This is a genomic window from Streptomyces antarcticus (assembly GCF_026627255.1).
Taxonomy (GTDB): domain Bacteria; phylum Actinomycetota; class Actinomycetes; order Streptomycetales; family Streptomycetaceae; genus Streptomyces; species Streptomyces antarcticus.
On the sequence record NZ_JAPNLM010000020.1, the window covers coordinates 77306 to 124728 of the forward strand.

Sequence of the window (47423 nt, forward strand, 5' to 3'; positions counted from 1 at the left end):
CCTCCGTACGGCCGTTGCGGCGGCAACCGCGTGAGACAGAGCACTTCTGAAGGTGCGGCGCCCTGCGCGGCGGCGCCAGCATGTCCCCCGGTCCATCAGGTACATCTCACGAGGGAGCGCGAAACGTGGCATCACGCAGTTCGAGGACAGGCGGCGCGGAGGTCGCCGCACAGCGGAGGGTGCCCGTACTCGACGGCCTCCGTGGGCTCTGCGCCGTGGCAGTCCTCATCTATCACGTGGCCTACACGGCCGGCGTGAGCAATCACTTCGCGGACCCCCGCGCCGACTTCTGGGGATACCTCACCGAGGGCATGGGCGTGTTCCTCCCGCCCTTCTTCGTCCTCTCCGGCCTGATGCTCTACCGGCCGTTCGCCCGCCGCACGGTCACCGGCAGCGGCCCCCGGACGAAGGTCGTGCCCTTCATCGGGCGTCGTGCCGTGCGCATCGTCCCGGCCTTCTGGGTGCTGGTCCTCGCGTCGATCCTGCTCCTCGACTACGACAAGATCGACGGCGTCTGGTTCTTCCTGCGCCCGCTGCTGATGATCCACTTCTTCGTCCGTACCGAATGGATCACCGGCATCGAGCCGACGTGGACCGTCCCGACGGAGATGCTCTTCTACGTGGCGCTGCCGGCCCTGGCCTGGCTCATGCACAAGTTCGCGCACCGGGCGGCCACCGCGGCCCAGCGGGCCCGCCGCCTGTTCGTGCCGCTCGTCGTGCTGGTGCTGATCGGCATGGCGTGGACGGCGTACTGCTTCCTGCCCTCGACGGCCGCCGATGTCTGGTACCTGTCCTTCTTCCCGTTCGGCTACATCGGCTACTTCGCCGGCGGAATGGCGCTGGCGGTCCTGCTGTCCTACGCCGAGGTCTCCCCGAAGAAGCCCGCCCTGCTGCGCTGGGCCGCCAAGTGGCCGATGGGCTTCTGGCTCGTCGCGCTCCTGGCCTACCTGGCGAACGTGCCGCACCCCTTCGGTGAGCCGGGTATGGGCAACTGGGGCGCTCTCACCCAGCAGATGGTCCTGCACGCGCTGTTCTTCGTCTTCTCCATGTGTGTGGTCATCCCGCTGGTCACCCCGGGCGCCAACTCGAAGAGCATGAACCTCCTGCTGGCCAACAAGCCGATGGTGTTCCTGGGGAAGATCTCCTACGGCATCTACCTGTGGCACGTGTTCTTCATCCACGTCGTCCTGAACAACGGCAGCATGTTCGGCAAGCCGGCCGTCAACTCGGGTCTGCTGCGCGGCACGGTCGGGTTCGGCACCATGCTGACCCTCGTCCTGCTGGGGACCCTCGTGACGGCGCTCGCCAGCCACTACGTCCTGGAGGAGCCCCTCAACAAGAAGCTCCGCGGCTATTTCGACCGCAAGTCCCGCGAAAACGGCGACGGCGGCACGCCCGCGGACCCGAAGACCGGCGGTGCGGCCCCCGCTTCCGCCGCCGACCAGCCCGTTCTGACCTCGGCCTGACGCGGTCTGCCCCACGTCCCCCCTCATGAGGGTGTGTCTCCTGCTCCGGCAGGAGGCACACCCTTTTGCGCTTGCCCCGTACGGGACGGGGCACGGCCGGTGGCGGGTGGCCGGTCCCGGTGGCGGCTGTCCGGTCCCGGCCGTGGCCGTGGCCGGGACCGGACAGCCGAAAGGGGGTGGCCGGCTCCGGAAGGAGCCGGCCACCCCCTGGCCGTGCGGGGGACGTGCTACCGAAGCGGGCGGGCGAAGGTCCGGACGTCCTCGACGAGCAGCGCGGGCTGCTCCAGTGCGGCGAAGTGGCCGCCCTTGGCGAACTCGCTCCAGTGGGTGAGCGAGGGGAGCAGCGGGTCCGCCCAGCGGCGGATCGGCAGCGCCGCGTCCTCCGGGAAGACCGCGACGCCGACGGGCATCTCCAGCGGCCACGGGCCGCCCCAGGTCTTGATGAAGGCCTCGTCACCGTGCGCGGACTCGTAGTACAGCTGGGCGCTGGAGCCGGCGGTGGCGGTGAACCAGTAGATCGAGACGTTCGTCAGGAGCTGCTCACGGCTGACGGCGTCCTCGGGGACCTTGTCGGCGGCCGTCCACTCCTTGAACTTCTCGGTGATCCAGGCCAGCTGGCCCACCGGCGAGTCGGTGAGACCGTACGAGAGGGTCTGCGGGCGGGTGGACTGGATCCGCTGCCAGCCCATGCCGTCCTGCTGGAAGCGGCCGGCGAACTCCAGGCGGGAGAGGTCCGTCTCGTCCAGGTCCGCGAACGCCGCAGGATCCTGCGGCGGGAAGGTCACGAACATGTTCACGTGGACACCGGCCACGTGCTCCGGGTCGACCAGGCCCAGTTCGAGGGAGATGGCCATGCCCCAGTCGCCGCCCTGGACGAAGTACCGGTCGTAGCCGAGGCGGCTCATCAGCTCGGCCCAGGCACGGGCCACCCGCCGGGTGTCCCAGCCGGCCTGCCCGGTCGGTCCGGAGAAGCCGTAGCCCGGGATGGAGGGGATGACGACGTGGAAGGCGTCCGCGGGGTCGCCACCGTGGGCCGCGGGGTCGGTCAGCGGGCCGATCACGTCGAGGAACTCCGCCACGGATCCCGGCCAGCCGTGCGTGATGATCAGCGGCCTGGCCGTCGGCTCCGGCGACTTGACGTGCAGGAAGTGGACGTCGGCCCCGTCGATCTCCGTGATGAACTGGGGGTGCTGGTTGAGCCGGGCCTCTGCGGCCCGCCAGTCGAACTCCGAGCGCCAGTACTCGGCCAGCTCCTTCAGGTACTCGGTGGGAACACCGCGGGTCCAGCCCGAGTTGGGGATCTCGCCGTCGGGCCAGCGGGTGCGTGCGAGACGGTCTTGCAGGTCGTCGATGTCGGCCTGCGGAATCTCGATACGGAACGGACGCATGGAAGGGAAGCCTCTCGTTGTGCCCGGTCGGCCCGTCGGCCGCGCCGGGCTCGGTGTCAGTGGTGGGCGGCGGTGGCGCGGTCAGGCGTCCTGGTCCTGACCGGCGGCAGGGGCACGACGGCCTTGCCCGACCGCATGGCCCGGGAGACGCGCAGTACCCGGAGCACCGTCCGGGGGCGCAGCAGCGCCGGCGGCGGGTCGATCAGCCCGGCCACTCGGATGAAGGCCTCACTGAGCGCGGGGTCGTACACGGCGGCGGCCTGGAGCCTGGCCACGTAGGCGTTGATCATCCTGAGCATGGGCGAGCGCTTGCCCGCGACCCCGGCGTAGCCGAGGTCCGAGCCCGCCGCGAGCTCCCAGGGAGCCTTGATCTTCGCTGCGATGTCCTTGAAGAACACGGCCGCGCTCGGCGCGGAACCGCGTTCCAGGTGCCGCCGGAGCTCCAGCGACTCCAGTGCGGCGACCGTCATGCCCTGGGCGTAGATCGGGTTGAAGCTGCACACGGCGTCGCCCATGACGAGGAAGCCCCCGGGGAAGCTCTGGAGCCGCTCGTAGTGGCGCCAGACGCTGGCCGGGTAACGGTGCATCACCGGGTCGTCCAGCGGCTCGGCGTCCACGATCGCGTCGTGGATGTCGGGGATCGGCAGCGACCGCACGAAGGCGAGGAAGCCCTCGGGGTCCGTCGGCGGGTGGTCCCCGAGGATTCCGGTCAAGGAGAGCTCGAAGCGGTTCCCCTCCCCCGGCAGCCGGTAGAAGAAGCCACCCCGCGGGTGCTCCGGCGTCGCGGCGGGGATGATCGCCTGGTCGTCGCCGAGCGGGTCAGTGTCCAGCCGGTAGTGCCGCGTCGTGTAGGCGAGGTCGATCTCGACGCGCTCCTCTTCGGGCCTCGCGTAGCCCAGCTCCTCGAGCCAGACCGGTGTGCGCGACCCCCGCCCCGTGGTGTCGACGACGAGGTCGGCCTCGAGCGTGCGCGGGGCGCTGCCGGTCTCGCGCGCCTGGACGAGCACGCCGGTCACCCGGGTGCGGTCCGCCGTCGTGTCCAGCCCGAGGATGTCGTGCTCCTCCAGGAACGCGACGTTGGGAAGGGCCTTCACGCGGCGGCGTACGTGCTGCTCCAGCACCGGACGGGTGGCGGGCAGCGCGATCAGTCCGGTGGGACCGGGCGCCATCCGCCGGCCGTTGAAGTACCAGCGGATGTCACCGCCGAAGTCGCCGGGTTCGACACCGGCGGTCTTCAGTTCCTCGGTGAGACCGGGGAACTGCTGCTCGAGGATCTGCTGGCCCCGGGCCACGAGACCGTGGGCGTGACGGCCCTGCGGCACCCCGCGGCGCGGCCCGGAGCTGTCCGCCAGGCGGTCCCGGTCGACCAGCAGGACCTCTGCGTAGCTTTCGGAGAGTACTCGGGCGGCGAGGAGTCCCGCCATGCTGCCTCCGAGCACCACTGCCCGGATTCCGGCCGTCTTGCCCACTGTGTTCACCTCTTCGGGATGGCGTCGGTCAGGAGGCGTTGCGAGGAGTGTTCTGGTAGGCAGCGAGGAGCCACTGCCCGTGCTTCTTGGTCAGGACCCAGATGGCCCGGACCGCCCGCTCGGCGGCGACCTCGGTCTCGCCCGGGGCGAGGACGCCGCCCGCCGTGATGACGACGACGTTCTCCGGCGACAGGAACTTGACGGCGAGCGGGGCGCCCGTGACACGGGTTCCCTTGTACGGACCGGCGAAGGCCTGTGCCATGAAGGCGGCGATCTGCTCCCGTCCGGTCTCGTGGACGCCGGGCAGCACCATGGTGCCGTCCTCGGTGAAGACGTCGGCGAAGGCGGCGGCGTCGTGCGCGGCCCAGGCCTCGATGATGCGTTGCGGCACCGCGGCGACGGCGGCGGTGTCGTCGGCGAGGGTGGCGGGGGCGGTGGTCGTGGCAGTCATATTCGAATCCCTCTTTGGTCGGGTCGGTCTCGTTCGGACGTTCGGAAGCACCGCACGGTGAGGCACGGTGCGGTGCGGGTCAGGAGGGCAGCTCGATCGAGAGACCATGACGGAAGACGTTCCGCGGGTCGTAGGTCTTCTTGACCTGCTGCAGCCGGGGGTAGTTGGCCTTGTAGTACAAGGTCTGCCAGCCGGCGTCCGAGGTATTCCAGGCCGGGTCGGCGAGGTCCACGTCCGGGTAGCTGATGTAGGAGCCGTCGTTGACGTCGTCCGGCCTGGGGACGCCGCCGGTCTCGGCGTACACGTCGCGGTAGAAGGCGCGTACCCAAGCGGTGTGCTTCCCGTCGTCCGCCGGGTCGGTCCAGGCGCCGGCCGAGTAGGACGCCTTGAGGATCGAGTCGCGCTGGGGAACGGCGGTGGCGTCGGGGGCCACGGCGTTGACCTGCCCCCCGAATCCGGTCAGCACGAGGCAGGCCATGGGGTTGTCGTACCCGGGGTCGGACAGGTGCCGGTACACGGCTGCGAGCTGGTGCTCCGTGAAGCCGCGGCGCAGGTAGCCGGCCTTGTTCTTGTAGCGGCCGCGAGGATCGCTGGGCCAGCTGTAGGAAGGCATCCAGGTGTCCATCCAGGACACCACCTGCTCCTCGACGGACAGCGGCTGGACGCCGGTGGCACTGGTGATCGCGGCCAGGTGGCCGGCCATCAGCTCCGCGGCGCCGGGCACGTCCTCGTCGATGACCGTGTTCAGGAAGAACACGCCGGCGGACCGGTGCAGGACGATGAGGTTGCCCCAGATGTGCCGGCCTTCGGAGTCCGGCGCGCTGTTCTGCTCGTGCCACGCGGTGTAGCCGGCCAGGATCCGGGTGAACGACTTCTCGTCCAGCCCGTCCCAGGACCAGGTGACGTCGGCGCGGCGGATCCGACGGGGCGCGCGCGGCAGGGCCTGCTCCGGAGCGGCCGGGACGCCTCCGGGGCTCCGCAGCCAGTACCGGGTGACCACGCCGAAGTTCCCGCCGCCTCCGCCGGTGTGGGCCCACCACAGGTCGTGGTGCGGATCGTCGCTCTGGCGCGTCGCCACGACGGTCCGCACATGGCCGGACGCGTCCACGGCCACGACCTCGACGGCGTACAGGTGGTCGACGACCAGGCCGTCGCGGCGCGAGAGATGGCCGTAGCCGCCTCCCGCGATGTGTCCGCCGACGCCGACCTCGAAGCAGGTGCCGCCGGGGATGGTGACGCCCCAGCCGTCGAAGAGCTCCCGGTAGACGTGGTCCAGGGTCGCTCCGCCCTCGATGGCGAAGGCCCCCATGTCCTCGTCGTAGGAGACGGCCGACATCGGCGAAAGGTCGATCAGTACCCGGATGCCGGGGGAAGAGGTGAAGTCCTCGAAGCAGTGGCCGCCGCTGCGGACGGCCGGCCGCAGACCGGCGTCGGCGGCTTCCTGGAGGGCGGCCGCCACCTCGGCGGTGGTCCGGACGAGCCTCACGTAGTCGGGGCGGCCGGTGAAGCGGTGGTTGTAGCCCTCCACCAGGCCCGGGTAGCGCTCGTCGCCCGGGGTGATGGTCACCCCACGGCTGTCGTCGGACATGGCTGGCTCCTCCTGCGGCGGTCGTGCCTGGTGCTGTGCCGGGAGGTCCGCCGGGGCGCGGCGTCCGGTGCGGTACATCTCAAGGGGCGCAGGACCGCGGCTCGTACGGGACGTACTTGCGCGGTCCGACAACGCAGCGAGGTGCCGTGCCGGGCGTCGCGACGCGGTGAACCTTTCCGGTCGCAGCACTAGAAGGTCACATCCGCCGGGGGCGGCCACATCTCCCAATATGCGGAGTTGCCCGGTGCGGGTCCGGGCGGCAGGGCCGATCAACAGCCAGCCGTAGGCGGCCAGGGCCCGCCAGACGGGGCGCAGGAGGGTACTCGGGGTGGGGGACACGGGGTCCGCTTCTCTCGCCGGGGGACGGTACCGTCCGACCGTCAGGTCCGGCCGGAGGGCGGCGCATCCTCTCCCGTGCGGTGCTGCGGGGCACCGGCGAGGGCGCGCCGGCCCCGTACTCCGGGCTCGAGGAGCAGGGCCAGTTCGACCGGGGCGGTGTCCGCGCCCTCGCGCAGGATCCGGGCGGCCCCGGCGATCCGTTCGGCGATCCGGTCGAGGATGTCGGCGACCGGGCCGGCGTTCTGCGTCAGGACGTCGCCCCCGACGACCGGGTCCGTTCCGGCGGCCCGGACCGCCGTGATCAGCTCCGGACCGCCGAGGCGGGCCAGCCCGGCCTCCGCGCCGGCGAACTCCGCCGCGAGGGCCGCCTGCACCAGGTAGGGGGCGTGGGACACGGCGGCCAGGGCCTCGTCGTGGGCCTCGGGGGCCATGTCCTGCCGGACCGCGCCGCACCGGCGGACCAGCTCATCCACCACGTCCAGGGCCCAGCCCGGGGTGGTGTCGTACGGGCAGAGGATCCAGGGGCGCCCGGCGAACCGGCCCGCCCGGGCGACCGCTTCTCCTGCGGGCCCGGGATCCGCGTCCGGGCCGGCCAGAGGGTGGCCGGGTACGTAGCCCTTGAGGTCGCATCCCCGCAGCTCCGCCTCCGCGGTGACGATGTCCTTCGTCCCGGCCGTGTCGGTGTAGACGTTGCCCAGCCCCCGCAGCTGTGCGGCCTGCAGGACGTCGACGACGGCTGACGGCGGGGTGGCGACGACGACGAGGTCGGCCGGCGGGGTGGCCTGGGTCCACGGGGACCCGGCGCCCAGGGCCGCCGCCCCGGCCGCCACCAGCGGGTCCTGGTCGAGCAGGGTGACCTCGACGCCCGACCCTGTCAGGGCGAGGGCGATGGAGGTACCTGTGGTGCCGCAGCCGATGACGACGGCGGTGCGCAGGGCGGTGGTGGCGGTCATGGGGGCTCCTGGTGCGGGCTGCGGGGCTGCGTGGGGTGCGGGCGGGTGCCTGGTGGGCTTCGGGCGGAGAGCGGCACGGTGGTCACGGGTGGCTCAGTGGTCGCAGTTCTGGTGGGCGAACTGGCCGGGGGTGCGCCCCTCGCCGGCCGGACCGCGGTAGGCCTGGGCGATGTCCAGCCAGCGGTCGGCCTGCGCGCCGGTGGCGGTCAGGGCCAGGTCGTCACGGTGGCGACGGCGGGTGACCAGCAGGCAGAAGTCCTCGGCGGGGCCGGTGATCTTGTTCTCGGCGTCCTCGGGGCCGAAGGCCCACACCTCGCCGGCCGGGGAGGTCACCTCGATGCGGAAGGGTTCGGCGGGCGGGGTCAGGCCGCGCGAGAGGTAGCCGAAGTCGCGGGTGAGGAAGGCGAAGAGGGCCAGGTGGCGCAGCCGGTCGGTGGCCTCGCGGCGCACGCCGAGGGCGTCGGCGATGTCCTGTCCGTGCCCGAAGAGCTCCATGATTCCGGCGGAGGCCAGCACGGTGGGCGGCAGCGGGTTGACCAGCCACGGGACGACCTGGTCCGCGGGAACGGCGGCGAGGGCGTCGACGGAGGACTGGCCGAGGGCCCGGAAGCGGCCCAGGAGCTGGGCCGGCGGGAACTTGTTGAACTGCTGGAGCGCGGCGTTGACGGAGCCGTCGAAGTCGTGGGCGGCGCCGGCGGCGATCTTCGCGAAGGCCTCGCCATCCGAGGCGGCGGTGCCCGCCAGGTGGAAGATGAAGGTCAGGTGGGCGATCTGGTCGGCGATGCTCCACCCGGTCGCGGGGGTCGGGGTGGCCCAGCCGGCCTCGTCCAGGCCCTCGACGAGGCGGGCGGTCTCCTCGATCTCGGTGGCCAGGTCCTTCAGTACGTCGTTGAGCGTGCTCATGATGTGTCTCCTTGGACTGGTGTCCGTGTCGTTGTTCGGGGGGTGGGGAAGCCGCCGGTCAGCGCGCGGCGGAAGCGGTGGGGCCGGGGACCGGGAAGCGGGCGCCGATCCTGACGGCGGCGGTCAGCGCCGCCCAGGAGGCGAGCTCGACCAGTTCCCGGTCGCTGTCGTGTACGGCGCGGAAGTCCTCGATGTCCGCGTCGGTGAGCTGGTACGGGGCGAGGGCGATCAGCAGCGCCAGGCGGGCGGCGGGCAGCTGCCCGGTGGGCAGGCCCTCCAGCGCCACCTGGAGCCACACCCGGCTCGGGCCGGGTGCGACGCCGTCGTGGACGGCGAGCTCGGCGCGGACCAGTTCCCGTACGGGCTCGGGGATCCAGCGCTCCGCGCAGGTGTCGACGGCGGCGACCGCCCGGGCCAGGGCACCGGCCACGTGGGGGCTGCTCTCGGCCCAGGCCAGGTCCTGCGGCAGGGGGGCCTGCGGCAGCAGGTCCAGCGAGTCGCCGGCCCGTACGGTCGTGCCCGTGTCGGGCCGCATCGCCCGGGCGACCATCCGCATGACCGGGGCGCGCCCGGCCCGGGGGGCCGCGTCGGGGACGGGCGAGTCGGGGAGGAACAGCCGGACCATGCGGTTGAGGTAGTGGAAGGTGACGGCGACCCCGTAGATCTCGGGGGCCCCGGCGGCGTCGGCGGGCAGGGCCCGTCGGCCGCCGGTGGCGTCCGCGCTGGTGCGGGCCCAGTCGGAGAGCGCCTGGTGGGCGGCGGCGTCCGCGTCGGGCAGGGTGTCGAGCTTGGCCTGGTGGACCTCGACGCAGTACGGGCACTCGTTGGCCTGCGAGACGGCGGTGGCGACGGCCTCCTTGGCCGCCCGCCCCACGTGTCCCTCGACGAGGAGGGTCTCGCGCAGCAGCATCCAGGAGGCGGCGAGCACCTCGGGGGCCGGCGAGTGCAGGGCCAGCGGAGGGGCGATGACCCCGAACTCGCGGTGGGCCCGGCCGTAGACGTCGGCCACCAGCCCCTGGGCTCCGGCCGGCCGGACTGCGGCTATGTGCCGGATCTGCTGGAGCGAACCCTTCAGGATCCCTCGCACGAGCGGTCGCACCGCCGCCTCCTCGTTGATCGGTTGCATGAGCAACAAACTGGTCGTCTGGTCGCCAGATGGGTTGTTTGAAGCAACTCACTGGTCGGCAAAAAGGCCGTCCGGAGCATCACACCAGGGCGGGCTGTCGCTTCAGCAGCGGAAGGACGGCCTTGCGCCCGCTCTTGTAGCCCGTCGGGGACGGTGCGCCGTAGGTCACCGCGACGCCCCTGCGCTGGGCGGCCGCCACGATGTTCGGCACCGCGCGTTCGGCGATCGCCGCGATGGTCATGGCCGGGTTGACGGTGAGGGCGCCCGGGACGGCGGAGCCGTCGGTGACGAAGATGCCGGCGTGGCCGCGCAGTTCGTTGGTGTCGTCGAGGGCGGAGGTGTGGGGGTCGTCGCCCATCCGGACGGAGGCCAGGGGGTGCACGGTGTAGGCACCGACGAGGTCGTTGGTCCACGGCATCACCTTGGCGAGACCGTCCTTCTCCATGATCTCCTTCACCTCGGCGTCGGACTGGTTCCAGCCCTGCCAGGTGTTCTTCGTCGGCTTGTACGAGAGGTTTCCGCGCCCGAGCATCTGCTGGGAGATGCGCATGGCGTTGCCCGTGGCGGGAGGCGGGCCGAAGACTCCCTCGTTGTCGTCCTCGGTCATCGAGAAGATGGTGAGCCAGGACTTCCAGTTCTTGAGGATCTCCTTCTTCTCCTTGCCGAACCAGGTCGGTCCCGAGGCGTCCGGCACCTGGGCGAGGATCGTGCCCAGGCCCGGCGGGAAGTAGAGCTGCTCCAGGGAGTAGCGGGAGTACTCGGGCAGGGAGCCGTCCAGCTTGTCCCAGCTGGCCACGGTCGGGCCCTTGCCGATCGCGTTGGCGCCGTAGGGCAGTTCGCCGTCCCCCCGGGACAGTCCCAGGATCTCGGCGACCTTGTCCTCGTTGAGAATGGCGGTGTTGAGGCGCTCGCCGTTGCCGGAGAAGTAGCGGCCGACCGCGTGCGGCATCTTGCCGAGGTGGGCCTCGCTGCGCTGGAGGATGACAGGGGTGGCGGCGGCGCCGGCCGCCATCACGACGATCTTGGCCTCGATGACTCCGGAACCGTTCTGCAGGCGGTAGTCCGTGTCGTCGACGATGTTGTAGTGGACCCGGTAGTCGCCCTCGGGGGTCCTCTCCAGGTACTGCACCTCGTGCAGGGGGCGGATCTCCGCGCCGTGGGCGAGCGCTGCCGGGAGGTAGTTGACCGTGAGCGACTGCTTCGCCTCGAAGCGGCATCCGGCCATCATGAAGTTGCAGTTGGTGCACTTGGAGTTGTCGATCGCGACGGCGAGCGGGTTGGCGGTGCGCCCCGAGTGGTTGCACGCCGCGGCCCACAGGCCTCCCGCGTAGGAGACGTCGCTCCACTCCTGCTTGGTGACGGAGAGGGATTCCTCGATCCGGTCGTACCAGGGGTCGAGGGTCTCGCGGCTCACCGACTTGGGCCACATGCGGCGGCCGATGCTGCCCTTGCGGTCGAAGACGAACTTGGGGGCGCGGGGCATGGCCGCGAAGTAGACGACGCTGCCGCCGCCGACGCAGTTGCCGCCCAGCACGCTCATCCCGTCACCGACGACGAAGTCGAAGGCCCGCGTGTAGGAGGAGCCGAGCTTGTAGTCGTGCTCGAAGTCCTTGCTCTCCAGCCAGGGTCCGCGCTCCAGCACCGTGACCTTCGCGCCGCCGGCGGCGAGGTGGTAGGCCGCGATGGCCCCGCCGAACCCGCTCCCGATGACCAGGACGTCCGTCTTGTCGATGGCGTTGCTCATGCTGGGCTCCCGGAGGGGGTCGTGTCGGGGTGGAGGGGGGCGAGCTGGCGGCCGTAGCCGAAGTCCTGGAACCGCCACAGGCCGTCGGCGTCGGGCTTGGTGATGCCCATGGCCTCCAGGCCCGGGTGGCCGTCCTCGATGGCCTGCGCGGTGTGCAGGTGAGCCGCGGAGTCGAAGGCCATGTTGCAGAAGAGGGAGAGCAGGACCCAGAAGTCCTTCTCCGGGTGACCGGGAGTGGTCAGCTTCACGATCAGCTTCACCCGGTCCTCGTAGTCCAGGGCCACGAAGGGCGGGACCGTCTCGTCGAGGGTCAACCCCGCTTCGGCCGCGTAGGTCCTGGCGTGGTCGTTGACGAGGTTCGCGAGGTCCTCCAGGCCGTCGTGGACGCCGGTCGCGTCCCAGCGCAGCAGTTCAAGGGCGCCCGCGGCAACCGCTCCGCCGCCGGCGGCGACTCCCGCCACGGCCCGGTCACCGGGCCAGCGCTTCTCGCCCGGGACGATCGTGTCCGCGTAGGCCTCCAGCGTGAGGGCCGCGTCTGCTCCGACGTCGACCCTGCGCTCCTCTCTTTCCCGCACTGCCTGCAATTCGTCCTCCAGGGACCCGATTTGAGTGGTGCTGCTGTCGTGAGAACAACGTAGGACTGCTCAGTCTTTTCAAGCAACCAATGCAGACTGTTCATCGCTGCGAGCGGGTTTCTTTATGCAACTAGCCAGAGTCGCCGCATCGGCCCGGCAGCGCTCAGAAAAAAAAGGGACGTTCAGTAGGCTCTCAACGGAGGTGTTCCTTCCCCGTGAATTGAGGGGCCTTCTGCGGACAGAACGACAGGCCCGGCAGGCCCGGAACTCATGAGGGGAAGTTGGAGATGACCGACGCGGCCCCGGCATATCGCACGTTCACGCTCCATATCGACACCCTGCAGTCGGCGGATTCCCCGAGACTGAACGGGATCGACGAAGAGCACGTCGTCCGGCTCGCGGCGATGTTTCCGGCACTTCCGCCCGTCCTGGTGCATCGCACCACCTTGCGCATCATCGACGGGATGCACCGGGTCGCCGCCGCGCGTTCCCTGGGGCTGGAATCCGTCCAGGTCCTCTACTTCGACGGCAGTCCGGAGGAAGTCTTCCTGCGCTCGGTTTCCGTCAACGTCGCCAACGGGCTGCCGCTGACCGTCGCCGACCGCAAGGCCGCCGTCATCCGCATCCTCGGCTCGTATCCCGAGCGCTCCGACCGCGCCATAGCGGCGTACGCGGGCCTCGACGCCAAGACGGTCGCGGTGATCCGCCGGGGTTCAGCCGCAGATTCTCCGCAGTCGAACATCCGCATCGGATCCGACGGTCGCGCGCACCCCCTGGACCGCACCGCCGAGCGGCTGCGCGCCGCCGAACTCATCGCGAGCCGGCCCGAACTTCCCTTGCGCGTGATCGCCCAGGAGACCGGGCTCTCCCTGGGGACGGCCCACGACGTACGCCAGCGGCTGCTGCGCGGCGAGAGGCCCGTGCCACAGGTCCGCCGGAGCCGTGAGAACGGCCGGACCGGCGAGGGCGGCGAGGTCGCCGAAAGCGGCGGACCGGACCGGATCCCGCGCGCGGCGGCCACGTCCGTCGCGGGCGCGGGCACGGACGCGGGTGTCTCAGCGCCGCCCGCGGCGGGCCCGCAGGCACCCCGCCTCCTCCCGGGACCGGCCCCGGCCGTCCCCGCCCAGCTCATGTCGGGACGCACCCGCACGTCACTGGAGGCGCTGCGCCGGCTCGCCGCCGATCCGTCCCTGCGCCACTCCGAATCCGGCCGCCAGTTCCTGCGCTGGATCCACGCCCATTTCGTGGTCGACGACGCCTGGCGGCAGCGGGCCGACGCGGTTCCGCCGCACTGCACCGACGCGGTGGCGGAACTGGCAATTCAGTGTTCGAACAGCTGGAAGAGGTTCGCCGAGGACCTGTCCAGGCGACGGCTGGCGGACGGGACGTCCTCACCGGATCAGCGCACGCCATCGAATTCTTGGCATTGAGCATGACTCATACGACAGGGGAGACACGGTGACCACCACTGCCATCGAGGCTGCGGTCCTCCGCGTAATCAATGACATGCGTGCGAATCTCGGTCAGGAACTGACGATCGACGACATGGCACGCATCGCCATGTTCAGCAAATTCCATTTCACCCGGGTTTTCCGGGATGTGACCGGTACGTCTCCCGGACGGTTCCTCTCCGCGCTGCGGCTGCAGGAGGCGAAGCGTCTTCTCGTCGAAACCCAGTTCAGCGTCGCGGACATCAGCAGCGAGGTCGGATACAGCAGCGTCGGCACCTTCAGCTCGCGTTTCAAATTGTGTGTCGGCGTCTCTCCCAGCATGTACCGGCAATTGGACGGATTCGTGCCCGAGGTCGGCCCCGGCGAGCTGCCCCCACTCACTTCGCTGACCCCCCGCAACACCCTGCGCGGCCGGATCCGCCTGACCGACGAGGGCTCCCACGGGTACTGCTTCGTCGGCCTCTTCCCCACCCCGGTCCCCCAGGGCCAGCCGGTGCGCTGCACCGTGCTGCAGGGTCCCGGTGCCTTCGAGCTCCGCGACGTACCGGCCGGCACCTGGTACGTCCTCGTGCACTCGGTCCCGTACGGCTTCGAGAACCAGCCGTCCGGCACCGGCGACGAGGACGCCGTCTCCGTCGGCCGCTATGGTCCGGTCACCGCGCACGCCGACACGCTGCTGATGCCCGCCGAGATCACGCTGCGTCCGCTGGACGCCCTCGACCCGCCCGTACTGACGGCCCTCCTGGACCTGCGCACCACCGCCATGCAGGCCGTCGCCAGCTGACGTCTGGGCATACGAAAAGAGGCCGGCCGCGGCATCCGCCGCGGCCGGCCTCTTCGTCGTGCTCCCGTGGTGCGTGCTCAGTCCACCGGGCGGATCGTCATCGGGAGCCCGCCGCGCATCCGCAGCGACATCATGGGCTCGGCGACGCCCTCGTGCCCGGCCACGACGTCCATGTCGAGGTCCCTGGTGAGCAGGGCCGTGACGAAGACCGCCTCCATCATCCCGAGGTTGCTGCCGATGCAGAACCGCGGTCCCGCGCCGAAGGGGATGTACGCGTAGCGGGGGCGGCTGGCGACCTGCGACGGCTCGAAGCGGCTCGGGTCGAAGCGCTCCGAGTCGTCCCAGAAGTCCGGGTGGCGGTGCAGGGTATACGGGCACACCAGTACGTCGGCCTTGGCCGGCACGGGGAACCCGCCGACCTCGTCGGCCTGCTGCGCGATGCGCGGCAGGATCCACACCGGCGGGTACAGCCGCATGGCCTCCTGCACGACCTGCATCGTGTACGAGAGCTTGTGCAGGTCGTCGGCCTCGGGCAGGCGCCCCCCGGCCAGCACCGCGCGGGCCTCCTCGCGCACCAGATCCCGTACGTGCGGGTTGCGCGCGAGCAGCAGCAGGGTCCAGCCCAGCGTGCTGGCCGTCGTCTCGTGCCCGGCGAGGAGCAGGGTGACGAGCTCGTCCTGCAGGCGCTTGCGGCCGAGTGCCGGATCGGTCTCCTTGCGCGCGGCGGTGATCATCCGCGAGAAGGCGTCGGCGGCGGGGTCGTCGTCGGACATCCGGGCGCTGCGGTCGGCGACGAGCGCGTCGACGGTCACCGTCAGTTCGGTACGGGCCCGGCGGAAGTTGCGCTGCGTCGCGAAGGGCACCCAGGTGGGCACCAGGCCCTGGGTGACCATGTCGAACATCGCCTGGTCCTGCACGGCCTCGAAGGCGTGCGCGATCCCGTCGTGCCCGTCCATGGACATGTCCATCAGGGTCCGGCCCAGCACCCCGAGGGTGAGGCCGGTAACCTCGTGGAGCACGTCGACCGTCGTCCCGCCTGAGCCCGCACCCTTGCGCAGCTGCTCCAGCAGGCGGCCGGCCTCCTCGGCCACGACGCCCGCCTGTGCGGCGATGCGGCCCGGCTTGAACGCGGGCTGCACGTTGCGGCGCTGCGCCTTCCACAGGTCGCCCTCACTGGTGAGGAGGCCGTCGCCGAGCACCTTGCGGGACTCCACGAGGCCGATGCCCTTGTGGTAGTTGGCCGCATTGTCGGCCAGCACGTGCTTGGCGTAGTCGGGGCGGTTGAAGATGTACATCTTCTTGGGCCCCATGTTGACCCGTACGGCGTCGGAGAGGTCCGCAGCGTCGCGCATCATGGCGAGCCGGTCGACGGCCAGCTTGCGCAGCAGTCCGGGCAGCTGCCAGAACGGCGGACCGGGCGGGTGCGAGCTCACCGCGCGCCTCCCCGCTGCGCCTGGGCGAGCGGGGCGGGGGCGACCTCCCGGAACGCGCCGCGGTGGAACACCAGCGGCTCCCGTTCCGGGGACTCGTCCATGGCGAGCAGCTCCCCCAGGTAGAGGGTGTGGTCGCCGGCGTCGTACGCCCGCCACTTCGCGCACTCGAAGTGCGCCGCCGCCCCCGCGATCAGGGGGGCGCCGGCGGCGCGGCCGGGCAGGTGGTCGACGGCGTCGAACTGGCCGGCGCCCATGGGACGCGAACGGTCGGCGAAGTGCCGGGCCACGCCCTCCTGGCCCGCGCCGAGCACCGACACCGAGAAGGTGTCGGCCTCGGCGAGGCGGCGGTGCATGAGCGCTTCCTTTCCGACGCTCACCAGGACCAGGGGCGGGTCCAGGGAGACCGAGGTGAAGGAGTTGGCGGTCATGCCCCGCGGGGAGGCACCGCCCACCGTCACGACGGTCACCCCGGTGGCGAACGCCCCGAAGGCCCGCCGCAGCCGCGCGGGGTCGCCGATGACGGCTGCCCGCGGCGGCGCGGCGGTCAGGGTGCTCATGCCGCCCGCCCCGACAGGGCGCGGCCCTGGACGGCGTACGGCTCCAGGGCCCGCGCCAGGCCCTCGGGGATCAGCGACGGAACCGTGTTGGTGTTCGGTCCACGCATGCAGGCGATGCGCTGGCGGCCGCGGGCGATGAGGACTTCGACGCCGCCCGTGATCTTCACGTAGTCGAACGTGAACTCCAGCTGGGTCTGGCCGAGTTCGGACAGCCGCATCCGGATCGACACCTCGTCGAAGGCCGTGATCTCGGCGAAGAACTCGCAGTCCACCTTGAGGGTGAACAGCTTGAGGTCCGCCTGCACCTCGGCCAGCACGTCCGGTGCCTTCTTCTGCAGGAACAGCTCGCGGCACCGGCCCTGCCAGCGCAGGTAGTTGACGTAGTAGACGTTGCCTACGAGGTTGGTCTCCTCGAAACCGACCGTGTGCAGGTACTCGAAGTAGTCGTCAGCCATGATCTAGGACCGCCCTTCGATGAGATCTGCTTCGTGGGTCAGGAAGGCGAAGACCGCGGGCTCCAGGGCGTCGCGCAGCGCGGTGACGAAGGTCGCGATCCGCAGGTCCCCGGCGGCGAAGACCACCCAGGCGTCCTTGCGGCTCGGCAGCAGCGTCAGCGGTGCGCCCGCCATGATCCCGGCCTTCTTCAGGCACTCGACCGCGCTCCACACCCGGGTGGCGGCGGTGTCGGGGGCCTCTCCCGTCTCCTTGGCGACGAGCTCGGCCACCGGCGTGTGCTCACCGAGCAGGCCGCGCCACTCGGCGGACGACCGCATGCTGACCGCCTCGATGTCACAGGCCACTTCGGAGGCGGCGACCGCGCTGACGGTCACCCCCAGGCCGTGGGCGGCCGACATCGACATGTGGCGGTCTTCCAGCTCCGGTCGCCCGTCGGGACGGTGACTGACCGTCACGGGAGTGCCCAGGGCCCGGGCCGCCGCGTCCGAGGTGAAACTGCGGCGCTGCGCGACCGAACCGGCCGGCACCTCACCGTGCGGTTCGACCGCGACGGCGATGCGGGCGCCCAGGACGTCCTCCAGGGTGCGCTCCAGGTAGGGGCCGAGCAGCGGCGCGACCCAGGGGCCGGCCCCGTCCGTCTTGCGCACCGCGTGCAGGGTCAGGCCCTCCCAGCGCTCGACGACGGTCCCGTCCTCGGCGCGGACCGCGATGTCGTACACGTACGTGTCGCCGACGCGGCTGCGCTCGATCGCGGAGTACCGGAGCCGGTCCGGGACGTGGCTGCCGCTGCCGAGCGGGTGGATGCGCTCCACGCCGGACGGCAGCAGCGTGGCGTCGGGGACGCACACCTGGTTGCCGTGCATCAGCGCGTCGCGCATGCCCGGGTCGGCGAGCAGGAGCGCATCGGGCAGGAAGCCGGCGAACCAGTCCTGCGGCTTCTGCTGGACGGACACGTCGGCGTCGACGTGCCGGGCGGCGGCCCGGTGGAACCGGGTGAGCCGCTGGAAGCGGGCGCCCTGGAAGAGGACGCTGCCGTACAGGTCCTTGGCCGGGTCCAGCGGGACCACCGGGGTGTCGGCGGGCACCTGGAGCGGCGGGCCGTCCGGGACCGGGACCGTGGAGTAGATCAGCCGGGCGCGGAAGTGCTCGGCGACGAAGCCGGTGTCCTCGGAGTGGATGGCCACGTCCACCGTGTCGGCGCCGGTCACGGTGGCGGCGATGCGGATGCGGTTGCTGCCGTTCGGCGGCACCACGATGGGCCGCAGGAACTTGGCTCCCTCGATGACAGGGATGGTGTCGCGGCCGGTGACCGCCGAACCGACCTGGACCATGGCCTCCATGCCGATGACGGCGGGGAGGAGCAGGTTGCCGTCGAGGAGGTGGTCGGCAAGGTACGGGTCCGTGCCCGCGTTCAGTTCGACCTCGGTGACGAGTTCGACGCCGTGGTAGCGCACCAGCGGGTTGCTGGTGAAACGCAGCAGGGGCAGGGCCGGAAGGTCACGGCGAACCGTGTCGATGCCTTCCGTGCGGCCGCTGATGACGGTCACCACGGGCGCGTCGGGGTCGGAGATCAGGCGCAGCAGTATCTCCACGCCCTGGTCCGGGGAGACCGGGGTGATGCCCTCGCGGGAGAGCGACTCGACGACGGAGAGCTTCTCGCCCATGCCGACGCCGGACCACACCGACCATTCCATGCATCGTGCGCGGACCTGCGGATGGGTGCGGGCGACGTCCTCGGTCAGGTCGGCCAGCCACTCGTTGGCGGTGGCGTAGTGGGCCTCGCCGCGCAGGCCGGCCCGGCCGATGATGGAGCCGAAGGCGACCAGCAGCTTGAGGTTGCCGGCGCCCACGGTGTCCAGGACGGTCCGCAGACCGTCGACCTTCGGGGCGAAGGTGCGCCGGAAGTCGTCGGCCTCGAGGTGGACCAGGCCGTTCGGCTCGTTGCGGCCGGCGCCGTGCAGCAGACCGGTGATCTTGCCGAGCGCCCTTTCCAGTTCGGCGACCGCGCCGCGCACCTGGCCCGCGTCGGTGACGTCGGCCCGTGCGTAGTGCACCTCGACGCCGGCGTCGGCCATGCGCTTGAGGTTGGCGGCCAGTTCCTTGTCGTCGGCCGGCTCGGAGCGGCCGAGCACGGCCAGCTTCGTACCGGTCTTGAGCGCCACGGCCAGGGCGCACTCGGCGGAGATACCCTTGCCGCCGCCCGTGACGAGCAGGACGTCCTCGGCCGTCAGCGGGGCGTCGGCACGCTCCTGCTCCACGGGCAGGGCCCGCAGGGTCGGGACGCGGCGCACGCCGCCCTCGTCGTAGTGGACCTCGGTGAACCGCGTGGTGGCGGCCACCTCGGCCAGCACCCGCTCGATCGCGTCGTCCGTCACCGGGGTGTGGACGATGGTGGTCCGCAGGTGCGGGGCCTCCAGGTACAGGGTCTTGGCCAGACCAGCCGCGCCGCGGCCGTCCTGGACCAGGACGAAGCGGCTGTCGCGGTGACCCGCGAGGGCGCTCTTGGCGGCGTCCAGCACCTGTGTGGCCTGCTCCTGGGAGCAGTTCCGGGGCAGGACGGACAGGACACCCGCGCCGACTCCGGCCTGTTCGAGTTCCTGCTGGAGGCGCGTGGCGAGTTCCCCGCCACCGGGGGCGAAGAGTTCCCAGGTGCCGTTGGCCTCGGTGGGCGCGGTGCGCGGCCGGGCGACCTCGTCGAGGTCCACCGCGAAGGGCCGGGCCCAGGTGGCCGCGCCGGCGACGAGGGCTGCCGCCTCGGGCTCCGCGGCCCCGCCGGTGGTGGCCAGGGTGTCGAGGGCCTCGGCGAGTTCGGCCAGGGTGGCCGTCGCGAAGTTGGTCGGGACCTGCGCCGCGGGGATCCCGAGGCGGGACGCCGCCTGGTTCACGATCTGGCCCACGGTGATGGAGCTCATGTGCAGGTCGTCCAGGAGCCGGCTGCCCGGGTCGACGAGGTCGGCCGGAAGCTCGGCGCGCTCGGCGACGAGGGTGCGCAGCACCTCCAGGGCGGCGGCGCCGTCCGTGGCGGGGGACGCCTCGGCGGCCCGGTCCTGCGCGGCCTTCGCGGCCTTCGCCGCCTTGGCGGCCTTGATGGCGTTGGCGGCCTTGTCCGACGGGGCCGCGTTGTGCGGCGTGCCGGCGGACGCGGCGGACCCGGAAGACGCCGCGGGCACGGCGGGCACGGCGGCGGGCCGCGGCAGGCCCGCGGCCGTCCGGTTCGGTCCCGGGGCCTGCTCGCAGGGGCTGGTCAGGAAGCTGAAGTGCTGCCCGACCTCCAGCGGCTTGATCAGACGGTCCTGGAACAGCCGGTCGAGCCGGACGGGCGCGCCCGCGACGAACGCGGCGGCGGCCACCTGCAGCAGCGGCCGCAGCGACTCGTCGTCCGTGTTCAGCGAGAGGGCCGTGATCCCGGTCGCCGCCTGTGCGAGGGAGCTGAGCACCCGGCCGGGGCCCACCTCGATGAAGAGGTCGACCTCGCCCGCGGCCGCTTCCACCGCCTGGGTGAAGCGGACCGGGTCGGTGATCTGGCGGGTGAGCAGCTCCACCACGTCGGTGTCGCGCTCCAGTTCGGTGCCGGTGACGGTCGAGACGACCTTCCCGGAGACGGGACCGAAGGAGGCGCCGGCCAGCCACTTGCCGAACTCCTGCGCGGCCGGGGCGACCAGCGGCGAGTGGAAAGCGTGCGAGACGGCGAGCCGCGTGCAGCTCACGTCAGCCCGCTCGGCGCGGCGCTGGATCTCCTCGATGTCCTCGACGGGACCGGCGACGACCGTCTGCCGGGGCCCGTTGTAGCCGGCGATGACGGCCGCCAGGCCCGCGATGAGGCTGTCGGCCTGGTCCGGGTCGGCGCCCAGGGACGCCATGGTGCCCGAGGCGCTGTGCTCGGCCATGGCCTTGCCGCGTACCCGGGCCGCGTCCAGCAGCGTGCCCTCGTCGATGGCGCCGGCCCAGTGCAGGGCGGAGAGCTCACCGAGGCTGTGCCCGACGGCGACGGACGCCTCAAGGCGCAGGGCGTCCAGGACGCGCAGGCCCGCGGCGGAGCCGGTGGCGATACGGGGCTGCGCCACATCGGTGGCGACCATGTCGCCCGAGGTGGGCAGGCCGGCCCGGTCGAAGATCTCGGCGGCCTCGGGGAAGCGGCGGCGCAGCGCGCCCCCGCCGGTGCCCTTGCCCGAGCCCTGGCCCGGGAACAGGAAGCCGATGCGGCCCCGTCCGGTCGCCTTGCCGAGGAAGCTGCGGCCGTCTGCCGAGGTGTGCGAGGTCTCCCCCGACTCCAGCAGGTCGGCCAGGTGCTGCAGCCGGCGCTCGGCGTCCTCGGGCGAGGACGCGACGATCGCCGCACGGTGCGGCAGGCCGCGCAGTTCGCGCTGGAGGGTCGCGGCGAGGTCGGAGACCTGGCCGTAGGAGACCCTGGCGACGAAGCCGGCGACCTCGGAGACACGGGCGAGCAGCGCGCGCGGCGTGTCGCCCTCCAGCAGCAGCAGCTCGCTGTCCTGGGGCGAGTTCGACAGTGCGGCGGAGCGGCGGCTCGCGGCCGGCCGGCGCCGTACGGCGGGCTCGTCCAGGACCACGTGCGTGTTGATGCCGCCGAAGCCCATGGCGGTGATGCCCACACGGCGGGGCGCGCCCTCGGGCCACGCCTCGGCCTTGCGCAGCGCCTTGAGGTTCGCGCCGTCTTCGGTGAGCAGCTCGTGCGGGTCGACGGTGCCGATGGCCGGCGGCAGGGTCTGGTTGTCGACGGCCATGGCCGCCTTGATCAGGCCCGCGACGCCGGCGGCGGCCTTGGTGTGGCCGATCATGCCCTTGATGGAGGTGATCGCGGCGACGGGCGCCTTGGGGTCTGCCGCGGCCCGCGCGCCCATGAGGGCGGTGAGCTCGGTGGCGTCGCCGACGGCGGTGCCGGTGCCGTGGCCCTCGAAGAGGCGGACCGTCTCAATGCCGAACCCGGCGCGCTCGTAGGCGCGGCGCAGGGCCAGCTGGTAACCGCTGACCTCGGGCCGCGTGATGCCGCCCTGGCCGTCCGAGGAAACTCCCCAGCCCGCGATGGTCGCGTAGATGCGGTGGCCGCCCGCGAGGGCGTCCTCCTCGCGCATCATGACGATCATTCCGCAGCCCTCGCCGGGCCAGAACCCGTTGGAGCCCCGGTCGTAGAGCTTCATCTCGCCCTTGGCGAGGGCGCCCGTCTTGGCGAAGCCGATGATCTCGAACGGGTCGATCGACAGGTCCACGCCGCCCGCGACGGCGACGTCTATGTCGCCGTTGATGAGCGAGGTGCCCGCGGTGGTGACCGACAGGAGCGAGGAGGAGCACGCGCCGTCGACGGTGTAGCCGCCGCCGTTGAGGTCGAAGTGGTTGCAGATCCGGCCCGCGATGGTGTTGGAGAGACCGCCGGCGAGGGTGTCCTCGTCGATGGCCGGGAACGGCTCCTTGTACGAGGCCTCGACGTCGCCGAGGAACTCGGCGACCCGGGTCTCGTCCCAGTCCTCTTGGGCCGCGAGGGCCTCGGCCATCACGCGTCGTACGTACGGCCAGCGCAGCCGCATCACGTTGGCGCGGGCGAACTCACCGGTGAGGGTGTTGCCGACGATGACGCCGGTGCGCTCGCGCGGCAGGCCCTCGCCGGCCGGGAAGCCGGCGTCGGCCAGCGCGCGCCCGGCGGTGTCCAGGGCGAGCCAGTGGGTCAGGTCGGTGGAGCGGTAGGTGCTGCCCGCGATCTTGTGGGCGATCCGGTCGAACTCGTAGCCCTCCAGCACCGCCGCGTTGCGGGCGTAGAAGGTGTCCGGGGTGGCCGGGTCGGAGTCCCAGTAGTCGTCCAGGTTCATCCGCTCGCTGGGCAGCCGGCGGAAGGCCCGGCGGCCGGCGACGGCGTTGTCCCAGAGCTCGCCAGGGGTCGCGGCGTCGGGGTAGCGGCAGGCCATGCCGACGATGGCTATGCGTGTCATGCGGCCACCGCGATCTTTTCCTGGGCGGTCTTGTCGGAGACCGGTGCGGGGCAGCCGCAGATGTCGGCGCAGCCGTTCGGGCACGCGGTGGCCGCGGCCGGGGAGGGGCAGGCGCACACGCCGGTGCACTCGCAGTCCCGCTGGGCCGGCAGCACGGCGGTGGTGACGGGCTCGGCCTTCGCCTCGGCGGCCTTGTCGGCGGCCTCGGCGGCGCGCCGCTTGGCGACGACGTCGGCGCTCCAGAGGAAGGCGCCGCGGACGGCGCAGACGATGGCGGTGGCGAAGAAGATGCCGTACACGACGTGCAGGGCGGTCAGGACGCCGTAGACGGTGGCGACGCCGCCGCCGAAGGCGATCTGGCCCCACTTGGAGGAGGGCGTCGTACCCGGGTCCGTGATCATGTAGTTCGTGAAGAGCACGAACGCCACGCCGGTCATCATCGCGAGGGCCGCGGGGATGGAGGTGTCGAAGAGCAGACCGCGGACGATCGCCTGGAGGGCGTAGCCGCCGACCCAGGCCAGGATCAGCCACATGCGCTCGGTCAGCTTGGCGTTGAGCAGCGTGCCGAGCGCGATGATGACCGCCGGGACGAGCCAGTCGAAGCCGCCGTCGAGGTACTCGGTGAAGTGGTACGGGGGCGCGATCGAGGCCCACGGGAAGAGCAGCAGGATGACCGCGATACCAAAGTTCGACGGGTTCATGAAGTGCCGCAGCCGGCCCTTGACCGGGGCGCGCAGCACCCACTTGGTGCCGACGGCGACGATGACGCCGAAGACCATGACCCAGACGCGGTCGTTGACGTAGGTCAGCATGTTCACCGCGAGGGCGGTGATGTGGGCCGGGAAGAGGAACTCGACCATGCCCTTGAGGCCGCCGCCGCGGAAGCGCGGGTCGCGGCCCTCGGCGCGGGCGCCGATCAGTTCGAGGATGATCTCCAGGGTGTAGGAGGTGATCAGCGCGATGAACGGCCAGGTCCAGGGCTGCTCGAAGCCGAGCACCGTGTAACCGACGATGTTGAGGACGGAGATGGAGATCGCGAACCGGCGGAGCGCGGTGACGACCTTCGGGTTGTGGCGCGGTCCCGCGGGGGCCGGGACAGCCGTCAGGGTTGCGGACATGGTCACTTCTCCTTCGCCTGGGTGCCGAGCTCGACGGTGTGCTGTCCGGGCGTCAGCTTCAGCTTCTGCTCGTGGACGGCGCCGGTGCGGTCGCGCCAGGTGAGCTTCACCGGCAGCGCGTCCTTGACGCCCTTGCCGAGACCGATGTGGACCTCGTGGCCGCGCTTGCCGGAGTGGCCGCCGCCGCCATCGACGCGGGCGACGCGTATGGTGCCGTCGGGCATCTCGACGCAGACCTCGGCGCCGACCGCGGGAGAGCCGGACTCGCGCTTGAGGTTGAGCGTCAGGTACGAACCGGTGCTGTCGCTGACGTTGTGGAGGAAGACCGGCTCACCCCACTGGCGGGCGACGGCCAGGTCGACCAGACCGTCGCCGTCGACGTCGGCCGGGGCCATGCCGCGGGTCGGGATGGGCTCGGCGATGCCGAGGGCCTTGGCCAGGTCGATGTAGCGGCCGCTCTCCTCGTCCTTGGCGAAGAAGCGCATGTGCTGGCTGCCGGCCAGGTCGTCACCGTGGCGGACGTTCGGCCACCAGGTCGGGTTCGAGGTCAGGGCGTCGTTCGCGGTGGCCAGCTCCTGGAGCTGGGGCCAGCGGTTGGTCTTGCCCTTGACGAAGCCGAGGGCCTGGGTGATCTCCAGGTTGCCGTCGTTGTCGAAGTCGGCCATCTTGGGGTCCCAGCCCCAGCCGGACCAGGCCACGCCCAGGTCGGCGGACTTGTCCTCGTACGGGGCCTCGCCCTGCTTGAACTTGCCCTGGAGCTCGGACTGGCTCTTCGCCTGGTTGATGAAGGCGAAGTTCGACTCCTGGATGCCGAAGGAGGTGGTGATGTTGCTGACGAACAGGTCGTACAGCCCGTCGTTGTCCAGGTCGCCGAAGTCGACGCCCATGCCCTTGAACGAGCTGCGCCCGATCTCCTTCGACTTGGGCACGGTGCCGCTGTGGACCGCCTTGACCTCGGCGAACTCGATCTTGCCGGGGACCGACTTGTTGTAGAGCATCGACGAGGTGCCGAAGTCGTGCGCGAGGAAGATCTCCGGCAGGTGGTCGCCGTCGAGGTCGACCGCGCTGGCGCCGAGCGTCCAGCCCTTGCTCAGGCTCTGCGGGATGGAGCCTTCGGTCTTCTCGTAACCGTTCTCGGTCCAGCGGAAGAAGTGGCCGCCGCCGCCGTTCTTGGCGTGCGAGAGCGACTCGTTCATCACGACGCCGCCGTCCACGGTGTCGTCCAGGACGGGGCTGTCGGGGAAGTAGTTGCCGATGAAGATGTCGTCGTGGCCGTCACCGTCGAAGTCGGCGAACGCGGCGGCGTTGGAGTTCCACAGCGGCCCGCTGTACTTCGTGCCGGTCGTACCCGGGATCAGCTCGGTCGGCGTGAAGCTCGCGGCCGACAGCGGCTGCCCCTTCACATTCTTGTTCATGAAGATGACCGGGGTGCGGCCCCAGTAGTAGACGAGAACGTCGGTGGCGCCGTCCTCGTTGTAGTCGCCGGGCATGCAGCCCATCGGTGCCGACGTGGTGCTGGTCGGCAGCGGCTTCGGGTCGAGGGCGAAGGGCGCGTACGCGCCTTCCTTGCGCGTCGGCGCCGGGGTGAGCACGGCCTGGTCGATGCGCGGGTCGTTCACGCACAGGTCGTTGGGCAGGCCGTCGCCGTCGATGTCGTTGACGGCGATGCCGGCGCCGACCGAGGAGATCCATCCCTCGATGTGCCGGTATGCCTTGTTGACCTTGCGGACTTCCTGCTTCGGGAATCCGGAAGGCATCGCGATCGACAGCGACTCGAACCCGAAGTTCTTCGCGAGCTTCGCGGTCTCGGCCGCCGAGGACTCGGGCAGCTGAACACCGTAGAAAGTGCCGACCATTACGGTAAGAGCGACAATTCCCGGCGCATTCCTAAGCGCCCAGTTCTTTTTGGCCGTCACTGATCGGCACCTTTCCGGGTAAGAGAGAGAGAAGCAAGCTCGGTGGCGACACCACGTCGCCAGGACTCATATGCGGGAGATTCACCCTGGCCCCGGGGGTCGGGCCGCAGCCCGACGCACACCGAGGCCGCCTGCTCCGCGGTGGTGCCGCAGACGACACGGGCGGCGAGGTGGGTGTGGTCGATGATCGTGTCGGCCTTGATGCGTGCCTCGATGGCAAACGCGGAGCCCTGGGCCAGCGCCCAGCGGTGCTCCCCCGCTCCCTCGACGAAGCGGGCCAGCTCGTCCTCGCCGACACCGCCGGCGTACGCGCAGGCGAGGCCGGCGCCCGCGTACAGGTCGCTGTGCCGTGCCTTCGGGTAGGAGGCGATCAGGTCGGTCACGACATCCGGATCGGTACCGCCGACGAACCACAGCGCGCGGCCGATGCCCTGGTCAATGGCGTTCGGGGTGTAGTGGTTGTGTCCGCCGTGCCAGCTGAACGGGTGTTCCGCGGCGGGCGTGCGCACGTAGGAGTCGGTCTTGAAGTACGCCTGGTGGAAGCCGTAGCCGTCCAGGGCGAGCCAGCGCAGCAGCGGGTCCGTCTTGCGGATGTCCGGCCACAGGAGCTTCGGCAGCCGGGCCATCGCCCAGCCCACACCGACATAGATCATGTAGTCGTGGCGACGGCCATTGCCCGCCAGCAGGCCGTCCAGCCGGCCGCTGTGTCCCGGCAGCGAGTCGTACACCGCCGCACCCATGCCCGCGCCCTCGTACGCGAATCCGCGCATGTCCCGGGGGACGGTCTCCAGCATTTCCTCGGCTTCCGCGGGAGAGCCGGCCTCCACCGCGTAGGCATACCCCTGGAGGAATACCTCGCCGATGTTCTCCAGACGCGCCTTGGCTTGCGGGTTCTTTACGTGGAACCCGCGCACCTCCATCGTCGTCTCGGAAACGGGAGGCGTGAGAAGCCTCCGCCGTAGCGCACCAAATATCGTGGACACCGAAGAAAACCGCCCCTCATAGAACCCTGAATCCCCTCAGCAAACGGGAATCTATACAGGGTCCAGGAGGGGCTCTACTTCCCTCGTGCTCAATCCGGCGTGAACAATCCGTCGTGAACGATCCGGCGTCGGCGAAACGTCAGACGAGCGCGCCCGCCGACGTGCGCACCCGCTCGCGCACGTTGCGGCGCCACACCTCGTAGGCCGGTCCGACGCCGGCCTCGGGCGCGCTCGCAGCGGTCTCGTCGGCGAGCAGCGCGACGGCCTCCACGTCCAGACCCGTGAACGCCTCCACGGCGGCCCGGCTGTGCTCGGGGATGAATCCCGCGTGGTGACGGGCCTTGGCCGCGAACACCGAGCCCTGCGCCAGGTGGTCCCAGTCCTCCCCCGCCTCGGCGCGCAGCGCCTCCCGGTCGGCGGCGGTGGTGCCCCCGGCGAAGGTGGCGGCCAGGCCGACGCCGCTCCACAGGTCGCCGTGGCGGGCCGAGGCGAATGCGCGCACGGCGGCCGAGACGTGTGCGACGTGGCCACCCTGGATGAACCACAGCGCCCGCCCGACGCCCTGGTCGAAGGCGCGCTGGAAGTAGTCCTCGTCGCCGTCCCACGCGTACGGGGTGTCCAGCCGCTGCCCGCCGACCCAGCGTTCGGTGTCGAAGTAGGCGCGGTCGAAGCCGTATCCGTCGACGCACAGCCAGCTCATGGCCGGGTAGTACTCAGGCTCGGTCAGATCCGGTACGAGCTTCTTCCACATCGGGCGCGGCAGCTTGGCCATGGCGAAGCCGATGCCGATGTAGTTGAGGAAGATGTGCCGCTTGCCGCCGCCCTGCAGCAGGTCGCGGGTGCGGTGGCCCTTGCCCGGGCCCATCACGTCACGGATGGCGCAGGCCATGGTGGCGCCCTCGTACGCGAAGCCCTGGACCTCCGGATCGACCAGGGCGAGCCGGCGCTCGATCGTCGCCAGCGTGCGGTCCTCGATGCCCCACTCGAAGCCGGTGACGACGGCCTGCGGTACTGCCTCCAGCTTGCGGGTTCGCGCGTTCGGCTCGACGGAGAAACCGCGCCCCGCGAAGCTCACTTCGTCCAGGGACGGGGCCATGGCCAGCCTGCGCAGTGCTCCCAGTGCGGGCACGGATGCCTCCTCGTGCGGGCCGCTCTGCCGGCGGCCGGAGGGCACATCGTGCGTGCCCGGGCGTGAGCGGATCATCTCCGTCCGTGCTCACCCGGCCGCTCCAGCGCCGTTCGAGCGCACTGAGGCATGTTGGCGCGCGTACCTGCTGTGTGCGTGGAGAGGTCAGCGGATGGAGCGCACGTCCACTTCCTCGTCGTGGACCCGGCGGCCGCATTGGCCGCAGTGCAGCTCGACGTGAACGGTTCCCTCACAGCCGATGTGGTCGGCGCGGCGCGGCGGCCCCTGCTCGTGGTCCAGGTGGCGGTCACCCCACTGCATCAGGGCGATGATCCCGCGGGTGAGGTCCCTCCCGGCAGGGGTGAGCTGGTACTCGTAGCGCACCGGCCGGTCCTGGTAGGGCACCCGCTCCATGATTCCGTGTTCGACCAGCCGGGTGAGCCGGTTGGTCAGGACGTTGCGAGCAATGTCGAGGTTGCCGAGGAATCCGTCGAAGCGTTTGATACCGAGCAGCGCGGAGCGGACGATCAGCAACGTCCAACGCTCCCCGACCACTTCCAGAGTCCGGGCCAGATTGCAGTCCTGCCCCTCGTACGTATGTCTCAGCATCCGCTCACTCTATGTACCCTGCCGGTTTCGTGAAAGGACCAACGTGGCGAAGGAGGAACCGCTTTCCCGGGCCCCGTGGACACCCCGGAAAGCGGCGGGATCCTCAGGCCGCCTGCAGCAGCGGTTCCCCGCCGCCACCGCCCGGGCGGCCGAGGCGGTCGTAGGCGTAGGCGGCCGACACCAGCGTCATGTGGTGGTGCCAGCCGGGGTACGAACGGCCCTCGAAGTCGAGGAGCCCGAAGTCGTCCTCCAGCTCCCGCACGGTCTCGGCGCTGCGGTCCAGCAGGCCCGTCAGTGCCAGGACCTCCTCCGTCCGCGCGTGGGTGAGGTTGGTCAGCCACAGCTTGACGGGCTGGCGCCCACGCTCGGAGGCCACGGCGAACAGCCGGTAGGTGCGGTGCACCTGCATCCCGGTGGACGCCGGGTCGGGCAGCCGGACGAAGCTCGACATGACGGTGTGGTGGCGGCCGGGCCCACCGCCCCACGGGCCGACCGTCTCGATCCGGGTCAGGCCGGTCGCGTCGAACTCGAAGAGGCTGCGGGCGGCGATCAGCATGCTCTTGCCGTCGGTCGCCTCGGGCCGGTGCAGCCGCAGGTGCCGGCCCGCCAGGACCTGCAGGCTGCCGGGGACGGCGACGACGAAGTCACGGCCGCGCTGGGAGAGCCCCCGTACGAGCCTGGCGGCGCCGGCCGACTCCCCCAGGTCGGCGACAACCGGCACGGGTGCGGTACGGGTGGCGCCGGCCAGGGTGTCGACGACGTCGAGCGCGTGCTGTTCAAGCGAGTGCTGCCCGGCGTCGTCGGGGATCCGGGTGCGCTGACGGCGCTCGGGGTCCTTGGTCCAGGAGCCCGGCAGCAGCAGCCGCCAGTCGACGGGAACGGCTCCGTCGCGCGTGGCGAGGAATCCGCCGACGCCCACCTGGCAGGTGACGGAGCGTCCGGTCGAGGGGACGAAGCGGCGGTGGACGCCACAGGAGTGCTCGCCGCGCTTGCGCAGCACCGCGAGGTCGAGCAGCCAGGCGCGCGGGGTCGTCTCCTGCTCGGTCCAGCGGGCGAGCTCGCTGCGGACCGGAGCCCAGTCCCAGGGACTCGCGTTGACGAACTGGTGCAGCGACTGGGACGCGGTCGGCGAATCCGAGACCGCGGCGGCGAGCCGGCGGACGGACTTCTTGCCCGGCGTGGTCAGCAGGCTCTGCACGTACATCTGGGCCCAGCGGCGCTGGTCCATCCGCGGCAGGCCCTCGAAGACCCGTTCGGTGAACGCCGGCATCGAGACCTTCGAGCTCATCAAGGCGTGCATGACCATGGCGGGTTCCCTCCTAGTGTCTGCCGACGGCCGGCGATCACCATGAAAGAATAGCGAACGTCCTGTTTTTTTTGCGACTCAGGAGAGTTGTTGAACCACTTCGCCAAGTCGGGCACGTGTACCCGGCGTTCACCGCAGCACAGCTGCGACCCTGCGGACGGGGATCACGGCGGGGGCCGCACGGCTATCGCCGAGGCCGTCGATCCCCTTGCCCGCTCGGCCCTCGACACCCACGCAATCCGCGGACATCTTCGGCAACTCCACCTTGCACAGTGCCCCGCGGGCAGCGAAGGATGGTTTCCTAACGTGAAGACAGACCCAGAAAAAAAGTCCGGACCGGTGCACCGACGGCACGGAACCACGCCCCTCTTGCGCCCGGCAGCGAGTGCTCAAGGGGAGACAGCATGGTGAAGCAGGAGCGGGCGGTGCGCACGCGCTCCGCCTTGGTCCGGGCGGCCGCGGCGGAGTTCGACCGCGACGGGTACCACGGCACGTCGCTTGCGCGGATCAGCAAAGTCGCCAAGATCTCCATCGGCGCGGTCACCTTCCACTTCCCGTCCAAGAACGAACTCGCCGACGCGGTGTTCGAAGAGGGCCGGGCGATGACCGTGGCAGCGCTGGAGCAGATGGCCGCAGAGCCGGTCCCAGCGCTGCGCGCGGTGGTCGACCTCAGCTTGGAGCTGACCCGGCTGATGGAGGAGGAGACCGCCGTACGCTCCGCCATCCGGCTCTCCCGGGAGCGGCCGGGAAGCGCTTCCTGGTCGGATCTGTGGCTGCCCACGGTCCGTCGGCTCCTGGACCGGGCGTACGAAAATGGCCAACTTCGCGACGACGCCCTGCCGGCGGACGTCACGGCACTGGTCGAGCACCTGCTCGGCGGCGCGGAGGCCTACCTCCGCCTGCGGCTGGCTACCGAGATCGCGTACGAGAGTGCCGTGGGCCAGCTCAAGCGGCTCTGGCACCTCGCCCTGGTCGGCGTTTCGGCCGACGGTTCGACAGGCGTCACGACGGCCGTTCCCCAGCCTCGTCCTTCGGACTGAACCGAGCTGCCGCACCACTGGTCGTCCCCCGTCGACCTGGTGCGGCCGCGTCCGGGCGGAGCACCCGCTGCCGCGCCTGGACGCACCCTGAGGGACCCGGCACCGTGACTACCAGCACGCTGCCGGGCGCCCGGCACAACCGTCTGCCCGCCGCCTGCCCGGAGCCCCTGCTCATGGGAAGGCGGCGGGCAGACGCAGGTGCGGCGGTATCCGCCGCCGCATCGGTTTCCTCCCGCGGGAGGCGTGCTCTCACACGCGGGCCAGGAACTCCCGGTACCAGGCGGCCGCCTGGTCCAGCCGCGCCAGCGGTCCGGGACCCGGCGGGCAGCCGGCGGCCTCCCAGATCTGCCTGCTGTCGTACCAGTGGTCCTGGGCGACCAGCCCGAACTGACGCGGACTCACCCGGCAGCCCGAGGCCGCCATGCGCTCCAGGCAATCGTCCCCGGAGAGGTCCTGGTCCACCTCGGCCACCACCCCCCGTTCGGCGAGCGACCTCACCAGGTCGCCCACGCGTACGGGCTCCGGATGGCCTGCGTGCCAGACCGTGCCGCCCTCCAGCGCCTGGCCGAGCGCGAGACGGGCGATGAGGCGGGCGAGGTCCCCGACGTCCACCAGGGACAGCAGGGCCCGCCCACCGCCCCACAACGCCTGTGTGGAGTCCAGGATTTGGGACAGGGCCGGAACCATCCAGCGGTCGCCTGTCCCGGTCACCAGACCGGGACGCAGCACCACCGCACCAGCCGCCAACGCGCCCGTCTCCGCGGCCAGCCGGGTCCGGCTGGCCGCGGAGACGGGCGCGGGGACGACTCCGCCGACCGGGATGTCCCGGTGCGGGCCGGGGCCGTAGACGGCTGCGGTGGAAAGGTGCACGATCCGGCGGGTGCCGGCCTTCCGCGCCTGGGCCATGAGCGCCGCGGTTCCCCCGACGTTCACGGCGTCACACTGCCGTTCGTCGGTGCCGATGAACGAGGCCAGGTGGAGCAGGACGTCCGCGTCCTCGCAGACTCCGCTCAGGGACGCGGGGTCGGACAGGTCCGCGGGGACCCACTCGTCGGCCCCAGCACCCTGCGGCGCCCTGCGCCCCACGGTCCGCAGCCGGAACCCGGATCCCGACTCGTCCCGGATCCGGGCGAGTTCGGCCAGAACCGCCGATCCGATGAAGCCGGTGGCGCCGGTGATCACCACCTTGCCCGGAGTCACGCGGCCTGCGTTTCGGAGTACGGCGGCATGACGAGGTTCGCCCGCACGTGCGCGGGAGCCAACGCCGGCAGCGTGTACCTCCACATGGCGACCAGGCGGTCATAGAGGTCCACCCGGCCCGTGGCGATGTTGGAGTAGATCTGCACTCCGGTGAAGGCCCCGGTCAGCAGGGTGGCGAACTCACGCTCGTCGACGTCGTCGAGGAGCTCGCCGCGCTCACGCGCCGCGAACATGAAGAAGCTGAGCTGGTCCACCCACTCGTGGTAGGCGGTGGCGTCGGGCTTCCCGAACTCTCCCTGCTCGACGGCGAGCCGGACGCTGGCCCGGACCAGCACATTGGTCTGCAGGGCGTGCGCCATGAAGAACGTCAGGTCGATCAGCCTCTGCAGGCCGGGCTCGCCGACGGGGAAGGCGACGAACTCCTGCTGCTTCGCCATGACCTCGGAGGCCAGTTCCTGCTTGGACTTGAAGTGGAAGTACATGCCACCCTGGGTGACCCCGGCTTCCTCCATGATCTTGCTGATGCTGGCGCCGCTGTACCCGCACTCATCGAAGATCGCGGCGGCTGCATAGACGATGGATTCCCGCGTCTTGACGGCCCGTTGCTGGCGCGGCTCGTTCATCAGGTGCCCGCTCCCTCTCGACAAAAAAAACGAACGCCCTTATTTTACAGGTCGGCCCGCGTGACTGGTAGTCCGCCCGGGCCTTCGCGTACGCACGCCGACAGGGGAGAGGCATGCTCACAACACAAGAACGTCGTCTCATAGCGCAGCCGGATCTGACCAGCACCGTTGCACGAGAGTACGTACACCGAGCTGCCGTGTCGGAGGTGTTCCTGACCGGGTGGGCGAAGACGGGGACCGACACGTTCACGGTCAGCGCCCAGTGGCCGCGCAGCCACAGTTTTTACACGCCGTCGCACGACGTGCACGACCCGATGCTCCTGTGCGAGACGATCCGCCAGTGCGGCATGCTGCTCTCGCACACGGAGTACGGCCTCCCGTTCGGGCACAACATCGGTTGGTCCCGGGTGCAGTACGCGCTGAACCCGCAGGCCATGCGCATCGCCGCGAAGCCCGCCGACATCACCCTTCACGTGACGTGCTCCGACATCCGCAGCCGCCGGTCGCTGCCCACATCGATGACCATGCACATCGAGGCTGTTCGCGACGACTCGCTCCTGGCGGTGGCGAGCATCGGCTTCAACAACTACTCCCCCGCCGTGTACGAGCGGTTGCGCGCGGGACGCTCGGACGCCGCGCGGCTCTCCGAGTCGGCACCGACGCCCCCGGACCCGGTCTCGCGCAGTGTGGCGGGCCGCCGGCGCAGTGACATCGTGCTCTCGCCCACGCAAGAGCGCTGGCGCTGGCAGTTGCGTGTGGACACCGCGCATCCGGTCCTTTTCGACCACCCGCTGGACCACGTCCCGGGGATGCTCCTGCTGGAGTCGGTCCGGCAGGCCGGGCTCGCTCTGGAGCCCTCGCTCGGCACGATGATGCCCACCTCGATGGACATGTCGTTCAACCACTATGTGGAATTCGACGCTCCGTGCTGGGTCGAAGCCGAGGCCGTGTCGTCCCATGAGAGTGGAGCGCGACGAAGTGTGCGCGTGAACGGCATCCAAGGCGGTAGGTTCGCCTTCACGGCGACAGCGGAAATGACCGACATGTCGTCGGTCTGACCGGAGTTGTGACGGAATCCCAACCGATGCACAGGGGGATCAGCACAGCCGACGATCCGTCGGCATACGTTCACTAGGGCGATCGAACCCGGTGCGCCAACACCGGGGTTACGACCAACCAACTTGCTCCTACCTGCCGCAAGTGGGGCTACCAACCCCACACAGCAGGATTTTCGTCTCAACCGTGTTACGAGTTCCAATGCCCACGACCTGATTGCGACCCCCACATCATGGACCAAATACTTCAGACTTTCCAGTCCCCTGCCGAAATGTCGTGGCTGGATATCACCCCTTCAGGGCCACCGGTGTCTGAATCACCCCCCTCCACGATGGTCGGAGGCATGGGTTCCGCCCTGATCCCGCCCTTCCTGCGGACCCGCGCGAAGACGCCGATGCGGATCCTGGAGTCGGAGTACTACTCCGACGCGAGCATCAACGTGTACCTCAAAATCGCTGGTCTGGGCATGCGTCCCGAGGGCTGCACGGCCTCGGTGGAGAAGATCGCCGGCTACACGGGGCTCTCCAGGGCCACCGTGGAGCGCTCGCTGCGCGAACTGGCCAACCCCGCGCCGGACGGCGTCGTCGAACTGGCCGAGAACACCCGCCGGACCCTGCCCGGCGGCCGCGGCACGACGGCCCGGCGTCGCGTACGCACCCCGGAGCCCCGGGAACGTTTCGTCTGGATCCCCGTCTATGCCAGCGAGTGCCTCCCGCCCCGGCTGCTGCGCGCCTACGGCCTGATCGCCTTCGCCGTCGTCCAGAAGATCCCACTGACCGTCCGCGGCCTCGCCGCGTTCCTCCGCCACCGCACCGGCAACCGTGCCGGATCCCCGATCAGCACCGAGTCGGCGGCCAAGGCCGTCAAGGAACTCGTGTCGAGGAAGTGGGTGGCTCTCGCCCGGCGGGCCGGGTTCCAAGGCCGCCACCTGTTCCAAGTCAACAAGTACGGTCCACTGTCACCCCTCGAACATCAGTCTTCTGAGGCGGTTCCAAGTGGTCGACCTGATGAGGGATCAGGTGGTCGACCTGATGAGGGATCCCTCGCGTATAAGGAAGACAGCAGTACTGACCGACAGGAAAAGAAGGAACCGGCCCCATCCGCCGCAGGCGAAGTACAGGTAGTGGGCGCGACGCGCGACGCCGCACCCGGGGACCCGCTCGACAGCTGCGCGCTCCGCGCGGATGGTTCATCTCAGCACCCCGCCGACCCGGCGGCTCCGGCCTCCAGAAGGCCGACGACGGCTACCGACGGCGCGCCGGTGGACTTCAGCAGGAAGACGCACACCGTGCTCGCACCGGTCCGCTTCCTGCTGAAGAACATGACCGGCTACGTCCTGCGCCGTACCGCCCGCGAGATCGGGCACCAGCTCGCCGACGGGACGACCGTCGAGCGCCTTCAGGCCCGCCTCACGGCCAGGCTCGCCGGCACGATGGTCTCCGACATCAGAGACCCGGGCCGGTGGCTGCTCGGTGTGGGCCTGCCCCGCTGGGGCTGCGCGGACCCCGCCTGCGAGTCGGGCGTCGTGTGGCACACCGGCCAGGACTGCACGGCCTGCGCGGAGATCCGCTTCCTGCGGTCGCACGACCTCCTCGACGGCTCCCCTGCGGGAGCCCTCCCCCCGGCGCCCCCACGGTCCTGCTGTCCCTCATGCGACCGCCCGCACCGCCCCGGCAACGAGGGTGAGTGCGCGGACTGTGCCGGGGCTCGAACCATCGCTCCCCCGCCGGACCTCCCCCCGGCCGGTCCGGCCGCCTCTGTGGCGCCGGAGCACCGCTGCCGGGGCAGGAACGGCCAGTGCACCCGGGCGGCTTCGCTGCGCGGATTGTGCTGGCGCTGCGAGACCGGCACCCCGGAACGCACCATTCCCCGCCAGCGCCACCGGTTCAGTGCCCAGGACTGGCTGTCCGAGCGGGCCGGGCACCTTTGATGCCCGGCCATCAGCCAAGTCCGGCTAACCGGTGCGTCCGGCCAGAGCCGGTTCGGCGGCGTCGGTGCCGCTGTCCGGAGTCCCGCGGCCCGCGGGGCACGTCTCGGGGGTCTCGGTGGTCCGGCCGGCCCCGGGCACGGTCACGGGCGCGGCAGCAGCGCTTTCACCCGCGAGCTCGGGCTGGTACCCGGCCTTGACCGCTCGCTTCTCACGCCACAGGTGGTACAGCGACACCGCGAGGATGCCGGTGCCGATCAGGTTGGCGACGAAGTGCCACCACACGCGGTACGTGGTCAGTGCCGGCCCGGGCGGGATCGTGCCGAACCAGGTCGACAGGCCGATGGCGCGGCTCGCGCCGAGCACGACGGACAGGGTCAGGATGACGTGCTCCAGGCCGTGGATGCCCTGCATCCAGACGCCCATCTTGGCCCACTTGCGGGACTGCAGGTGGCCGGTCGCCCGCTTGGTGATCAGCACGATGCCGACGAGTCCGGCGAGGAAGATGAAGTTTCCGGTGAGGTGCAGGATCTCCATGCCGAGGGAGGGCTTGGTCATGTCGATCTGGCCCATGCCCCGGGCCAGGCTGTTGGCCCACGGAGTCATCCACGCCGGGGACAGCGGGTGCGCGACCCAGTAGCCGGCCTGCGAGACGTGCTCCTGGAAGTGACCCAGCTGGCCCACGACCCCGAGGCCGATCAGGCCGACCGAGGACTTGTACAGCCAGGGCTTGACCACACCGCGGTTCGCGTACGCCAGGACGGCGACGGCCGCCCACATCGCGACGGTCCAGAGGATGAAGAGGACAGCTCCGACGGTGTCCACGGAGGACGCCATACCGCCCATTCCCGGCATACCAGGCATACCCGGAGGGTGGTTCATGATGGCTCCTTCAGAGGGACGACTTGGATCGAACGGACCGCCGCACGTGTGGGGCCGCTCCCTTGTCAGGGGCGACCACATCGCGCGCGAGCAACACGCTAAGGAGCCGGAGCGCCGTCCGACTTCTTCCAAAGTGCTATTCCGGCTGCCGCGCAGGCCGCGGACAGAGGCTCGCTACGACTTCGCCAGGTCCGCCGACTCCGTACACACACGTGGGGCCCACCGCACATTCCGCGGTGGGCCCCACGTCGCTGATCGCCGCTACTCGGGCCGGGACGCCGCCCAGGCCTCGGTGAGGCGCCGCATGAGGACCTCCCGCTGCGCCTCACCCATCTTGGCCAGCACCAGGTCCGCGACCTTGTGTCCGTCCGACCACGGCATCTGGTCGAGCGTGCCCGCGTGGGCCCGGTCCGCGCCGGGAGCCGAGTCGTCCTCGGGGCTCTCCCCGCCGACCCCCTCGCACGGCTCGGGCACCCCCTGGCGCGCGTTGCTTACGCCGTAAAACTCCCCCGGCTCGCCGTTGGCAGCGCTCCTGTTGCTTACGCCGTAAAACTCGCCGCCGCCGACGGCCTCGGCGGCCCGCCGTTCCGCCGCCGCCGCGCGGCCCCGCTTGGCCTTGGCCTTCCCGGCCTGCGCGGCGTGCCGCTCGCTCAGCCGCGCCTCGATGAAGGCCCTCTGATCCTCCGGGTCCTTGCGCCCCGCGGTCCGTGCGATCTCCAGCGGAATCTCTCCAGAGTCCACCCGGTCCTGTACGTCCTGCGGCAGCGCCAGCAGCGCACGGCGCTGCGAGATCCACCCCGAGTTCATCCTCCCGCCCAGCAGCTCGGCGACCGCCGCCGCGCTGCCGTGGTGCGCGATCAGCGCTTCCAGGGCCCGGGCCTCCTCTATATAGGTGAGGTCCTTGCGGAAGTGGTTCGCGCTGAGCGCCGCCGCCAGGATGTCCTCGGGGGTGCCTGCCGAGGAGTCGTCGACCGTGATCTTCAGCGTAGGCAGCCCCGCCGAACGTGCGGCCGCCAGTCGGCAGTGCCCGTCCAGTACCACGTACTCCGCGTCCGCCGGCACGTCGTGCTGGTGCTCGGGGTGCGCGACGAGGAAGGCCAGCCGGGTCATCACCGTCGCCGGCTGGACCTGCCCGACCTGCCCGATGTTGGCGCCGAGCGCGGTGATGTACCCCTCGTCGAGGACCTCGCGGGGGTTGCCGGGGTTGTAAGTGATCCTGTCCAGCGGAACCTCCGTCGGCGCGGAGCCGACGAGGCTGTCGATCAGGTGGCCGCGGATGCTGCGCGGCGAGGCGGCCTGGCTGAACGCCGCCGAGGGCCCCACACGCTCACGGGCGGTGGTCACGAGATCTCCCTGGCGATGTTGCGCATGATGTCCGCCTGTTCGGAGTGCGGGGCGTACGCGAGCAGCGGCCGGCGGGCCCTGGCGGCCTCCCGCTGCTCCTTCAGTCGGGGGATGACACCGATGACCGGGGGATCGCTGAGCTGTCGCCAGGACTGCAGGGCGGAGGTCACGACGTAACCGTCGCGCGAGTCGTAGGCGTTGACGACGAGTCCGAGGTAGTCCACCTCGACGCGCCAGTCCGTCTTCCCTGACTCGATCTGCTCGATGAGCATCGTGTACGCGTCCGCCGACGAGTCCTCGGCGAGGACCGTGATCACCGCCCCGGACACCCGCGCCGCCTCGCCGTCGCGGCGGCGCCCGTAGTAGATCGCCGCGTCCATCGCCATGCCGAGGCTCGGCGGACAGTCGACGATGACCGCGTCGTAGTGCGGCTCCAGGGGCTCCAGCGCGCGCTCCAGCGTTGCCTGCCGGTTCCGGGCCTGAACGATCATGACGTCGAGGAGGAAGGCGTCCGCGCACGCGGGCAGGACGTCGAGCCGCTTGCCGAAGCGGGGCTCCTCGACCGTGACCACCAAGTCCCGGATGTCACCGCGGGCCTGACCGGACATGAACTTCGCCAGGCTGTCCCCGTCGTGCAGCAACTGCGGCAGCCCCAGCTGCTTGGTGAGGTGCCCCTGGGGGTCGTAGTCCACGAGCAGCACCCGCATCCCGAGCCCCCCGAGGTCGGTGTCCTCGGCCAGCGCCTGCCCGATTCCGGCGGAGACAGTGGTCTTGCCGACCCCGCCCTTCTGGTTACAGACGATCTTGCGGTGCGGAATACCGGCTACGGGATGCCGCCGTGGCGAGGGGTGCGTCTCCAGCCACAGCCGCACCGCCTGGCTGATCCCCTGTACATAGGGGATGCCCAGCCGTGCACAGTCCTGCTTGAAACCGTTGTAGAGCTCCTCCGGCAGCCACGTGGCGAACGAATCGGCTTTCGCCGTATCGACCTGGGGGAGCGACCCGTCGACCGAGGCCCAGTCGGTGATGGCCTGGGCCACGGCGTCCTGGATGTCGATCGTGAGCTCCGCGGCCCGCACCTTCAGTTCCGTGCGCAGCGCCCCGGGCAGCTTGGAAACAACCTTCTTACGGTCATATTGCGGTTCTGTAGACGGCATGGAGCGACCTTACTAACTAGTACCCCTTACTGAAGACGGGCGCCGGGCACAGCGGACCGTCATGCGGGCAAGGCCGTCAGGACCGCGGAACGGGTGCGTCAGCTCGGTCTGGCGCTCCTTGACCGTCTGCCCCAGGGCAAGTCGCGGGCGGTAAAGCCGTCCGCGGCCACCCACAGCGCCCGCAGCCCGCGGAGTGTGGTCGTGGGACGGTAGGACGGGCTGCCGGTGGCGAAGCGCGCTCCGGTGACGCGCTGGGCGAAGCGCACGAGCACGGTCGACGCGATCAGCCGCGCGAGCGGAGCGCCGAGACAGTCGCGGGGGTCCGTCCCGAAGGCCAGATGCGTACGGGTACCGCCCGGGACGAAGAGGTCGGGTCCGGGGCCGAGCGCCGGGTCACGATGTGCCGCAGCCAGGAGCAGCACCATCACGGTGCCCTTCGGCACGCGGATCCCGCACACGTCGAGATCGGCGGTGGCACGGCGCTGGACGACCTGGAGCGGCGGGTCGAGGCGCAGGACCTCTTCCACCAGCTGCCGGGCGTGGCCGGGGTCGCGCCGCAGCGCGGCCATCTCGTGGGGGGCCCGCAGCAGGGCCAGGATGCCCCCCGAAACGAGGCCGGCGGTGGTCTCGTACCCGGCGCCGACCAAGTCGCGGCAGGCCGACGCGATATCGGCGTCGGTGAGGCCCTCGCCGCTGCCTGGTTCCCTGATCAGACGGGACAGCAGATCATCGCCGGCGGCCCGGCGCCGTCGCTCACCGATCGCCTCGGCGAAATACGCGTCGAGCGCGGTCTGCGCCTGCCGGTACTCCACCAGACCCGGCGGCTCGTCCGCACCGAGGAGTGCCGGATACGGGTCCAGGGCGGGGGCCAGTGCCATGGCCTGCCGGTGGAGCCAGGGCCCGTCGCCGGCCGGAACACCCAACAGGTGGCACAAGACGGCCATCGGCACCGGATAAGCGAGGTCGCTGACCGCTTCGAGACGCCCGCGGTCCGCCACGGAGTCCAGGCGCTCGTCGACGACTGACCGGACGACAGGCACGAGAGCCGCCACTGCATCCGCACCGATGCCATGGTCTACCAGACGACGCACCCGCTCCGCGGAAACCGGGCAGGCGCCGCCGGACACCGCTACGGCGTCCGGCGCACGCAGCGCGGCCTCACAGGAGGCATGAGAGGAGAGGACCAGGACGTCCTCGCGCATCCACAACGGACCCGACTCCCGGATCGCGTTCAGCAAGGGATAAGGGTCCGAACGGACGTCACGGTCGAGGAACCGCAGCACGAGAGCCCGGGCCTCGCCGGAGTGCAGCTCCCCGGGGAGGAAGCTCACCGCCGAAGGACTGTCTCGCATCGCAGAGCCTTTCTAGGTCTGATTGCCTACCGCAGGATGTGCGGCCCGACCAAACGGTGTCCACGGCGAGTTGCCCAAGCCTCCGCCGCCTCTTCCGCCCGCGGACACTCAGCCAAGTCCGCTTGTCGACCGGCGGGGCCGAGGAGGACGATCTGCAGCCCCGTGCGGGCACCGTCGAAGCCCTTCACGCGGAGAGCTGCGCCAGGGGTCGGCAGCTCCTCAGCCCTGGCGGGCTTGCGGTGCCCCGACGGGGCAGTTGGGCGCCGTCGGCGACCGACGGTTCGATGGGAGTTCCAAGCCATTTCAACGTGGCTTGGACCGGGAATGGGTTGCGGTGCACACGCGTGCGCAATCGTCAGGCATGCCTATCGTCGTGGTTGACGTTCGGTGGTGCGGGTCGGAAAGGGTCGTTGCACGGGAAGGTCAGAGCAGGAGTGCCGGCACAACCAAAGGCAACGACCTCCTAGGTGCTGGTGCACCTCTGTGGGGGCCACCGTGTTCTAAGAGGGGGCCGCCTGCATTTCGCCTGGTCAAAAGGCTGCATCTGCGGAGATACGTCGGTACAGCACTGACATATCTCCTCGCGATCTGTCGGTAAGCACTGACGTATCTCCATCGTTTGGTTGCACTACTGCAACAAAACGGGGAGTCAGGCACCTCCGGATCCAGGCAGTTTGGTTGCACTACTGCAACCAAACGATGGAGCGGAGGGAGTCCTTCGTCTCGACGGGCACGGGCTTCAAGTCGTTGAGTGCCGGATTGAAGGCGTCAACGCACGGGAGTCCAGCACCTCGAGCCTGTGGTCCGCCAGGAGACTTCGACGGTGCTGCAGCGGGGTGGCCGAGAGGGAAGGCAGCCCAGGAGGAGGCGGACCCTCGCGGGCAGACGAGGATTCCGGCACAGGGATGAGCGGAGGGCTGGGGCCGGTATCAGTGGTCGGCGATTCCAGCGGGGCTGCTCGGTGAGTGGTGAGTGCAATCGTGCCCGTTCCGTGATGGCGTGGAGATCACCCTGGTGAGGTGTCCGGTGAGGTCCTCGCCGAACAGTGAGGGCAGGAGAAACGTCGGCATCTACCGACGTTTCTCGAAGTTCAGTTGCGGTACCGGCACGTTGAACGTGGCAGTACCGCAACAGTCCACTAGCCTGCTCACGCGTACCAGGACAACGAGGGGCCCACCGAGACGATGAGTGCAGCCAACGAGCCCGCAGTTCCCATCCCGCCTCCGCGGCCGGCGAAGCGGCGAAGGCCGCTGCCCGCAGCGCCCGCGACGCCACCCAGATCGCGTTCCGACCGGGGCCAGAACCTCGACCTCCCCGCCGGGTACGGCGCGCACCTCTACCCGCTGGCGACCAGTAGCGGGTTCATCGGGCACTCGTACAGCATGGACTCCCTCGCCTTCATGCTCTGGGCCGTACGCCGCTACGGCGACGCCGAAGACCGCTTCGTCCTGGCCGTCCTGGTCGCGATGATCGGACTTCAGGAAGTCGGCGGGCACATCGAGCAGACACAGGAGCAGATCGGCCAGACGATCGGCAGCGGCTACAGCCGCTCCCACGTGGCCTGGGCGCTGGGCGTGCTCCTGGACGACGGCGTCCTTCGTCGTGTCCGGCGCGGCGTCTACCAGATCGTGCCCTCCGCGGCGCTGCGCGGGGGCGTACGCCCGTCGGCGGAGGGGAAGCGTAAAGTCCCTGGAAGCATGCCGGAACGGGTGCACCAGCTGGACCTCCTCAAGGACATCCTGGAGGACCCCAAGGCGCCGGACGCGTTCAAGGCCATGGCGCAGGTTGACGCCAAGCTGCCGGAAGGACCCCGGCAGACGAGGAAGGGGAAGTGATGAGTATCGCTTCGGCCGCCCCACGGTGGCCCATGCCGCAGGACGACCCCTACGCGGGCCTCGCCTACGTTCCCAGCCTGCCGCCCACCGGCTACAAGATGCTCCTGTACATGCTCAGCCAGCAGCAGCCCGGCGGCCTGGTCCGCGCCACCCACGAGGAACTCGCCACCGGCCTCGCCCTCGACCGAGGGGTCATCAGCCGGGCGATGCCCTACCTCGTCGCCTCGCGCCTTGTGTTCGTCATTGGTCGTGGAAAACTGCAGATCCACCCCATGCTTGCCCGCTACCCCACCCAGCAGGACCGGCGCGCAGCCCTGGCAGCCCTTGCTCCTGAAGACCGACTCGATGTCGGCCACTTCGAGGAGGAGTACGAGCGGCGCCTGGCCCTCTACCAGGAGGAGAAGGCCCGCAAGAAGGCGAGCAAGCCGGCCACCGCCAGAGGACATCTGCGCAGCGTCCACTGATCTACAGCCAGACATGTAAGCGGCGGGGCGACACCTCTGATGGGTGTCGCCCCGCCGCTTTCCCGCACGCAGGGGACCGACACGGGGTAGTTTCCCTGGCACAATCCGTCGATTCCCGGGGTCCGGGACGGAGTTCGGGCACTTCTCGAGTGCAAGCTGCTCGACCGGGCGATTCCCGGGACCTGCGGGACGGACGCCGCCGCCTGGGGCGCTTGCCCAGGCCCCCCGACGGGAATCGATCGCCCTTGGCCATCACCACCAGGTCGAGGGCCGGGACCGTCTCGCAGTTCGGATGGCCCTCCCGCAGGACGACGTCGACCACCGGCCGAACCCGCGCCCACACCGCCGCGGCCGCCGCCCGCGCCCGCTCCGCGAGTCGGTCGATGGTGTCGGCGCCGAACCCGCGGATCGCCGACTCCCGCCATCCCTCACGCAGCTCGGACAGCGACCGCAGCTCCTTGCGCTTCGGCGGGCGCGTCCGGTCGGCGGCCCGGCAGGCCAGCGCGTAGCTGGCCCGCTCCCCCGGCACATGCCCGTGCTCGGCTTCGTAGTCCGCCATGAGGACGGACAGCACTTCCTCGATCTGCTGGCGGCGGGTCGACTGCCAGCCGATGACCCGCTGGTCGATGCCCGCAATCTCCATGACGGGCCGGTGACCGGGCGTCACCTCGCGCGGCTCCCACGCCCACCCGAGCCGGGCGGACACCTCCTCCATGAAATAGAGGATGTAGAGGGTGTCGGCCGCGACGATGTGGGCCAGCGTCGAGTCCGCCGACAGGTTGCCCCACGTTCCCTTGTCGTCTGGCCGCCGGACACGGATCGACACCAGCGCATGATCATGGAGAAGCGGCTTCGACTCCGCGGCTCTGGACTCGTAGTGCCGGAACACCACGACGATCAGCCCGTCCCGGATCGGCCTGGGCGTTTGCCGCCGCTCCCCCACCGGATCTGCGCGACCGACTCCCCCACCCACTTCAGCGTCTTCTACGGCGATGTCCTGGCAAAGCTCCAGCACCCGACGAACCCCGCAATCCATCAGCGCCCACGCGATGTGGGCCGTCGGCGGGGGCCTAAACACCAGGTGCATGCCGAGCCAGGGGACGCGCTCCTTGGCCTTGTCGGTCTTGGGTGAGCGGTTGTGCTCGATGGGTCTGCCCAGCACGGTCGCCCGCGTCGCCTGCGCCGGGCTCTTGCCGTCGGCCAGGCCGTCGCGCTCGATCCGGTTGGCGTCCGGCTGCCGGATCGTCCCGTACATCGGCTCCATCCGCCGTTGCGTCGCTGTCCCCCAGCAGTGAGCCCGACCGTGTGCAGGCTGCGCTCATCCACACCTCGCGCGGGAGCCCGGCCTTCTCCTGGGCGTCCTTCAACAGCTGGCGGGCCGGACGGCGGCCATCACCGAAGGCCACCCCGCGCATGTCGTACCGCCAGGCATGACGCCTCTGCATCTTCGCTTCACTGGGGGTTGGCTCTCCGTCAGCGAGACAGGGGGTCTGTCAAAAGAACGGCTCTGTCGCACATTCGGTGGTGACGGAGGGCGATGATGTCGGCGAACAAACCCAGCGATCACAGAGTCGCAGGTCAGTACGTTGGAGCGGTTCGTTCTATGGAATCGGTGGCCGGCGCAGGGGCCGATGTGAGCCCGGCCTGCCGGTCCCCGCATCCCCACTGCAGCGCCGCCCGCTCGTGAAACACCGAGGGCGGAGCCCCATTCGCACTCTCTGCTACTGACGGCGCCCGATGCTCACGATCCGTCACCACCGAATGTGCGACAGAGCCGAAAACTTTACAGACCCGCGCCCGGAGCGCTTGCAGGTGAAGCAGTCCAGGCTGAGTTCGAGCTTCTTGTGCCACTGCAGGTTGTGGAACTGCTCGCTCTGGCGCTGGCCTGTTGGTTCGGCGGTGATCTCAATGGTCCGCAGCACCGCACGATCGTCCCGGAGGGACGGAACGCAGGGACAGCCCTGGGAGGGCTCGCTGGTCGAGGACGGCTGCTTCGATCCGTATGGGGGTCTGCATGAGTTCGGTGACGAGCCAGGACCGAACCGTGCCCAAGTGTTCTGTGTCAGCGAACCTTGAGTAATTGTCATCGATGTTCGCGGCGTAGGCCGGCCTACCTCCCTCAATCCGGCAATTCGTATATCGGGGATGAAAAGCGACGCCGAGAGTGGGCTCTTCAGTCGACGAACTCGACACCCCCGGTATGAATCGACCGAGGGTCACCCATCAGTCTTGCAGACGGCCCTTGGTGGCGTTTTCGACTGCGGAGCCAGCCTTCGGTACTGGAAATGGGTGTCTGGGCGCGGAAGGAAGGGCAGTTCGGGGGCCGCTCCTCTCCTGTGGAGCCGTCCCGCCGACCCGCGGGATCCCTCGCTGGGCAAGCCTTAACCTCGGCCCTTCGAGCGCTGGGCAAGCCTTCGGGCAAACCGTCCTGAGGATGGGGGCGGAGGCTTCCACCATCCGGTGGGAGGCGGACAGGTGAACCACCCAAAAATCTTCTGCCCCAGCCGTCATGCCTAGTCCTCAAACCTCGTTCCCGCCAGCCATGACGGCTATATGGACTGACAGCCCGGCGTGCACAGACAAGACCGGACCACGGCACCAGTTGCCCAGACATGACTGGGACGCCACGGCAGTTGCCTGGAGAGGAGCGGGGAGTGCCCAGACTCCACGAGGACAGGACAACAGGCAATCGGCGACAGATCGGGCAAAATGCGAGTGTATGGCCGGTGCCGCAGCTATCAAAGCGAGTAAGGTAACCGTCATGACCGCCCCATACGACCCGTCCGACAGGGAAAAGGTAGTCGCTAAGCTGCCTCTGGCCCTGCGTCAGGAACTCAAAGTTCGCGCAGCTCAGCTGAGCGTGGACATCCAAGATGCCGTCACTGAAGGTATCCACGCATGGCGCCAGGCCGCCGAGCCTGCCCCCGTGGACACTTCAGGTGGCTCGTCCTTCGCGACCTACCTGCCCGCTGGGCTGTATGACGATTTCAAGAAGGACTGCAAGTCCCGCTCCGTCGCCTACAACCAGGGTCTCGCCCAGGCGATCCGTCTCTGGCTGGACACCCACACGATGCCCAAGCTGGTACGTCCGGCTCAATGCCGCCGGTTCGTGGTGTGCAACCAGAAGGGGGGCGTTGGCAAGAGCGCGGTCAGCGCCGGCCTCTCCCAGGCCCTCGCCGAGGCGGGGGCACGCGTTTGCGTCATCGACTTCGACCCCCAGGGCCATTTGACCAAGCACCTCGGCCAAACCCACCTGGGAATCAAGGAAGCAAGCCTCGCGAAGCACATGCTGGGCGAAGCGGACGGCAGTGTCCGCGACCTTCTCATCCCCATTGAATACGACGCGTTCATGGGCAGGCTCTTCCTGCTCCCCGCATGCAAGGACGCCTTCCTGCTCGACGCCAAACTCGCCACCACCCGCAACGTGCGCGTCAAGGAGACCGCGCTGGAGAAGGCCGTCGAGGAGCTCGAGAAGGACTTCGACTACATCGTCGTCGACTGTCCGCCCAGTCTCGGATACACCATGGACACCGCGCTCTACCTCGCGCGCACCCGAGACGGCGAGGACTCACAGGCTTCAGGCCTCGTTGTCGTGGTCCAGGCCGAGGACACCTCTGCCGACGCCTACGATCTCCTCCTCGAACAGATCGAGGACATGGAAGACGACCTTGAGGTCGCAGTCACACAACTCGGCTTCGTGGTCAACCTCTACGACGCCCGCAAGGGCTACATCGCCACCTCCTCACTCGACTCGTGGCAGGAGTTCAGTGACCCGCCCGTCCTCGTTGTCATCCCCGACGTCAAGGAACAGCGCGAGGCGGTGCGTCTCAAGCGCCCGCTGCTTGACTACGCTCCCGACGGCGAGCAGGCCATCGCCATGCGCAACCTGAAGAAAGCACTGACGAAGTGAGCAAGAAGGACCTCCTGGGCAGCGGCGCCTCTTTCTCCAGCGCGCGCCGGCCAAGCGAACGCAGCGAACGAGGACGGGCCAAGGCACTGGCCCAGGGAGACATCCCCTCCTACGAGCTCGTCAAGCACCGACTTGATGAGGTCGCCCCGACTCCTCTCAACCCCCGCCGGAACTTCGGCTCTGACGAGGACCTCACGCGGTTCGGCGAAGAGCTTCGCGGCGTGCAGCTCGCCGCGTGCGTCACCGTGTCCCGCCATGCGTATCTGGCGCTGTGGCCCGAACACGCGTCACTCATCGGCCCGGCCGAGTTCGTCCTCGTCAACGGTGAGCGCCGCTACCGCAGCGCCCGGCACGTGGGTCTCGAGAGCCTCGACTTCGTCGTGCGAGATGATCTGGCGAAGTCCCGAGAGGACTTCATCGACCACCTCCTGGCGGAGAACCTTGAGCGTGAGGACTTCGACGTCGTCGAGCGCGCCAGGGGCGTCGCTCAGCTTGTGGCCATCTGCGCTGAGGAGAAGGAATTCGGTTCAAAGTCGCGGGCGGCCGAACGACTGGGAAAGTCTCCGGCCTGGGTGACGCATCAGCTGGCCCTTCTTGCGCTTCCGGGTGAGATCCAGGCCATGCTCAGCTCAGGGGATCTGCCCGAGCGCGACGGCCGTGCCCTTGCCCGTGCACTCAAGGACGACCCCGACCTCTCCCCCGACCAGCTCCTTGCCCTCCTGAAATCTTCCAAGGAACAGGAGGCACAGACGAAGGAGGAGCAACAGGCGATCCTTCGCGCAGCTGCCGACCCTACGGAAGAACCCCTCCCCCAGGCTCCTGTCATCCTGCCGTCCCCCTCCCCCGGCCTGGATCAACCAGCGACCGTCACGCGGGATCCTTTGACCGCGGTAAAAGGATCCAGCGTTCCGTCCGCCCCCCTGGAGACGCAGCCGGCCGGTCGCCCTCCAGTA

At 70.1% G+C, this 47423-nt stretch carries 37 protein-coding genes; 10 read left to right on the forward strand and 27 right to left on the reverse strand.

Annotation, left to right across the window (positions count from 1 at the left end; all coding sequences use genetic code 11):
- Positions 1-80: 80 nt before the first annotated feature.
- Positions 81-1466, forward strand: coding sequence for an acyltransferase family protein (locus OTB16_RS26855; RefSeq protein WP_267723351.1), 1386 nt, complete (start codon positions 81-83; stop codon positions 1464-1466).
- Between the two features lie 227 nt (positions 1467-1693).
- Here OTB16_RS26855 and OTB16_RS26860 read toward each other — a convergent pair whose 3' ends face one another.
- The 9 genes from OTB16_RS26860 to OTB16_RS26900 all read right to left on the reverse strand — a co-directional run bounded on the left by OTB16_RS26860 (position 1694) and on the right by OTB16_RS26900 (position 12002).
- Positions 1694-2854, reverse strand: a complete 1161-nt coding sequence (locus OTB16_RS26860; protein WP_267723352.1) for an epoxide hydrolase family protein — start codon at positions 2852-2854, stop codon at positions 1694-1696.
- A 56-nt stretch (positions 2855-2910) separates the two neighbouring features.
- Positions 2911-4323, reverse strand: a complete 1413-nt coding sequence (locus OTB16_RS26865) for an FAD-dependent oxidoreductase (protein ID WP_267723423.1) — start codon at positions 4321-4323, stop codon at positions 2911-2913.
- 28 nt (positions 4324-4351) lie between these two features.
- Positions 4352-4774 carry an SgcJ/EcaC family oxidoreductase gene (locus OTB16_RS26870; RefSeq protein WP_267723353.1) on the reverse strand — a complete coding sequence of 141 codons (423 nt, stop codon included), beginning with the start codon at positions 4772-4774 and terminating at the stop codon, positions 4352-4354.
- A 79-nt stretch (positions 4775-4853) separates the two neighbouring features.
- Complete coding sequence (locus OTB16_RS26875; protein WP_267723354.1) at positions 4854-6362, reverse strand: FAD-binding oxidoreductase; 1509 nt, start codon at positions 6360-6362, stop codon at positions 4854-4856.
- Between the two features lie 380 nt (positions 6363-6742).
- Positions 6743-7654: a prephenate dehydrogenase/arogenate dehydrogenase family protein gene (locus OTB16_RS26880; RefSeq protein WP_267723355.1), complete on the reverse strand. Its 912-nt coding sequence runs from the start codon at positions 7652-7654 to the stop codon at positions 6743-6745.
- A gap of 93 nt (positions 7655-7747) precedes the next feature.
- Positions 7748-8557, reverse strand: coding sequence for a TIGR03084 family metal-binding protein (locus OTB16_RS26885; protein ID WP_267723356.1), 810 nt, complete (start codon positions 8555-8557; stop codon positions 7748-7750).
- A 58-nt stretch (positions 8558-8615) separates the two neighbouring features.
- Complete coding sequence (locus tag OTB16_RS26890) at positions 8616-9683, reverse strand: carboxymuconolactone decarboxylase family protein (protein WP_267723357.1); 1068 nt, start codon at positions 9681-9683, stop codon at positions 8616-8618.
- 79 nt (positions 9684-9762) lie between these two features.
- A complete protein-coding gene (locus OTB16_RS26895; protein WP_267723358.1) occupies positions 9763-11427 on the reverse strand; it encodes an FAD-dependent oxidoreductase in 1665 nt (554 codons plus the stop codon).
- Positions 11424-12002 (reverse strand): DUF5987 family protein, encoded by a 579-nt coding sequence (locus tag OTB16_RS26900; RefSeq protein WP_267723359.1) that lies wholly within the window; start codon positions 12000-12002, stop codon positions 11424-11426. The genes OTB16_RS26895 and OTB16_RS26900 overlap by 4 nt, the downstream gene beginning before the upstream one ends.
- A 287-nt stretch (positions 12003-12289) precedes the next feature.
- Between OTB16_RS26900 and OTB16_RS26905 the strand changes: the two genes are divergently transcribed.
- Together OTB16_RS26905 and OTB16_RS26910 are read left to right on the forward strand one after the other, a co-directional pair.
- The gene (locus tag OTB16_RS26905; RefSeq protein ID WP_267723360.1) at positions 12290-13432 is read left to right on the forward strand and encodes a ParB N-terminal domain-containing protein; all 1143 of its coding nucleotides are present in this window, start codon (positions 12290-12292) and stop codon (positions 13430-13432) included.
- Between the two features lie 76 nt (positions 13433-13508).
- Positions 13509-14237, forward strand: a complete 729-nt coding sequence (locus OTB16_RS26910; protein ID WP_267723361.1) for a helix-turn-helix domain-containing protein — start codon at positions 13509-13511, stop codon at positions 14235-14237.
- 77 nt (positions 14238-14314) lie between these two features.
- On the opposite strand, the gene OTB16_RS26915 is transcribed toward OTB16_RS26910, so the two are convergent.
- The 10 genes from OTB16_RS26915 to OTB16_RS26960 all read right to left on the reverse strand — a co-directional run bounded on the left by OTB16_RS26915 (position 14315) and on the right by OTB16_RS26960 (position 29680).
- The gene (locus OTB16_RS26915) at positions 14315-15670 is read right to left on the reverse strand and encodes a cytochrome P450 (RefSeq protein ID WP_267723362.1); all 1356 of its coding nucleotides are present in this window, start codon (positions 15668-15670) and stop codon (positions 14315-14317) included.
- Positions 15667-16227 carry a flavin reductase family protein gene (locus tag OTB16_RS26920; protein ID WP_267723363.1) on the reverse strand — a complete coding sequence of 187 codons (561 nt, stop codon included), beginning with the start codon at positions 16225-16227 and terminating at the stop codon, positions 15667-15669. The genes OTB16_RS26915 and OTB16_RS26920 overlap by 4 nt, the downstream gene beginning before the upstream one ends.
- Complete coding sequence (locus OTB16_RS26925) at positions 16224-16682, reverse strand: acyl-CoA thioesterase (RefSeq protein WP_267723364.1); 459 nt, start codon at positions 16680-16682, stop codon at positions 16224-16226. Before OTB16_RS26925 ends, OTB16_RS26920 begins: the two co-directional genes overlap by 4 nt.
- Positions 16683-16685: 3 nt before the next feature.
- Complete coding sequence (locus tag OTB16_RS26930; protein ID WP_267723365.1) at positions 16686-22622, reverse strand: type I polyketide synthase; 5937 nt, start codon at positions 22620-22622, stop codon at positions 16686-16688.
- The gene (locus OTB16_RS26935) at positions 22619-23740 is read right to left on the reverse strand and encodes an enediyne biosynthesis protein (protein ID WP_267723366.1); all 1122 of its coding nucleotides are present in this window, start codon (positions 23738-23740) and stop codon (positions 22619-22621) included. The genes OTB16_RS26930 and OTB16_RS26935 overlap by 4 nt, the downstream gene beginning before the upstream one ends.
- Before the next feature lie 2 nt (positions 23741-23742).
- On the reverse strand, positions 23743-25596 hold the full coding sequence (locus tag OTB16_RS26940; protein WP_267723367.1) for an FG-GAP repeat domain-containing protein: 1854 nt from the start codon (positions 25594-25596) through the stop codon (positions 23743-23745).
- Between the two features lie 56 nt (positions 25597-25652).
- Positions 25653-26639, reverse strand: a complete 987-nt coding sequence (locus OTB16_RS26945; protein ID WP_267723368.1) for a DUF1702 family protein — start codon at positions 26637-26639, stop codon at positions 25653-25655.
- Between the two features lie 139 nt (positions 26640-26778).
- Entirely contained in the window at positions 26779-27768 is a 990-nt protein-coding gene (locus tag OTB16_RS26950; protein ID WP_267723369.1) for a DUF1702 family protein, read from the reverse strand.
- 162 nt (positions 27769-27930) lie between these two features.
- Positions 27931-28374 (reverse strand): winged helix-turn-helix transcriptional regulator, encoded by a 444-nt coding sequence (locus OTB16_RS26955; protein WP_267723370.1) that lies wholly within the window; start codon positions 28372-28374, stop codon positions 27931-27933.
- Between the two features lie 103 nt (positions 28375-28477).
- Complete coding sequence (locus tag OTB16_RS26960; protein WP_267723371.1) at positions 28478-29680, reverse strand: IS701 family transposase; 1203 nt, start codon at positions 29678-29680, stop codon at positions 28478-28480.
- A 404-nt stretch (positions 29681-30084) separates the two neighbouring features.
- On the opposite strand from OTB16_RS26960, the gene OTB16_RS26965 reads away from it, so the two are divergent.
- On the forward strand, positions 30085-30720 hold the full coding sequence (locus tag OTB16_RS26965) for a TetR/AcrR family transcriptional regulator (RefSeq protein ID WP_267723372.1): 636 nt from the start codon (positions 30085-30087) through the stop codon (positions 30718-30720).
- 249 nt (positions 30721-30969) lie between these two features.
- Here the strand turns inward: OTB16_RS26965 and OTB16_RS26970 are convergent, their stop codons facing one another.
- Together OTB16_RS26970 and OTB16_RS26975 are read right to left on the reverse strand one after the other, a co-directional pair.
- Positions 30970-31920, reverse strand: a complete 951-nt coding sequence (locus OTB16_RS26970) for an NAD-dependent epimerase/dehydratase family protein (RefSeq protein WP_267723373.1) — start codon at positions 31918-31920, stop codon at positions 30970-30972.
- Positions 31917-32543, reverse strand: coding sequence for a ScbR family autoregulator-binding transcription factor (locus tag OTB16_RS26975; RefSeq protein WP_267723374.1), 627 nt, complete (start codon positions 32541-32543; stop codon positions 31917-31919). The genes OTB16_RS26970 and OTB16_RS26975 overlap by 4 nt, the downstream gene beginning before the upstream one ends.
- Positions 32544-32656: 113 nt before the next feature.
- On the opposite strand from OTB16_RS26975, the gene OTB16_RS26980 reads away from it, so the two are divergent.
- Together OTB16_RS26980 and OTB16_RS26985 are read left to right on the forward strand one after the other, a co-directional pair.
- Complete coding sequence (locus tag OTB16_RS26980) at positions 32657-33601, forward strand: ScbA/BarX family gamma-butyrolactone biosynthesis protein (RefSeq protein ID WP_267723375.1); 945 nt, start codon at positions 32657-32659, stop codon at positions 33599-33601.
- Positions 33602-33942: 341 nt separating this feature from the next.
- Entirely contained in the window at positions 33943-35529 is a 1587-nt protein-coding gene (locus OTB16_RS26985; protein WP_267723376.1) for a hypothetical protein, read from the forward strand.
- A gap of 24 nt (positions 35530-35553) precedes the next feature.
- Here the strand turns inward: OTB16_RS26985 and OTB16_RS26990 are convergent, their stop codons facing one another.
- The 4 genes from OTB16_RS26990 to OTB16_RS27005 form a co-directional block, all read right to left on the reverse strand.
- Positions 35554-36381, reverse strand: coding sequence for a DUF6008 family protein (locus OTB16_RS26990; protein ID WP_420717805.1), 828 nt, complete (start codon positions 36379-36381; stop codon positions 35554-35556).
- Between the two features lie 288 nt (positions 36382-36669).
- Positions 36670-37752, reverse strand: a complete 1083-nt coding sequence (locus tag OTB16_RS26995; protein WP_267723378.1) for a ParB/RepB/Spo0J family partition protein — start codon at positions 37750-37752, stop codon at positions 36670-36672.
- On the reverse strand, positions 37749-38909 hold the full coding sequence (locus OTB16_RS27000) for a ParA family protein (RefSeq protein WP_267723379.1): 1161 nt from the start codon (positions 38907-38909) through the stop codon (positions 37749-37751). Before OTB16_RS27000 ends, OTB16_RS26995 begins: the two co-directional genes overlap by 4 nt.
- A gap of 98 nt (positions 38910-39007) precedes the next feature.
- Entirely contained in the window at positions 39008-40261 is a 1254-nt protein-coding gene (locus OTB16_RS27005; RefSeq protein ID WP_267723380.1) for a cytochrome P450, read from the reverse strand.
- A gap of 1184 nt (positions 40262-41445) precedes the next feature.
- Here OTB16_RS27005 and OTB16_RS27010 point away from each other — a divergent pair.
- Both OTB16_RS27010 and OTB16_RS27015 read left to right on the forward strand, forming a co-directional pair.
- Entirely contained in the window at positions 41446-42096 is a 651-nt protein-coding gene (locus OTB16_RS27010) for a hypothetical protein (RefSeq protein WP_267723381.1), read from the forward strand.
- On the forward strand, positions 42096-42560 hold the full coding sequence (locus tag OTB16_RS27015) for a hypothetical protein (RefSeq protein WP_267723382.1): 465 nt from the start codon (positions 42096-42098) through the stop codon (positions 42558-42560). Before OTB16_RS27010 ends, OTB16_RS27015 begins: the two co-directional genes overlap by 1 nt.
- A 1-nt stretch (position 42561) precedes the next feature.
- Here the strand turns inward: OTB16_RS27015 and mobF are convergent, their stop codons facing one another.
- Positions 42562-43824: a MobF family relaxase gene (mobF, locus tag OTB16_RS27020; protein ID WP_267723383.1), complete on the reverse strand. Its 1263-nt coding sequence runs from the start codon at positions 43822-43824 to the stop codon at positions 42562-42564.
- A 487-nt stretch (positions 43825-44311) separates the two neighbouring features.
- Entirely contained in the window at positions 44312-44482 is a 171-nt protein-coding gene (locus OTB16_RS27025) for a hypothetical protein (RefSeq protein ID WP_267723384.1), read from the reverse strand.
- Between the two features lie 839 nt (positions 44483-45321).
- On the opposite strand from OTB16_RS27025, the gene OTB16_RS27030 reads away from it, so the two are divergent.
- Both OTB16_RS27030 and OTB16_RS27035 read left to right on the forward strand, forming a co-directional pair.
- Entirely contained in the window at positions 45322-46470 is a 1149-nt protein-coding gene (locus tag OTB16_RS27030; protein ID WP_267723385.1) for a ParA family protein, read from the forward strand.
- Positions 46467-47423 (forward strand): ParB/RepB/Spo0J family partition protein (locus OTB16_RS27035; protein ID WP_267723386.1); only part of this gene is annotated, 957 nt, incomplete at its 3' end. The genes OTB16_RS27030 and OTB16_RS27035, both read left to right, overlap by 4 nt.

Bases quoted from the DNA above. Each gene is read 5' to 3' on its own strand.
- OTB16_RS26895 (WP_267723358.1), bottom strand. From the start codon at position 11,427: ATGAGCAACGCCATCGACAAGACGGACGTCCTGGTCATCGGGAGCGGG.
- OTB16_RS26905 (WP_267723360.1), top strand. From the start codon at position 12,290: ATGACCGACGCGGCCCCGGCATATCGCACGTTCACGCTCCATATCGAC.
- OTB16_RS27030 (WP_267723385.1), top strand. From the start codon at position 45,322: ATGACCGCCCCATACGACCCGTCCGACAGGGAAAAGGTAGTCGCTAAG.
- OTB16_RS26965 (WP_267723372.1), top strand. From the start codon at position 30,085: ATGGTGAAGCAGGAGCGGGCGGTGCGCACGCGCTCCGCCTTGGTCCGG.
- OTB16_RS26940 (WP_267723367.1), bottom strand. From the start codon at position 25,596: ATGGTCGGCACTTTCTACGGTGTTCAGCTGCCCGAGTCCTCGGCGGCC.
- OTB16_RS26925 (WP_267723364.1), bottom strand. From the start codon at position 16,682: ATGGCTGACGACTACTTCGAGTACCTGCACACGGTCGGTTTCGAGGAG.
- OTB16_RS27010 (WP_267723381.1), top strand. From the start codon at position 41,446: ATGAGTGCAGCCAACGAGCCCGCAGTTCCCATCCCGCCTCCGCGGCCG.
- OTB16_RS26930 (WP_267723365.1), bottom strand. From the start codon at position 22,622: ATGACACGCATAGCCATCGTCGGCATGGCCTGCCGCTACCCCGACGCC.
- OTB16_RS27000 (WP_267723379.1), bottom strand. From the start codon at position 38,909: ATGCCGTCTACAGAACCGCAATATGACCGTAAGAAGGTTGTTTCCAAG.
- OTB16_RS26920 (WP_267723363.1), bottom strand. From the start codon at position 16,227: ATGAGCACCCTGACCGCCGCGCCGCCGCGGGCAGCCGTCATCGGCGAC.
- OTB16_RS26875 (WP_267723354.1), bottom strand. From the start codon at position 6,362: ATGTCCGACGACAGCCGTGGGGTGACCATCACCCCGGGCGACGAGCGC.
- OTB16_RS26990 (WP_420717805.1), bottom strand. From the start codon at position 36,381: ATGCCGGGAATGGGCGGTATGGCGTCCTCCGTGGACACCGTCGGAGCT.
- OTB16_RS26980 (WP_267723375.1), top strand. From the start codon at position 32,657: ATGCTCACAACACAAGAACGTCGTCTCATAGCGCAGCCGGATCTGACC.
- OTB16_RS26910 (WP_267723361.1), top strand. From the start codon at position 13,509: ATGCGTGCGAATCTCGGTCAGGAACTGACGATCGACGACATGGCACGC.
- OTB16_RS26870 (WP_267723353.1), bottom strand. From the start codon at position 4,774: ATGACTGCCACGACCACCGCCCCCGCCACCCTCGCCGACGACACCGCC.
- OTB16_RS26985 (WP_267723376.1), top strand. From the start codon at position 33,943: ATGGGTTCCGCCCTGATCCCGCCCTTCCTGCGGACCCGCGCGAAGACG.
- OTB16_RS26935 (WP_267723366.1), bottom strand. From the start codon at position 23,740: ATGTCCGCAACCCTGACGGCTGTCCCGGCCCCCGCGGGACCGCGCCAC.
- OTB16_RS26975 (WP_267723374.1), bottom strand. From the start codon at position 32,543: ATGAACGAGCCGCGCCAGCAACGGGCCGTCAAGACGCGGGAATCCATC.
- OTB16_RS26890 (WP_267723357.1), bottom strand. From the start codon at position 9,683: ATGCAACCGATCAACGAGGAGGCGGCGGTGCGACCGCTCGTGCGAGGG.
- OTB16_RS26885 (WP_267723356.1), bottom strand. From the start codon at position 8,557: ATGAGCACGCTCAACGACGTACTGAAGGACCTGGCCACCGAGATCGAG.
- OTB16_RS27005 (WP_267723380.1), bottom strand. From the start codon at position 40,261: ATGCGAGACAGTCCTTCGGCGGTGAGCTTCCTCCCCGGGGAGCTGCAC.
- OTB16_RS27015 (WP_267723382.1), top strand. From the start codon at position 42,096: ATGAGTATCGCTTCGGCCGCCCCACGGTGGCCCATGCCGCAGGACGAC.
- mobF (WP_267723383.1), bottom strand. From the start codon at position 43,824: ATGGAGCCGATGTACGGGACGATCCGGCAGCCGGACGCCAACCGGATC.
- OTB16_RS26860 (WP_267723352.1), bottom strand. From the start codon at position 2,854: ATGCGTCCGTTCCGTATCGAGATTCCGCAGGCCGACATCGACGACCTG.
- OTB16_RS26880 (WP_267723355.1), bottom strand. From the start codon at position 7,654: ATGACCGCCACCACCGCCCTGCGCACCGCCGTCGTCATCGGCTGCGGC.
- OTB16_RS26955 (WP_267723370.1), bottom strand. From the start codon at position 28,374: ATGCTGAGACATACGTACGAGGGGCAGGACTGCAATCTGGCCCGGACT.
- OTB16_RS26960 (WP_267723371.1), bottom strand. From the start codon at position 29,680: ATGGTCATGCACGCCTTGATGAGCTCGAAGGTCTCGATGCCGGCGTTC.
- OTB16_RS26855 (WP_267723351.1), top strand. From the start codon at position 81: ATGTCCCCCGGTCCATCAGGTACATCTCACGAGGGAGCGCGAAACGTG.